This window comes from Vibrio sp. VP6 (assembly GCF_028823755.1).
Taxonomy (GTDB): domain Bacteria; phylum Pseudomonadota; class Gammaproteobacteria; order Enterobacterales; family Vibrionaceae; genus Vibrio; species Vibrio parahaemolyticus.
Genome location: NZ_JAPEID010000031.1, coordinates 1 through 57,671, shown reverse-complemented (window position 1 = coordinate 57,671; position 57,671 = coordinate 1). Strand labels below are relative to the sequence as shown.

At 45.5% G+C, this 57,671-nt stretch carries 55 protein-coding genes and 1 other annotated feature (1 of these 56 running past the window's edge); of the genes, 36 read left to right on the top strand and 19 right to left on the bottom strand.

Annotated features, from left to right (window positions below):
* Nucleotides 1-205: the end of a DNA polymerase II gene (locus OU793_RS17980; protein WP_140076475.1), read on the top strand. It extends 2,159 nt beyond the left edge of the window; only the last 205 of its 2,364 coding nucleotides appear in the window; its start codon lies off the left edge, out of view; the stop codon is at nt 203-205.
* Here the strand turns inward: OU793_RS17980 and OU793_RS17975 are convergent.
* Entirely contained in the window at nt 202-969 is a 768-nt protein-coding gene (locus tag OU793_RS17975; RefSeq protein WP_140076474.1) for a nucleotidyltransferase domain-containing protein, read from the bottom strand. The two genes, OU793_RS17980 and OU793_RS17975, sit on opposite strands and share 4 nt — an antisense overlap.
* Before the next feature lie 186 nt (nt 970-1,155).
* Between OU793_RS17975 and yeiP the strand changes: the two genes are divergently transcribed.
* A complete protein-coding gene (gene yeiP / locus OU793_RS17970) occupies nt 1,156-1,722 on the top strand; it encodes an elongation factor P-like protein YeiP (RefSeq protein WP_005465079.1) in 567 nt (188 codons plus the stop codon).
* Nucleotides 1,723-1,724: 2 nt separating this feature from the next.
* The gene (locus OU793_RS17965; protein ID WP_005465080.1) at nt 1,725-2,045 is read left to right on the top strand and encodes an HI1450 family dsDNA-mimic protein; all 321 of its coding nucleotides are present in this window, start codon (nt 1,725-1,727) and stop codon (nt 2,043-2,045) included.
* A 150-nt stretch (nt 2,046-2,195) separates the two neighbouring features.
* Here the strand turns inward: OU793_RS17965 and rluB are convergent, their stop codons facing one another.
* A complete protein-coding gene (gene rluB / locus OU793_RS17960; RefSeq protein ID WP_005465081.1) occupies nt 2,196-3,134 on the bottom strand; it encodes a 23S rRNA pseudouridine(2605) synthase RluB in 939 nt (312 codons plus the stop codon).
* A 344-nt stretch (nt 3,135-3,478) separates the two neighbouring features.
* Here rluB and OU793_RS17955 point away from each other — a divergent pair, with 344 nt between their 5' ends.
* On the top strand, nt 3,479-4,189 hold the full coding sequence (locus tag OU793_RS17955; protein ID WP_025441656.1) for a calcium-binding protein: 711 nt from the start codon (nt 3,479-3,481) through the stop codon (nt 4,187-4,189).
* A gap of 89 nt (nt 4,190-4,278) precedes the next feature.
* Here OU793_RS17955 and OU793_RS17950 read toward each other — a convergent pair whose 3' ends face one another.
* Entirely contained in the window at nt 4,279-4,899 is a 621-nt protein-coding gene (locus OU793_RS17950) for an L-threonylcarbamoyladenylate synthase (RefSeq protein WP_017448415.1), read from the bottom strand.
* Between the two features lie 109 nt (nt 4,900-5,008).
* Entirely contained in the window at nt 5,009-5,866 is an 858-nt protein-coding gene (locus OU793_RS17945; RefSeq protein ID WP_005465084.1) for a PHP domain-containing protein, read from the bottom strand.
* A 95-nt stretch (nt 5,867-5,961) separates the two neighbouring features.
* Between OU793_RS17945 and OU793_RS17940 the strand changes: the two genes are divergently transcribed.
* The 8 genes from OU793_RS17940 to OU793_RS17905 all read left to right on the top strand — a co-directional run bounded on the left by OU793_RS17940 (nt 5,962) and on the right by OU793_RS17905 (nt 13,810).
* Nucleotides 5,962-6,087, top strand: a complete 126-nt coding sequence (locus OU793_RS17940) for a trp operon leader peptide (RefSeq protein WP_005465085.1) — start codon at nt 5,962-5,964, stop codon at nt 6,085-6,087.
* Nucleotides 6,034-6,137 (top strand) — a sequence feature (Trp leader region). It overlaps the preceding gene by 54 nt.
* 125 nt (nt 6,138-6,262) lie before the next feature.
* Complete coding sequence (locus OU793_RS17935; protein ID WP_020838761.1) at nt 6,263-7,840, top strand: anthranilate synthase component 1; 1,578 nt, start codon at nt 6,263-6,265, stop codon at nt 7,838-7,840.
* 5 nt (nt 7,841-7,845) lie between these two features.
* The gene (locus tag OU793_RS17930) at nt 7,846-8,436 is read left to right on the top strand and encodes an aminodeoxychorismate/anthranilate synthase component II (RefSeq protein ID WP_140103734.1); all 591 of its coding nucleotides are present in this window, start codon (nt 7,846-7,848) and stop codon (nt 8,434-8,436) included.
* 19 nt (nt 8,437-8,455) lie between these two features.
* Complete coding sequence (gene trpD / locus OU793_RS17925; protein WP_159404065.1) at nt 8,456-9,454, top strand: anthranilate phosphoribosyltransferase; 999 nt, start codon at nt 8,456-8,458, stop codon at nt 9,452-9,454.
* 13 nt (nt 9,455-9,467) lie between these two features.
* Nucleotides 9,468-10,907 (top strand): bifunctional indole-3-glycerol-phosphate synthase TrpC/phosphoribosylanthranilate isomerase TrpF, encoded by a 1,440-nt coding sequence (gene trpCF / locus OU793_RS17920; RefSeq protein ID WP_005494707.1) that lies wholly within the window; start codon nt 9,468-9,470, stop codon nt 10,905-10,907.
* Between the two features lie 40 nt (nt 10,908-10,947).
* The gene (gene trpB / locus OU793_RS17915) at nt 10,948-12,138 is read left to right on the top strand and encodes a tryptophan synthase subunit beta (RefSeq protein WP_005465096.1); all 1,191 of its coding nucleotides are present in this window, start codon (nt 10,948-10,950) and stop codon (nt 12,136-12,138) included.
* Nucleotides 12,138-12,944, top strand: coding sequence for a tryptophan synthase subunit alpha (trpA, locus tag OU793_RS17910; RefSeq protein ID WP_021448888.1), 807 nt, complete (start codon nt 12,138-12,140; stop codon nt 12,942-12,944). The genes trpB and trpA overlap by 1 nt, the downstream gene beginning before the upstream one ends.
* Nucleotides 12,945-13,117: 173 nt before the next feature.
* Nucleotides 13,118-13,810: a Crp/Fnr family transcriptional regulator gene (locus tag OU793_RS17905; RefSeq protein ID WP_020840978.1), complete on the top strand. Its 693-nt coding sequence runs from the start codon at nt 13,118-13,120 to the stop codon at nt 13,808-13,810.
* A gap of 118 nt (nt 13,811-13,928) precedes the next feature.
* On the opposite strand, the gene OU793_RS17900 is transcribed toward OU793_RS17905, so the two are convergent.
* Nucleotides 13,929-15,470, bottom strand: a complete 1,542-nt coding sequence (locus tag OU793_RS17900) for a long-chain fatty acid--CoA ligase (RefSeq protein WP_140103735.1) — start codon at nt 15,468-15,470, stop codon at nt 13,929-13,931.
* 541 nt (nt 15,471-16,011) lie between these two features.
* Here OU793_RS17900 and OU793_RS17895 point away from each other — a divergent pair.
* The 8 genes from OU793_RS17895 to OU793_RS17860 all read left to right on the top strand — a co-directional run bounded on the left by OU793_RS17895 (nt 16,012) and on the right by OU793_RS17860 (nt 23,694).
* Nucleotides 16,012-17,271 (top strand): dicarboxylate/amino acid:cation symporter, encoded by a 1,260-nt coding sequence (locus OU793_RS17895; RefSeq protein ID WP_021484952.1) that lies wholly within the window; start codon nt 16,012-16,014, stop codon nt 17,269-17,271.
* Between the two features lie 213 nt (nt 17,272-17,484).
* A complete protein-coding gene (opaM, locus tag OU793_RS17890; protein WP_020838754.1) occupies nt 17,485-18,666 on the top strand; it encodes an acyl-homoserine-lactone synthase OpaM in 1,182 nt (393 codons plus the stop codon).
* On the top strand, nt 18,659-21,211 hold the full coding sequence (locus tag OU793_RS17885; RefSeq protein ID WP_140103737.1) for a hybrid sensor histidine kinase/response regulator: 2,553 nt from the start codon (nt 18,659-18,661) through the stop codon (nt 21,209-21,211). The genes opaM and OU793_RS17885 overlap by 8 nt, the downstream gene beginning before the upstream one ends.
* A gap of 94 nt (nt 21,212-21,305) precedes the next feature.
* Complete coding sequence (locus tag OU793_RS17880) at nt 21,306-21,548, top strand: hypothetical protein (RefSeq protein ID WP_005481662.1); 243 nt, start codon at nt 21,306-21,308, stop codon at nt 21,546-21,548.
* A 221-nt stretch (nt 21,549-21,769) separates the two neighbouring features.
* Complete coding sequence (locus OU793_RS17875) at nt 21,770-22,333, top strand: septation protein A (RefSeq protein WP_005481614.1); 564 nt, start codon at nt 21,770-21,772, stop codon at nt 22,331-22,333.
* A gap of 157 nt (nt 22,334-22,490) precedes the next feature.
* On the top strand, nt 22,491-22,886 hold the full coding sequence (gene yciA, locus OU793_RS17870) for an acyl-CoA thioester hydrolase YciA (protein WP_005459205.1): 396 nt from the start codon (nt 22,491-22,493) through the stop codon (nt 22,884-22,886).
* A 115-nt stretch (nt 22,887-23,001) separates the two neighbouring features.
* Nucleotides 23,002-23,298: a YciI family protein gene (locus OU793_RS17865; protein ID WP_021453642.1), complete on the top strand. Its 297-nt coding sequence runs from the start codon at nt 23,002-23,004 to the stop codon at nt 23,296-23,298.
* A 3-nt stretch (nt 23,299-23,301) separates the two neighbouring features.
* Nucleotides 23,302-23,694, top strand: a complete 393-nt coding sequence (locus OU793_RS17860) for a GspS/AspS pilotin family protein (RefSeq protein ID WP_005459209.1) — start codon at nt 23,302-23,304, stop codon at nt 23,692-23,694.
* 130 nt (nt 23,695-23,824) lie between these two features.
* Here the strand turns inward: OU793_RS17860 and metE are convergent, their stop codons facing one another.
* Entirely contained in the window at nt 23,825-26,107 is a 2,283-nt protein-coding gene (gene metE, locus OU793_RS17855) for a 5-methyltetrahydropteroyltriglutamate--homocysteine S-methyltransferase (protein WP_140103738.1), read from the bottom strand.
* Nucleotides 26,108-26,552: 445 nt separating this feature from the next.
* On the opposite strand from metE, the gene metR reads away from it, so the two are divergent.
* Nucleotides 26,553-27,464, top strand: coding sequence for an HTH-type transcriptional regulator MetR (gene metR, locus OU793_RS17850; RefSeq protein ID WP_005481610.1), 912 nt, complete (start codon nt 26,553-26,555; stop codon nt 27,462-27,464).
* Nucleotides 27,465-27,484: 20 nt separating this feature from the next.
* Here the strand turns inward: metR and OU793_RS17845 are convergent, their stop codons facing one another.
* The 3 genes from OU793_RS17845 to OU793_RS17835 form a co-directional block, all read right to left on the bottom strand.
* A complete protein-coding gene (locus OU793_RS17845; RefSeq protein ID WP_005457961.1) occupies nt 27,485-27,685 on the bottom strand; it encodes a DUF4250 domain-containing protein in 201 nt (66 codons plus the stop codon).
* Between the two features lie 373 nt (nt 27,686-28,058).
* A complete protein-coding gene (locus OU793_RS17840; protein WP_005457936.1) occupies nt 28,059-28,745 on the bottom strand; it encodes a hypothetical protein in 687 nt (228 codons plus the stop codon).
* A gap of 164 nt (nt 28,746-28,909) precedes the next feature.
* Nucleotides 28,910-31,366, bottom strand: a complete 2,457-nt coding sequence (locus OU793_RS17835) for an EAL domain-containing protein (RefSeq protein WP_069547721.1) — start codon at nt 31,364-31,366, stop codon at nt 28,910-28,912.
* Between the two features lie 431 nt (nt 31,367-31,797).
* On the opposite strand from OU793_RS17835, the gene OU793_RS17830 reads away from it, so the two are divergent.
* Nucleotides 31,798-34,131 (top strand): YgiQ family radical SAM protein, encoded by a 2,334-nt coding sequence (locus OU793_RS17830; RefSeq protein WP_140104009.1) that lies wholly within the window; start codon nt 31,798-31,800, stop codon nt 34,129-34,131.
* 130 nt (nt 34,132-34,261) lie between these two features.
* Here the strand turns inward: OU793_RS17830 and OU793_RS17825 are convergent, their stop codons facing one another.
* Both OU793_RS17825 and OU793_RS17820 read right to left on the bottom strand, forming a co-directional pair.
* A complete protein-coding gene (locus OU793_RS17825; RefSeq protein WP_140104008.1) occupies nt 34,262-36,358 on the bottom strand; it encodes a methyl-accepting chemotaxis protein in 2,097 nt (698 codons plus the stop codon).
* Nucleotides 36,359-36,896: 538 nt separating this feature from the next.
* Nucleotides 36,897-37,430 carry a helix-turn-helix domain-containing protein gene (locus OU793_RS17820; protein WP_159404064.1) on the bottom strand — a complete coding sequence of 178 codons (534 nt, stop codon included), beginning with the start codon at nt 37,428-37,430 and terminating at the stop codon, nt 36,897-36,899.
* Between the two features lie 123 nt (nt 37,431-37,553).
* Here OU793_RS17820 and OU793_RS17815 point away from each other — a divergent pair, with 123 nt between their 5' ends.
* From OU793_RS17815 to OU793_RS17765, 11 genes are all read left to right on the top strand, one after another.
* Entirely contained in the window at nt 37,554-37,781 is a 228-nt protein-coding gene (locus tag OU793_RS17815) for a hypothetical protein (RefSeq protein ID WP_159404063.1), read from the top strand.
* Nucleotides 37,782-37,903: 122 nt separating this feature from the next.
* Nucleotides 37,904-38,236, top strand: coding sequence for a primosomal protein (locus tag OU793_RS17810; protein WP_159404062.1), 333 nt, complete (start codon nt 37,904-37,906; stop codon nt 38,234-38,236).
* Nucleotides 38,233-38,568: a helix-turn-helix domain-containing protein gene (locus OU793_RS17805; RefSeq protein WP_159404061.1), complete on the top strand. Its 336-nt coding sequence runs from the start codon at nt 38,233-38,235 to the stop codon at nt 38,566-38,568. The genes OU793_RS17810 and OU793_RS17805 overlap by 4 nt, the downstream gene beginning before the upstream one ends.
* On the top strand, nt 38,569-39,537 hold the full coding sequence (locus OU793_RS17800; protein ID WP_159404060.1) for a MarR family transcriptional regulator: 969 nt from the start codon (nt 38,569-38,571) through the stop codon (nt 39,535-39,537).
* Between the two features lie 6 nt (nt 39,538-39,543).
* Nucleotides 39,544-41,301 (top strand): DDE-type integrase/transposase/recombinase, encoded by a 1,758-nt coding sequence (locus OU793_RS17795; protein WP_159404059.1) that lies wholly within the window; start codon nt 39,544-39,546, stop codon nt 41,299-41,301.
* The gene (locus OU793_RS17790; RefSeq protein WP_159404058.1) at nt 41,273-42,385 is read left to right on the top strand and encodes an ExeA family protein; all 1,113 of its coding nucleotides are present in this window, start codon (nt 41,273-41,275) and stop codon (nt 42,383-42,385) included. The genes OU793_RS17795 and OU793_RS17790 overlap by 29 nt, the downstream gene beginning before the upstream one ends.
* Before the next feature lie 2 nt (nt 42,386-42,387).
* On the top strand, nt 42,388-42,615 hold the full coding sequence (locus OU793_RS17785) for a hypothetical protein (RefSeq protein ID WP_159404057.1): 228 nt from the start codon (nt 42,388-42,390) through the stop codon (nt 42,613-42,615).
* A 372-nt stretch (nt 42,616-42,987) separates the two neighbouring features.
* On the top strand, nt 42,988-43,251 hold the full coding sequence (locus OU793_RS17780) for a regulator of ribonuclease activity A (protein ID WP_159404056.1): 264 nt from the start codon (nt 42,988-42,990) through the stop codon (nt 43,249-43,251).
* Between the two features lie 451 nt (nt 43,252-43,702).
* Nucleotides 43,703-44,380 carry a response regulator transcription factor gene (locus OU793_RS17775; RefSeq protein ID WP_005457963.1) on the top strand — a complete coding sequence of 226 codons (678 nt, stop codon included), beginning with the start codon at nt 43,703-43,705 and terminating at the stop codon, nt 44,378-44,380.
* Complete coding sequence (locus tag OU793_RS17770; protein ID WP_140103528.1) at nt 44,377-45,678, top strand: HAMP domain-containing sensor histidine kinase; 1,302 nt, start codon at nt 44,377-44,379, stop codon at nt 45,676-45,678. The genes OU793_RS17775 and OU793_RS17770 overlap by 4 nt, the downstream gene beginning before the upstream one ends.
* A gap of 101 nt (nt 45,679-45,779) precedes the next feature.
* Nucleotides 45,780-46,676, top strand: a complete 897-nt coding sequence (locus OU793_RS17765) for a 1-aminocyclopropane-1-carboxylate deaminase/D-cysteine desulfhydrase (RefSeq protein ID WP_140103527.1) — start codon at nt 45,780-45,782, stop codon at nt 46,674-46,676.
* 39 nt (nt 46,677-46,715) lie between these two features.
* Here the strand turns inward: OU793_RS17765 and OU793_RS17760 are convergent, their stop codons facing one another.
* Entirely contained in the window at nt 46,716-47,258 is a 543-nt protein-coding gene (locus OU793_RS17760; protein ID WP_029808663.1) for a hydrolase, read from the bottom strand.
* Nucleotides 47,259-47,407: 149 nt separating this feature from the next.
* Nucleotides 47,408-48,268, bottom strand: coding sequence for a LysR family transcriptional regulator (locus OU793_RS17755; protein ID WP_159404055.1), 861 nt, complete (start codon nt 48,266-48,268; stop codon nt 47,408-47,410).
* A gap of 99 nt (nt 48,269-48,367) precedes the next feature.
* Between OU793_RS17755 and OU793_RS17750 the strand changes: the two genes are divergently transcribed.
* A complete protein-coding gene (locus OU793_RS17750; RefSeq protein ID WP_140103525.1) occupies nt 48,368-49,432 on the top strand; it encodes an HlyD family secretion protein in 1,065 nt (354 codons plus the stop codon).
* Nucleotides 49,433-49,441: 9 nt separating this feature from the next.
* Nucleotides 49,442-50,461, top strand: a complete 1,020-nt coding sequence (locus OU793_RS17745; protein ID WP_140103524.1) for a DUF2955 domain-containing protein — start codon at nt 49,442-49,444, stop codon at nt 50,459-50,461.
* 88 nt (nt 50,462-50,549) lie between these two features.
* Here OU793_RS17745 and OU793_RS17740 read toward each other — a convergent pair whose 3' ends face one another.
* The 3 genes from OU793_RS17740 to OU793_RS17730 all read right to left on the bottom strand — a co-directional run bounded on the left by OU793_RS17740 (nt 50,550) and on the right by OU793_RS17730 (nt 53,825).
* Nucleotides 50,550-51,578 (bottom strand): methionine synthase, encoded by a 1,029-nt coding sequence (locus tag OU793_RS17740; RefSeq protein ID WP_140103523.1) that lies wholly within the window; start codon nt 51,576-51,578, stop codon nt 50,550-50,552.
* A 30-nt stretch (nt 51,579-51,608) separates the two neighbouring features.
* Nucleotides 51,609-52,583 (bottom strand): DUF1852 domain-containing protein, encoded by a 975-nt coding sequence (locus OU793_RS17735; RefSeq protein ID WP_140103522.1) that lies wholly within the window; start codon nt 52,581-52,583, stop codon nt 51,609-51,611.
* A gap of 327 nt (nt 52,584-52,910) precedes the next feature.
* Nucleotides 52,911-53,825, bottom strand: a complete 915-nt coding sequence (locus OU793_RS17730; protein WP_274647815.1) for a GlxA family transcriptional regulator — start codon at nt 53,823-53,825, stop codon at nt 52,911-52,913.
* Between the two features lie 110 nt (nt 53,826-53,935).
* Between OU793_RS17730 and OU793_RS17725 the strand changes: the two genes are divergently transcribed.
* Complete coding sequence (locus tag OU793_RS17725; protein ID WP_140103520.1) at nt 53,936-54,460, top strand: cysteine hydrolase family protein; 525 nt, start codon at nt 53,936-53,938, stop codon at nt 54,458-54,460.
* Nucleotides 54,461-54,580: 120 nt separating this feature from the next.
* On the opposite strand, the gene OU793_RS17720 is transcribed toward OU793_RS17725, so the two are convergent.
* From OU793_RS17720 to OU793_RS17710, 3 genes are all read right to left on the bottom strand, one after another.
* Nucleotides 54,581-55,300 carry an ABC transporter ATP-binding protein gene (locus OU793_RS17720; RefSeq protein ID WP_079855931.1) on the bottom strand — a complete coding sequence of 240 codons (720 nt, stop codon included), beginning with the start codon at nt 55,298-55,300 and terminating at the stop codon, nt 54,581-54,583.
* A gap of 22 nt (nt 55,301-55,322) precedes the next feature.
* Complete coding sequence (locus OU793_RS17715; protein ID WP_021484932.1) at nt 55,323-56,606, bottom strand: ABC transporter permease; 1,284 nt, start codon at nt 56,604-56,606, stop codon at nt 55,323-55,325.
* Nucleotides 56,607-56,608: 2 nt separating this feature from the next.
* Nucleotides 56,609-57,671: ABC transporter permease (locus OU793_RS17710; protein WP_274647814.1), on the bottom strand; the 1,063-nt coding region annotated here is incomplete at its 5' end.

Sequence of the window (57,671 nt, the reverse complement as noted above, 5' to 3'; positions counted from 1 at the left end):
TGGCCGACCTTTACAGTATCAAAATCGTGGGCGCATAGAGTATTTGATTACCCTAAATGGCCCTGAGCCTCATGAATACCGTAACAGTCCTATCGACTACCAGCACTACATCGACAAACAGCTAAAGCCTGTTGCAGATGCGATTCTGCCATTTATCGGCACAGACTTTGAAACCCTCTCAGCACCACAGATGGGACTGTTCTAACCAATACGAAACTCAGTCTTTTGGTACTGCTTCACGAGCCAGCCACCGAAAGCATCAATTAGGCCAATGACCGAACGCTTGGGAATTGGCCTTCCAGATAACAATATGCAGAGGCGGTCAATCTCCAGTTTTTTCTCGGGATGATATTGCAAAAACACTTCACCACATTTTATTGGATCATCAAACCAGCGCTTATCGCGATACATCACCAAAGAGTAAGAAGCTCTTAATAACTTTTTAGCGATGACTACCTGCGCACGAACTTGCTCCTCAAGGCTTGTCGCCTGAACAATCTTAGCTCGATACACCGCTAGCCATTCTTCAACATCCATATTCCAGTGCTTAGCAATTTCCCAACTCGGCACATAATCGCCAAAACAATCAGCCAAGTCATCGCCATGCACACAAACACAGCAGTGCTTGAGCATAAAGCCCCAAGTAAAAATGCTATCAAGATTGGCAACTTCGCTAACAAGTGCCGTTCTTATCGCCACTCCCTTGACTTGCGGGTGATTTTGTTGAGCTCGCCACTTTATAGTATTGAGCAGCGTCGCTCGGTTGTTCTCAAACATCGACTTTGTCACCACAACTAAATCCAGGTTGGACTTTCCTGCTACTGCCGTTTTTCGCGCAACACTTCCGTACACATAAACGCTGTGAAGATTTTGCCCTAGACCGCCTTTTAGGCACATCAACACTTCTTTGATTAAAGGAGCAAACTCTGGTTGAAAAGGTTGTTTAGGATCGATAACTGGAAGAGACATGGATTAAAAAGCGCGCTCAAAGTTTGTCAGTAAGATTGGCTTATGATCCCCTAGCCCCTATTCGGAATCAAGCCTAATCAAACGTTTAATCTTGATTCAACAATCACGATGAATTTTGGTGCCACACAACAAACTTAGCGCTATAATCAGCGAGTTTTGCTTAATAAGTATGAATAGGAATATACAATGCCAAAGGCAAGTGAAATCAAAAAAGGCTTCGCAATCGAGTCTAATGGTAAAACTCTTCTAGTTAAAGACATCGAAGTAACGACTCCTGGCGGTCGTGGCGGCGCTAAAATCTACAAAATGCGTTGTACAGATCTAACAACTGGCGCACGCGTAGACGAGCGTTACAAGTCTGATGACGTTGTAGAAACAGTTGAGATGAACAAACGAGCAGTTGTGTACTCATACGCTGACGGCGATGAGCATATCTTTATGGATAACGAAGACTACTCACAGTACACATTCAAACACAATGAAGTTGAAGACGACATGTTGTTCATCAACGAAGACACGCAAGGTATTCACATTATCCTTGTGGACGGTTCTGCTGTAGGTCTTGAACTGCCTTCTTCTGTTGAACTAGTCATCGAAGAAACTGACCCTTCAATCAAAGGCGCTTCAGCTTCTGCTCGTACTAAACCTGCGCGTTTTGCTTCAGGTCTAGTGGTTCAAGTTCCAGAATACATCGCAACTGGTGACCGTGTAGTTATCAACACTGCTGAACGTAAATACATGAGCCGAGCATAAGCATGTCTGATTTGATTTCTTACGACGACGTTATCGACGCAGCGTACGACATCTTCCTTGAAATGGCTCCAGACAATCTAGAGCCAGCTGATGTCATTCTGTTTACTGCTCAATTTGAAGATCGCGGTGCCGCAGAACTTGTTGAAACTGGTGAAGACTGGGTTGAACATGTGGGCTTTGAGGTCGACAAAGAAGTGTATGCAGAAGTTAGAATCGGCCTAGTAAACGAAGAAAATGACGTACTTGATGACGTATTCGCTCGTATGCTAATCAGCCGAGACCCAGAACATAAGTTCTGCCATATGCTTTGGAAGCGCGACTAACGCTCCTTCTCTTATGAATGAAAACACCAGCCTAGTGCTGGTGTTTTTTTATCTTCAAACATCACCGAATATAGAAAACTGGCCTTTTTGCGTATAAGAAAAAGGCCTGCCAATTGGCAAGCCTTTCTGATTTTCGTTTTTCGCTCTCGATTAACGATGCTTGTTGCGTGCACCTTGTTCGCCAGCATTTTTCTTTGGCTTACGACGAGCAGGATTGTTGCTGCGACCTTTAGACGTGCTTACACGTTCTTCATGGCGCTTAACCGCGCGGCGGATTTTTTGGCTGCGAGCACGTTCACGCTTACGTGACGTATTATCCTTGCTCAAATCTAGCATGGTTTCTTTCTCTGGGCGAAGTTCTACAAGCTCACGCAGGTAGTTTACTTCTTTCAGATCCAGTTCCATCCAACCGCCACGAGGCAGTTTTTTGTCTAGGAAGATATCACCGTAACGAACACGTTTCAGACGGCTAACGGTACACTCTTGAGATTCCCATAGACGACGAACTTCACGGTTACGACCTTCGTTGATCACTACGTAGAAAGTGTGGTTCATACCTTCACCACCCGCATAGACAACGTCTTCAAAGCGAGCTAAACCGTCTTCCAGTTCAACCCCTTTTACTAGATTACGAACTTTTTGTTCGGTTACTTCACCAAACACACGCACTAGGTATTCACGCTCAACTTGGCGACTTGGGTGCATTAGACGGTTTGCTAATTCACCATCAGTAGTGAAAAGTAGCAGACCAGACGTGTTTGCATCCAAACGACCAACAGAGATCCAACGAGAGCCACGAATTTTTGGCAGACGATCGAAAACCGTGCGACGGCCTTCTGGGTCATGACGAGTACACAGCTCACCCTCAGGCTTGTAGTACGCAAGTACACGACAGATCACTTCTTCTTGAACCTTTGCAGATACAATGTGACCATCGATACGAACTACACTGCTCTCATCTTCCAGTCTTTCACCAAGTTTAGCGACCACACCGTTCACGCTTACGCGTCCGGATTTAATTAACGATTCGATCTCACGACGAGAACCGTGTCCAGCACGTGCTAATACTTTTTGTAACTTTTCGCTCATTTATCTACCTATGTGTCGTCTTCACAGACGTCGAGACCAGAATTGGCCTTCATTGTGCAAGTTACCCATGTAGATGGGATTTTTTCGGTCGGTCATTATACGCGATTCTTGCATTTAATGTAAGTGAAATCCTGCCAATTCTCCGCCCACAATTTACCGTTCAAGACAAACTCTCGGCCCAACTTTTGTCCTACTAAGTATGAGATATTCCCATGCAGAATCGAACTATTATGGGTCGTTCCTATCCTCTTTCAAACGGTCTCAGCTGATAAAATTGTCAGGGTTATAACAACAATAACCCATTTAGCTTGCTGGCTATGGTAATCAGATAAAAGGAATAAAAAATGTCTAAGACAAATCTTGACCTAAATTGGATTTTTGGCACATCCGGAGATGACGATTTAACAGGAACAAAAGGCTCTGAAACCACCGACATCTTTTTCGGATTTGGCGGTAACGATAAGTTTGTAGGTTACGGCGGCAATGATTATATTTTTGGCGGCTGGGGAGACGACACTCTGCTAGGCGGTCGTGGCAACGATTTTATTTCTGGCGGTTTTGGGAATGACTTCATCTCAGGTGGTCTAGGGAATGATTCATTGTTCGGTGGATGCGGTGATGATGTTATTTTCGACTATTCAGGCAACAACTTCCTCAGTGGGGGCTGGGGTAACGATACGCTTGTGATCGGCGATGGCGAGTCAGTGTTGAGCGGGGGCTGTGGTGACGACACATTTGTCTTTACCAACCGTCTGGCGATTGGCGTTCCTGATCAGCCGGTATCCTCCAATGACATTGAGATAGAAGCCGATGTTCTCGACTTTAATATCTTCCACGACAAACTGGTCTTTGATTTGGGTAAAGATACAGATGGAGATGGCATTCGAGATACTTTCCTAGATTCAGCGGATGATCTGACCCTTAGCTACAACGAATGTGGTTGGGCAGTATTCTCTAGCGAAGAATACAACGTAGAAGTCACGCTAAATGGCGTTAATTCAGCTTACATAAACTATGCTGAACACCACGGTATCGACATTTTCGAATTCGCATAAGCCATCTTTATTCGGCGTAAACACTGCTCAAGTATAAATAATGAAAAAGGAGGCTGATAGCCTCCTTTTGTTTATGTTGATATTTCAACTTATTCGAATGGTGATGGATCACCAGAACCAATTCGAACCACTTCTGGATCACCTTCGCTGAAGTCAATCACTGTAGTAGGTTGCTCACCTAAGTAACCACCATTCAGAATCACATCAACTGCATGTTCAAGTTTGTCGCGGATATCTTCCGGATCAGACTCTGTCACATCGCTACCAGGCAGAATCAATGACGTTGACATCAATGGCTCACCCAGTGCTTCGAGAAGATCCAATGCGATTTGGTTATTTGGCACACGAATACCGATAGTCTTACGTTTCGCATTCATCAAGCGACGAGGAACTTCCTTCGTACCTTTGAAGATGAACGTGTAAGGACCAGGAGTGTTGTTTTTCAGTAGTCGAAATGCTCCGTTGTCCACGCGCGCATACAGAGAAATTTCTGACAAATCGCGACACAACAACGTGAAGTTGTGCTTATCATCTAAGCGACGAATCTGACAAATGCGCTCTAGCGCTTGTTTGTTCTCCAATTGGCAACCAAGTGCATACCCTGAATCTGTCGGGTAAACCACGACACCGCCATTACGAATGATTGCTACTGCTTGATTGATCAAGCGAGCCTGTGGGTTTTCTGGATGAACGTAAAAAAACTGGCTCATTGTAATTCCTCATTATCGAGCCTCTCGGCTCTATATTTTTGTGGAGCTTGAATGCCGTCTTGTTGAGCATTATACCCAAGTCATTCTCGCTGAAACTAACGTCTTGACGTTACTTGGATACATCCAACGAAGGATCGATGCCCCAATCTTTCCAAACGGGTTCAACACCTGCAGGTAACCACAGGTTTCTGCCTAATTCCATCCAAGGAGATGGATAGTGAAAATCGCTGCCTTGAGAGGCTAATAGTTTGTATTGTATAGCATAATCAGCCAAGTTGCGTCTTTCTTGTTGTGCTTGCTGCGGTTGAGCAACTTCCATTGCATCTCCGTTAGCCTCAACAAACGCAGCTAGAAGACGCTTAATCCACTTTGCTGTCAACTGATATCTGCCCGGATGCGCCAATACCGCTTTACCACCAGCGGCATGGATAGCATCGACAGCCTCTTTCATTGAACACCAATTTGGCGGTACATAACCTGGGTTATTGCGAGTGAGATACTTTTTGAACACCATTTGCATGGTTTTCGCATAACCATTATCAACTAACCACTTAGCAAAGTGAGCTCGGGTAATCGGCGCGTCACCAGCCAGTTGCTGAACTTCTTCTAACACCCCTTCACGAGTGGCCTTTTGCAGACGAGAAGCGATCAGCTCAGAACGAGCCACACGATGTTGCTTTTGTTGCTCAATCAATGCCGCTAATGCAGGATTTTCAGGATCAATATTCAAACCAACGATATGGATATCTTTATTCTGCCAAACGGTTGATATTTCAATACCGTTAATGATTTTTATCGGCAAGTCGTTCTCTTCAACGTATTGTTTGGCACGCGCTAAACCGTCAACCGTGTCGTGATCTGTAATCGCCAAAACCTCGATATCAAAACCCAGTGCCCTATCCACTAAATCTTTCGGTTCTAATCGACCATCGGACGCCGTGGTGTGACTATGTAAATCAATTCTCATATTTTTGTCGTTTTAATGCTGTTTTGGGGTTGACTTTTTACTCTCGCACTAGTTAACTAGTACACAAATACAAAGCACGTAATTTAAGGCTCACTATGTTACAAGAATTTAACCAGAACCAAAAAGCGAAAGTTGCTGTTTGTCTTAATAAGACAAACTCAGCAGATCTTGCTTGGTGGCGCACTTGGACAAGTTCTTGGTGGGCTAACGTGTACTTCTAGTTTAGAAAAACAAACGTCATAAAGCCCGCTACTCAAGCGGGCTTTTTATTTTGTCGCCCAACTCACATTCAACTGCCTAAACATTAATCGGATATGACCAACTCTTGATTGGGAGAACGTTTGCTTTATGCGACTATGTACTGCAGGACGATTAAAACAGCTACAAGGAGGTCTTGTGAACAAGGCCATTGAAATTAAGAAACTTGGACAACTGGAAGTATTAAAAGCTTCTGTTCCTTACACTCAAGACCCAACCCGTCTGTTCCATACTATTTGTGAGAACAAAACGGATAGCTTGCTTTTAGAATCGGCTGAAATTGATTCTAAACAGAATCTCAAATCGCTGTTAATCGTAGATTCTGCGGTTCGCATCGTTTGTTATGGACATACCGTCAGCTTTCATGCTCTAACGGAGAACGGCAAAAACCTACTGACGCATTTGAATCAAAACGTACGTGGCGAAGTCGCAAGCCAATTTGACGGCGAAACACTGACTTTAGAATTCATCCAACCATGCGATACGATTGATGAAGATTCTCGTCTACGAGAAGCCTCTTCTTTTGATGCGCTTCGTTTGGTACAGCACAGTTTTGATCTTTCTTCGCAAGACAAACATGCAATTTTCCTTGGTGGCCTATTTGCGTATGACTTGGTGGCGAACTTCGAACCATTAGGAGACGCGGTAGCAACAAACCAGTGTCCAGATTACGTCTTCTATGTTGCGGAAACATTACTGGTTGTAGATCACCAAACAGAATCCTGCCAACTGCAAGCAACATTGTTCGTTGACGGCTCGCAAAAAGCAGCGCTAGAAAGTCGAATCGAAGATATCCGAGCTCAATGCACATCGCCAAAGCGTCTTCCAGACGCAACGCAAGTGGCCAATATCACAGCTCAACCAAGCGTTTCGGATCAAGATTTCTGTCAAATCGTCCGTGATCTAAAAGAATTCGTGGTAAAAGGCGATATTTTCCAAGTAGTTCCTTCTCGTCGATTCACATTGCCTTGCCCTTCTCCGCTAGCAGCTTACAAAGAGCTAAAGCAAAGCAACCCAAGCCCTTACATGTTCTACATGCAAGATGAGCTGTTCACTTTGTTTGGTGCGTCTCCAGAAAGTGCCTTGAAGTATGAAACCGACACCAACCAAATAGAAATCTACCCAATTGCGGGGACTCGCCGTCGCGGTAAACGTCCAAATGGCGAAATCGATTTTGATTTAGATAGCCGTATTGAACTTGAACTGCGTAGCGACAAAAAAGAGAACGCTGAACATATGATGTTGGTAGACCTAGCTCGTAATGATGTAGCGCGCATCTCGCAAGCTGGTACTCGTCATGTTGCCGATCTCCTTAAAGTTGACCGTTACAGCCATGTTATGCACTTGGTGTCCCGCGTGGTTGGCCAGTTGCGCGATGACCTTGATGCTTTGCACGCTTACCAAGCTTGTATGAACATGGGCACGTTAACTGGGGCGCCAAAGATTCGTGCAATGCAACTGATTCGCGATGTTGAAGGTGCTCGTCGTGGCAGCTATGGCGGAGCGGTAGGCTACCTGACAGGAGAAGGCACGCTCGACACTTGTATCGTGATTCGCTCGGCTTACGTGGAAAACGGCATTGCTCAAGTACAAGCAGGTGCAGGCGTGGTATTCGATTCTGACCCTCAAGCGGAAGCCGATGAAACACGCGGAAAAGCTCAAGCGGTTATCTCTGCTATTCAAGCAGCGCATTCTCAACCTGCGAACAAGGAGTAGCAGACATGGCGAACATCGTATTCATCGATAACTTTGACTCGTTCACCTATAACCTTGTGGACCAATTCCGCTCATTAGGTCACTCAGTCAAAATTTATCGTAACCACATTCCGGCAGAAACCATCGAACAAGCAATAAACGAGCTCGAAAAACCCGTCGTTCTGCTATCACCGGGGCCAGGTGCGCCATCAGAAGCTGGTTCGATGCCAGAGCTGATTCAACGAATGAAAGGCAAAGTGCCAATGATTGGTATTTGTCTTGGTCACCAAGCGATTGTTGAAGCATATGGCGGCACTGTCGCTGGCGCTGGTGAAATCATCCACGGCAAAGTGTCGATGATGGAGCACCAAGACCACGCAATTTATCAAAATCTGCCCTCGCCACTTGCAATTGCGCGTTATCACTCTTTAGTGGCGACAAAGGTACCAGACAGCCTGACCATCACTGCCGAAGTCGACAATTTGGTCATGTCTGTTGTGCACGAACAAGATAAAGTTTGCGGATTTCAGTTCCACCCAGAGTCAATAATGACGACTTACGGCGCAACCTTGTTGGGCAACGCGATTGAATGGGCGCTTGAGAAAGATAACGCATAAGGAAATGGGGAGAGAAACTATGGAAGCAATCATCAACAAACTGTACGAACAGCAATCACTGACTCAAGAAGAAAGCCAACAGCTATTCGACATTATTATTCACGGCGAGCTTGATCCAATTTTAATGGCATCGGCATTAACAGCATTAAAGATCAAAGGCGAAACGCCTGATGAAATTGCCGGTGCAGCAAAAGCCCTACTGGCGAATGCGAACCCGTTCCCTCGTCCTGATTACGACTTTGCAGACATCGTAGGGACAGGGGGCGATGGTCACAATACTATCAATATCTCGACGACGGCCGCCTTTGTTGCAGCAGCATGTGGCCTAAAGGTCGCGAAACACGGCAACCGCAGCGTATCAAGTAAATCCGGCTCTTCTGACTTACTGGACTCGTTTGGCATCAACCTAGCAATGAGTGCTGAAGACACCCGCAAAGCGGTTGACGACATTGGCGTTGCCTTCTTGTTCGCGCCTCAATATCACGGAGGCGTTCGCCACGCGATGCCTGTGCGCCAAACCATGAAAACGCGCACCATTTTCAACATTCTTGGCCCGTTGATTAACCCTGCACGTCCAAACATCGAATTAATGGGCGTCTACAGTGAAGAACTGGTTCGTCCTATCGCAGAAACCATGCTACAAATGGGCATGAAGCGCGCCGCTGTCGTACATGGTAGCGGATTGGATGAAGTGGCCATTCACGGTACAACAACGGTTGCCGAAATCAAAGATGGCAAGATCACCGAATACACGCTGACGCCAGAAGATTTTGGTCTAGAGTCTCACCCGTTAGAAGCCATTAAAGGCGGCGACCCGGAAGAAAACAAAGCAATAATCACCAACATTCTGACGGGTAAAGGTACAGACGCACAATTAGGTGCAGTCGCGGTTAACGTCGCACTTCTAATGCGTTTATTCGGCCACGAAGATTTAAAAGCCAACACGCAGCAAGCGATCGAGGCTATGAACTCAGGCAAAGCTTACCAATTGGTACAGCAACTTGCCGCACACGCTTAAGGAGCAGATGAAGATGACTGACTTCAACACCCAGCAAGCAAACAACTTATCAGAGCACGTCTCAAAAAAAGAAGCAGAAATGGCGGAAGTGCTTGCCAAAATTGTTCGCGATAAATACCAATGGGTAGCAGAGCGAAAAGCATCACAGCATCTGAGCACTTTTCAGTCAGATCTATTGCCGTCGGATCGCAGTTTTTATGATGCATTGAGTGGCGATAAAACCGTATTCATTACAGAATGCAAAAAGGCATCGCCATCAAAAGGCCTTATTCGCAACGACTTCGATTTGGACTACATCGCGTCGGTTTACAACAACTACGCAGACGCGATCTCGGTTCTGACCGATGAAAAATACTTCCAGGGTAGCTTCGATTTTCTGCCTCAAGTTCGCCGACAAGTGAAACAGCCAGTGTTGTGTAAGGACTTCATGGTCGATACCTACCAAGTTTACCTTGCTCGTCATTATGGCGCGGATGCGGTATTGCTCATGCTTTCGGTACTGAATGACGAAGAGTACAAAGCGTTAGAAGAAGCTGCGCACAGCCTAAACATGGGCATTTTAACGGAAGTCAGCAACGAAGAAGAGCTTCACCGCGCAGTTCAGCTTGGAGCTAAAGTTATCGGAATAAACAACCGCAACTTGCGCGACTTAACAACGGATTTAAACCGAACTAAAGCGCTTGCGCCAACCATTCGTAAGCTTGCACCAAACGCAACGGTTATTTCAGAGTCTGGCATTTACACTCATCAACAAGTTCGTGACTTAGCAGAATATGCAGACGGCTTTTTGATTGGCAGCTCGCTAATGGCGGAAGACAACTTAGAACTTGCGGTTCGTAAAGTAACGCTAGGTGAAAATAAGGTTTGCGGTCTGACTCACCCAGATGATGCGGCAAAAGCGTATCAAGCAGGCGCAGTATTTGGTGGTCTGATTTTCGTTGAGAAATCAAAACGAGCGGTCGATTTTGAAAGTGCTCGCCTAACCATGAGCGGCGCGCCACTTAATTATGTTGGCGTGTTCCAAAATCACGACGTTGATTATGTCGCCTCAATCGTAACGTCGTTGGGTTTAAAAGCCGTGCAGTTACATGGGCAAGAAGATCAAGAGTACGTCAACCAGCTCAAAACAGAACTACCCGTTGGCGTCGAGATTTGGAAAGCCTACGGCGTGGCGGATACAAAGCCATCCTTGCTCGCAGACAACATTGACCGTCACCTACTGGATGCTCAAGTTGGTACTCAAACTGGCGGCACAGGCCACGTGTTCGACTGGTCTTTGATCGGCGATCCAAGTCAAATCATGCTGGCAGGTGGACTGTCGCCTGAAAATGCACAGCAAGCAGCAAAATTAGGCTGCTTGGGATTAGATTTAAACTCTGGAGTAGAAAGCGCACCGGGGAAAAAAGATTCACAGAAGTTGCAAGCCGCATTTCACGCTATTCGCAACTACTAAAGTTATTCGCAGTTATAAAAATACGAGAAGGATTATCAAAATGGCAAAACTGAATGCCTACTTTGGCGAATATGGCGGTCAATACGTTCCGCAAATTCTAGTTCCAGCACTTGAGCAACTAGAGCAAGCGTTTATTGACGCGCAAGAAGATCCAGAATTCCGCAGCGAGTTCATGACGCTCCTTCAAGAGTACGCTGGTCGCCCAACAGCACTGACTCTAACTCGTAACCTAACCAAAGGCACAAAAACAAAATTGTACCTAAAACGTGAAGATCTGCTTCACGGCGGCGCACACAAAACCAACCAAGTACTTGGTCAGGCGCTACTAGCGAAGCGCATGGGTAAACACGAAATCATCGCAGAAACAGGCGCAGGTCAACACGGTGTAGCAACTGCACTTGCGTGTGCACTACTTGGCCTCAAGTGTCGAGTTTACATGGGTGCAAAAGACGTTGAACGTCAAAGCCCGAACGTGTTCCGCATGAAACTAATGGGGGCAGAAGTGATTCCTGTCCATTCAGGCTCTGCAACACTTAAAGATGCTTGTAATGAAGCACTGCGTGATTGGTCAGGCAGCTACGAAGACGCACACTACCTTCTCGGTACAGCTGCAGGCCCTCACCCATTCCCGACTATTGTGCGTGAGTTCCAACGCATGATTGGTGAAGAAACTAAAAACCAAATTCTGGCGCGTGAAGGTCGCCTACCTGATGCTGTTATCGCCTGTGTGGGTGGTGGCTCAAACGCGATTGGTATGTTTGCAGATTTTATCGAAGAAGAAAGCGTTCGCCTGATTGGCGTGGAGCCAGCAGGTAAAGGCATCGATACAGATCAACACGGTGCGCCACTTAAGCATGGTAAAACAGGTATCTTCTTTGGTATGAAGGCACCATTAATGCAAGATGAGAATGGTCAGGTTGAAGAGTCTTACTCTGTTTCAGCAGGTCTAGACTTCCCTTCTGTTGGTCCACAGCACGCACACCTTAACGCTATCGGTCGCGCTGAATACGACAACGTAACGGATGATGAAGCATTAGAAGCATTCCAAGAACTAGCTCGCAGCGAAGGCATCATTCCTGCACTTGAATCTTCTCATGCTCTGGCACATGCACTGCGTATGGCTCGTGAGAATCCTGAAAAAGAGCAATTACTGGTTGTTAACCTATCTGGTCGAGGTGACAAAGATATCTTCACCGTACACGCCATCTTAGAAGAAAAAGGAGTAATCTAATGAGCCGTTATGAGAAGATGTTTGCACGCCTAAACGAGAAAAACCAAGGCGCATTTGTACCATTCGTGACGGTTTGTGATCCAAACGCCGAGCAATCGTACAAGATCATGGAAACACTGGTTGAATCTGGCGCTGATGCGCTTGAACTTGGTATTCCGTTCTCAGACCCATTGGCGGACGGCCCAACAATTCAAGGTGCCAACATTCGAGCGTTAGATTCGGGTGCAACTCCGGATATCTGTTTTGAGCAAATCGGCAAAATTCGAGCAAAGTACCCAGACCTGCCAATTGGTCTATTGATGTACGCCAACCTTGTATACTCACGCGGTATTGAGAGCTTCTACGAGCGCTGTGCAAAAGCAGGCATCGATTCCGTTCTCATTGCAGACGTTCCGACTAACGAAAGCGCAGAGTTCGTAGCCGCGGCAGAGAAATTTGGAATCCACCCAATCTTTATCGCACCCCCAACGGCAAGTGACGAGACGCTAAAACAAGTTTCTGAATTAGGCGGCGGCTACACTTACCTGCTTTCGCGCGCGGGTGTGACGGGTGCAGAAACCAAAGCTAACATGCCAGTTGACCACATGCTTGAAAAGCTAAACCAGTTTGATGCACCACCAGCGTTACTTGGTTTCGGCATTTCTGAACCAGCACAAGTAAAACAAGCCATTGAAGCGGGTGCTGCAGGTGCAATTTCGGGTTCAGCAGTCGTAAAAATCATCGAAACACACGTAGAGCAACCGCAAATCATGCTCGATAAGCTTAGTGAATTTGTCTCAGCAATGAAAGCGGCAACTCAAAAGTAACCGACACCACAAGCTAAACACAGCAAACGCCCATTAATTATCGTTAATGGGCGTTTTTTCTATCAACTTGATTGCAAACCTCGCAATGCTCTCACTTCCAACCGTCTTTTAAAGAAGCGAATCCATAAAGTGATAACATGCCATTGTTCAAACCTGTTTTGTAAGGTACTGACATGGAAGATATCAAATCGTTGTTGCTGCAATGCCCTGTTTTAGCCGGTTTGCCAGTGGAAGGAATAAACGAAGCAGTACAAATCGTTCGCGCACGATACTTCGACGAGAAAGCACTCATTTGCAGTAAAGGCGCGCAGCACTCTTCATTGATGGTGATCGCCAAAGGATCTGTACGCGTTAACTCGATAAGTTCCAAAGGAAAAGAAGTCACCTTGATGATTTTCGAAGCCGGAGGATGGTTTGGCGACAATGTATTTTCACCCGGCATGCCACGCATTTTCGGAGCAACAGCTCATACCGACGTAACCCTATTAGAGCTACCTGGCGATAAATTTCGGCAGTTGTTAGCCAAATATCCACAAAGCTACCCTGTGATTCTGGATTTGCTCAGCCGCAGATTATGGTCAGCTATTTCCGTTATCGAAGACGACGCCATTCGCGGTATAGAAGAGAGGATCGGCAGACGATTATTGCTTCTGGCAGAATATCAACATAACCGTCCTATAAGTGCCCAGTCTTGTGTAGTGAAAGTGACTCGTGAGCACATCGCCAACATGATGGGGCTAACACGACAAAGTGTTCATAAGGTACTAAAGAAATTGGAAAACTCGAACGTTCTTAGGCTGCAATACGGCAGTATTACCATATTGAATCCGCTGAAAATGGAAGCGTATCTCAAACAGTTGGAATAGTTGTAGATGCAAACACGTCTTTGGTCTAACCGGCGTACTCAGCCAAAAAGACCACCAGCCAATGCCATGTAGATCAAACAAAAAGCCAGCGAGAGCTTCGCTGGCTTTGACATCATACTTATGCGACTTCGAGTTCCGATTTTAGCTCTCTCTTTAAGATCTTACCCGTAGCACTCATCGGTAACTGTTCACGAATTTCGACAAACCTTGGGTATTTGAAATTGGCTAACTGCTCTCGCCCCCATAATTGCAGCTCATCGGCTTCGACAAATTGATTCGGTTTTAATACCACATAGGCTTTGATCTCTTCGCCATATTCTTGATGCGGAATACCTATCACGGCCACCATCGCTACCGCAGGATGCGTCATGAATACTTCTTCAATCTCACGAGGATACACATTGAAGCCTCCTCGAATGATCAGGTCTTTAATCCTGTCGACAATAAACAGATTACCCGACTCATCAAATCGCCCGACGTCACCGGTATGGAACCAACCACTTTGCAACACCGATTCCGTCACTTCTGGGCGATCAAGATAACCTTTCATGACGTTGTGCCCGCGCACAATAATTTCGCCTTCCTCACCGACAGGGAGAGCATGACCGTCAAGATCAACGACTTTCACCTCAACACCTTGAATCGGTTGCCCGACAGAGCCCGGTACTCGCTCTTGATCAAGGTGATTAAAACACGCTATCGGACTGGTTTCGGACAAGCCGTAACCTTCTAGAATTGGTACATTGAATCGTGCTTCAAAGGTCTTAAATACTTCTGTCGGTAGCGACGAGCCTCCACTAACGGCTACTCGTAGCGACGAAATATCGCAATTATGTTCAACATGCAGCAAACCAATGTACATCGTGGGCACACCGGCAAAGAGCGTCACTCGGTGCTTTTCGATCAGCTCCAACACATGTTTCGGGTCAAATCGAGGGACTAAAACCAAAGTTGCACCGCTTTGCACGCTAGCATTGAGATGCACGGTTTGACCGAATGTATGAAACAGTGGCAACGTTACTAGATGAACATCATCAGCCTGACTCGCCATGATGTTCTGAGCCACAAGCGCATTCATTACGATGTTTTGCTGCGTGAGCTCTGCTCCTTTGGGCAGTCCCGTTGTGCCTGATGTATACAAAATCACACAAGTGTCATCCGCATCGCGAGCAACGTAATCCGCCAAGGGTTCAATATCTTCTATAAAAGACGTCAGTGTGGGTAAACCTTGGTACTCTTTTTGCGTTTGATCTTGCGTCATTACGATCATCGTTTCACACGCATCCACCTCTTTAAACGCTTTCATGCCTTCTTTCGCCATTGGCAGTTCGGGCGTTCCTTCAAAACAGAAGTAAAACTTCGCTTTCGAATCTTCTAGGTGGTATTTGATTTCTCTAGATTTGAGCAACACGTTCAGCGGAACGGTAACGGCACCCGCCTTCTGAACCGCAAAATAAACGAAAGGAAAGAAAGGCAAATTCGGGCACGATAACGCCACTCGGTCTCCCGGTTTGACGCCTGCTTTAATCATCGAAGTCGCGATCTTACCCGCAATCGCGTCAAATTCTGCGTATGTGAATTTTTTATCACCACATATCAAGGCCGTTTTATTCGGTTTACTTGCAGCATTTCTCTGCAAGGCAGCAGCAAGGTTCATCATAATGGCTTACCCTCTAAAACTTTGTCATTTTCATTGTTGTTCGTGAAATCCTTTAAGAGAGTCACGCATCATGGGCGACTAGGGGGCTTGGAAAAGCCATATCGCCTTTTATTAACATTACATTTACAAGATTTAAAAACGCAAGAATGTAAAAAATTTAACATTCAGATGCCCGAACGAACCAAAATGTGAGCGTGTTAGCTAATTATTGTTATAAATATCAAACCAAAAAACCAAAGCCCTTCCTCAACTCCAGCGTTGAACAAGCTATTAACATTAACTTAATTTCAACAAACGTGATTTATCACCAAAGGACACATCGAGATACAAAATCCATACACCAAGCAAATGGCAATCGTTTGCTATCGTGCGAAAAATTAGCACCCGTCAATGAAATATCGATTATTTCATCAATAAGCTTCTGCTGCATATTGCCAATTGTGAACGATACGTGTAAAAAGCAAGGCGAGATAATTATCCATAAAACAATTACAGGCTGGTGGGCAATTTTAGGATTTTACATTTTATTAGCACAGAGGTTATGGAAGTGTTAAAACAAAAGAGTTTGCTAAACAACATTGGCGTGCAAGTCGTCATTGCAATGATCGTGGGTACTGCCGTTGGTGCTCTAATGGGTCATGATGCGACTGTATTCGCGCCATTAGGTGCTATCTTTATCAACCTAATCAAGATGCTGGTAATCCCATTGGTTGCTGTTGCTTTGATTTCTGGTGCTGCTGGTCTTGGTAACAGCCAGTCTGCGGGTAAAGTTGGCTTGGTAACATTGGGTTACTTCGGTTTAACTTCGGCTCTAGCAGTTGCATTGGCTCTGTTTATGGGTGAAGTATTCCAACCGGGCATGGGCATCGACGTTTCTGGCGTAGAAGGCATGTTCTCGGCAGAGTACGCTTCAAAAGGTGAACTACCTACTTTCTGGGCAACCATCACTGGTATGATCCCAACCAACGTTTTCCAATCACTGAATGAAGCGAACATCCTACAGATCCTAGTATTTTGTATGTTCTTTGGTATTGCGATTTCTAAGCAAGCGAAAGAGCGTCGCGAACCAATCATCAATGGCGTGAACTGCATTGTTGATGCAATGGTTTGGATGATCAATAAAGTGATGATCATTGCACCTATTGGTGTTTTTGGTCTGATGGCAGAAGCCGTAGGTACGTTCGGTTTTGGCGCACTCATGGTTGTATTCAAACTGTTCGTTGTTTACGTTGCGGCAATCCTTGTATTTGGCTTTATCGTATACCCTGCGATGGTGCATGTTTTCACGAAGACATCAGCGAAGAAATTCGTGTCTGCAATGAAAAAACCACAAGCAGTTGCACTATCAACAGCGTCGTCAATGGCGACACTGCCTGTCACTATGGATACGTGTGAAAAAGAACTTGGCGTGAAAAACTCAACTGCGTCATTCGTTCTGCCTCTGGGCGCGACCATCAACATGTCTGGTAATGCGATTTACTACGGCTTGGTGGCTATCTTCTTTGCACAGCTGTTCAACATCGACCTAGGCATGGGCGCTTACATCGCGATCATCGTGACTTCAACACTAGGTGCGGTTGGTCAAGCTGGTGTTCCAGGCCCTTCTTTCCTAGTGGTAGCAGTACTACTAGCGGCGGGTATCCCAATTGAAGGTCTGCCTCTACTCTTCGCTCTTGACCGTATCTTCGACATGATTCGTACGGCTCTAAACATTACTGGTGATGCAGCATGTGCGGTCATTGTTGATGCTTTAGTAGAAGAAACTGCCGCTGACGCGGAGTTACAGAAGCAAGAAGCTTAGTTTCCTAACAAATACTTAAAAGCCGCTCAAAAGAGAGTTACAGAAGCAAGAAGCTTAGTTTCCTAACAAATACTTAAAAGCCGCTCAAAAGAGCGGCTTTTTTTTCGATTCTTTGCATTACGTAACCATACAAATAGAAACTAATAGCATAATTTTTCTGAAGTGATATAACGCCCGTACTAACTATAAAAAACGTCAGATCTAGGTTGTATCATGAGTCTTAAGCTGTCTTTGGTTTCGCTTTCCAATACAGATTTGCCTATTGAAACAAAACAACAGGCACTGATCGATATTGTTCTTCGCTTCCTAACACCACAAGAGAGAGCCTCTCTCTTTGAGTCCATCACTCATCAACGAGAAACGAACTTGCTGGCACGCTATCCTGAGTACCAGTCCAAAAGTCTTTCTGTCTTGTTTGAGCTAATGGATTATCGAGATTTGGTTCGACTGCATCCGAACAACCTACATGACGACGTCTATCTACTTGAATTAACCGTAGCAGAGTGCTTCCCTCATTGGTTAGACTTTTGGTGCGCTTGCGAAATCGAAGCCATCAAACAGAAATACTCGCTTGAAAACCGCGAGCCAGCGACTGAACTCTCCTTCGAAGACGCCTCTTACTCAGCAATGCTCATTGATGATATTTCAGAGTCTTCAATGCGCGTTCAACTGCCCAGCTACCCAGTGGCAATGACCTTGAGTGACGCCGTTGCGCTGAGTAATTTGGAGCTATTCGTTCAAGGAGAAAAGTGGTATGAGATTTTGCCCTTGTTGTCACTTTCTCAGAAAGGTAAGCACTTTATTCTGCTCCAAACTCAGACAACTCCGGTGTTGGTCGCATCAGCACTAATCCAAGACTGGAACCAACGTAACACTTGGCTAAGTTATGCGCCGCAGTTTAACAGTGAAAAATGGCGATTCTGTCTACCTCTGCACGGCTATCAAGAGCTTAATCGTCTTGATATCTTGGCAAGTGACCTCGTTACAGACTATGGTTCTTTAACAGTGTTTGATCAGGCATTCCAAACACACATAACTAAAACAGAGACGGTATGCGAAGTGCTGCGTCTTACTGTGAGCGGCAGCGTTCAACACAAGCTCTACTTCTTATACCTTGCACAAAAAGAGCTGATGAATGTGCTGTTTCAGTCAGGCTACAAGGTTGGGTTCACCATTATAGAACAAGCGTTCATGTTAAATTTTTATCAATCTATTGATTCTAAAGCCTACTTTCATTCAGGATACTGCGACATTAACGGTGACGGTACTAATACGTACCGGGGTTTCTGGAATTTTGAATCGATGGTAGACACCTTTAAACGCACAGACTTTCGCGATTATAAACGCCGTATTCGAGTAATCAGACAAAATACGCAGGTGAATGAACATGCTTGATATAGGTCTTAGTGGCCTACTCTACCCGAAAGCCATCACACTGTTTGCTACAGTGGCCGTGGTTCTCGTGTGGCTGCTGTACTACTGCTATCGCCTTAAACAAAAGAACGAAGTGATCTTAGGTTCGTACCACGCGCCTTATATCGCCTATTCGACATGCATTATTATTTGGATTAGCAGTAACGCCTACTTCCATACCGATTTGCTACCTCTGCTTGGGTCAGAGGGCGGCATTTTCATGGCGAAATTAGCCAACTTAGCTTCCTTCTTCGCATTTGCTTTTGCTTTCTACTTTTCTTGCCAGCTCGCCGCAGAGCAGAAAAAAGGCAAAGTAAAACTGTGGCAACAAGGCATTTTTGTTGCGCTGACGGTTTATTCTCTGGTCATCAATTTACGCCCGAACCTAACCGTTGAGAATGTGCTGATTGATGGCCCTAGCCAATTTGTGATTGAGTTTGGCCCTCACACTTCATATTTCTTCATAGGATTGGTGACCTTTGTCGTTATGACACTCACCAACCTCATTAGCATGCGCGCAAACAGCAGTAAGCTCTCTATAGCGAAGAACAATTACATGATCGCAGGGATCTTAGTATTCATGCTGTCTACGGCTGTCATACACCTAGGCATGACCTACTTCCTTGGGGATTTCTCACTAACGTGGCTGCCACCAGCGTTATCCATCAGTGAAATGCTGTTTGTTGGTTACGCGCTGCTTACATCGAGATTCTACAGCGCCAAATACCTTGCTTATCTGACGATCAGTGTGCTTTTTGTGTGCACCATTTTCGTCCTGCCATTAGGTGCGGTATTTATTCCAATGTCTGAAGACAATCAATGGCTCATCTCAATTCCGATTTGCGCCTTGATTGGCATCACCTGGCACTTGGTCTACAAACGCGTTAGCCGAATCGCATCGTTCTTTATCTACGGCAATCGACAAACACCAGTTCAGCAGATCTTAGCGTTAGAAGAAGAGTTTAAGCGCTCAATCGACGATGCCGTGCATCAGTTGAGCACATTACTCAACATACCCAATGACAAGCTTCAACTCGTAACCAGTAACTACACCGAAACCTTCTACGAAGATTATTTACACAGCAATGATTCGGTTTTGGTGCTCGACGAACTCTCTGAAAGGCTCGACGAAAAACCGTCTTCAAAAGGTTCAATCAAAGCTCTGTATGAACGCATGAGATCGAGTAACACGGCACTTGTTATGCCACTGTTTGGCCGCGAAAAGTCGGTTTCACATTTGCTGATTTCTTCACACAAAAGCGATAACAAACTGTTTTCGAACGAAGAGATTTCAGCACTACAAACATTGTTGATCCGCGTACAAAATACGATTGAGTCTGATAGAAAGATTCGTCAAAGCCGCGCGTTAGCCAACTCGATCGCCCATGAAATGCGCAACCCATTGGCGCAAGTTCAGCTTCAATTTGAAGCGCTGAAACAGCACATTGATAGCAATGCATCCGATGACAAGATCAGAAGCGATATAGAAAAAGGCCAAGCAGCAATTCAGCGTGGACGCCAACTCATCGACATCATCTTGCGCGAAGTCAGCGATACTTCTGCTGTGCATGAACCCCTTTCGCTTACTTCGATTCATAAAGCTGTAGATCTTGCGGTGAGTCGATACGGTTTTGAAAACGAACACATCATCGAAAGGGTGAAACTTCCGACTCAAAACGACTTTGTCGCCAAAATCAACGAGACGCTGTTTAACTTTGTCATTTTCAATTTGATTCGCAATGCGATTTACTATTTTGATTCCTATCCCGATAGTCAAATTGAAATCAGAACCCTCGTCGGCCCTTATGAAAACACGCTTGTTTTCCGCGATACAGGGCCTGGGATTGATGACAGCATCGTACACAAAATCTTTGATGACTTTTTCTCATTCCAGAAAAGCGGCGGTAGCGGGCTTGGCTTGGGGTACTGTCAGCGTGTGATGCGTTCTTTTGGTGGTCGAATTGAGTGTAAATCGGTAACTAATGAATTTACCGAGTTTTATCTGCATTTTCCGGTTGTGCCAAATGCACCGAAAGTAGAAACACTTCGAACGCCAAACTTTTACAACTGGAATCAGAAAGTCAAAACCAAACCAAGTCCAGAACCTGTCGTACAAATCAACAAAGATGCACCAACTGTGCTCATTGTCGATGATAAAGAGGTGCAACGTACTTTGGTTCAAATGTACCTAAATCGACTTGGCGTCAATAGTTTACAAGCCAATAACGGCGCAAATGCGGTGGAACTGTTTCAATCACATCAGGTCGATTTGGTGTTGATGGATGTTCAAATGCCCGTGATGAATGGGTTTGACGCCAGCGAAAAAATCAAGCAGTGCTCCCCAACTACGCCAATCATCGCCCTGTCTGGCGAGTCTGGAGAGAAAGAGCTCGAGATGATCGCTAAATTGATGGATGGTCGTCTGGAAAAGCCAACCACACTCAACGCATTGCGTGATGTACTGGTGCGATGGCTTCATTTCGATAAAATCAGCGTAACGAACAGTCATCAAATTGCGAATGAATAGTTGGCATTAAAACTGCTTAACTGAAGTACAAACCGAATTATCCAGAGCGTTGAGCTTGCTGTCATCAGTCAGGAAGCTTGATAAGGAGATGGCTATGTTACTTCACCGACACACATATTACGGCTTGATTCATCACGGAATAAAAGCACTATTGTTAGACAGAATCGGACGCTACACCGAGGAAGAGTATCACCAATATTTGAGCCTAATGACAGGCAAATCGACTTGCTTCACCATGACGCATGAAGAGCTAGAAGCCACCGTCGATAACTTGTTGAGAGAAGGCTATTTGGAAGACGTAAAGTCTCTGATTTCTCAATACCAACGTGTGGCGTAGGAAAGAACCGTTTAGCACTCGATCCATGACTCAAGCCTACAGAAGCTCACCAAATTATCTGTACTAACGAGCAAGATTTCGCCTTTTTAGGTGCCTTAAACATATCAATACATTGCCGCTCATTAAGCGGCAATTTTTTATCCATATCCCTTGAGCTATTCACATTACGCCAGATTCCGCTAGACTGTCAGCAACTCAACAACTCGGTAGTTTTTGGCAACATGAAGCAAATCCTTGATTTTATTCCTCTCATTATCTTCTTCGCTCTATACAAGATGTACGACATCTATGTAGCGACTGGAGCACTCATCGTTGCAACGGCAGTTCAACTTATCGTGACCTACGCGCTGTATAAGAAAGTAGAGAAGATGCAACTGATCACGTTTGTCATCGTCACGATATTCGGCAGCATGACCATTTTCTTCCATGACGACAACTTCATAAAATGGAAAGTCACTATCATTTACGTGGTGCTTGCCGTTGGCTTAACCGCCAGCCACTTAATGGGAAAATCGGTCGTCAAAGGCATGTTGGGTAAAGAGATCACGCTACCTGACGCGATTTGGGCGAAGATAAACTGGGCATGGGTAGGCTTCTTCTCATTTTTTGCAGGCCTAAACATTTACATCGCTTACGAGCTACCTCTGGATGTTTGGGTTAACTTCAAAGTATTTGGAATGCTGATCGCCACCTTCGCCTACATGATTGCTACTGGTGTCTACATTTACAAGCACATGCCAAAGGAAGAGAAAAATAACTCCTCCGATGTCTCGGTTGATGATTAAAAACTCAATTTTGCTATAATCCGCGCAAATGTATTATTCACAGCGACCTTCGGGTCGCTGTTTTGTTCAACGGACCAATAATTACTGCATTAGTATTCTTATTGGCACACCATATTTGCGCTTTTTTTGAGCGCCCTTGAAGATTTAGGATGTCACTATGAGCCAAGAATTTAACTCTCCGAAAGGCCAGCTTCTGCTTCGTACCCTTGCAATGCCCGCTGATACAAATGCAAACGGCGATATCTTTGGTGGTTGGATAATGTCTCAACTTGACTTGGCGGGTGCGATTCTGGCGAAAGAGATCTGTTCTGGTCGCGTCGTTACCGTTTCTGTTTCAAGCATTACATTTAAAAAACCAGTCAGCGTAGGTGACGTGGTTTGTTGTTACGGCGTGTGTAAGAAAATCGGCCGTACATCGATGAGCGTTGACCTAGAAGTTTGGGTGAAACCAGTGAAAGTCGACGGCATCGAAGATCGTTTCATGGTTTGTGAAGCAACCTTTAACTATGTAGCCATCGACAGTGAAGGCAAACCACGTCCAGTGCAAAGCTAAGTTGTCATAAAATCGAATTGCTAGGAAGAATCTCACATTTTCTATTGTTCACTTGTGAGAGGTTCAAAAAAGACGTTAAATTAACACTTTACCCCACCAATTAAGGAACTATGCTATGTGGTACGTCATCTTTTCTCAGGACGTCGAGAACTCATTGGAAAAACGTATGGGCGTTCGTCCTCAACATTTAGAACGCTTGCAACAGCTTCAAGATGAAGGTCGTTTACTTACCGCAGGTCCGATGCCAGCGATCGACTCTGATAACCCAGGAGAAGCCGGCTTTACTGGTTCGACAGTCATTGCTGAATTTGCCTCTTTGGAAGATGCAAAAACATGGGCTGACGCCGATCCTTATGTGGCGGCGGGCGTTTACGAAAACGTGATCGTAAAACCGTTCAAAAAAGTGTTTTAAGTTATGAAAAAATTACTGTGTCTCTTCCTCGCCTTTGGTGCATTGGCGGGTTGTTCATCAAGCAATGACAACCAACGCCAACTTGAATTAATGGCGTCTAACCGTGCTGGTGTCTTGTCTGCTGGACTGCCGTTGGAATACGGTCCGCTGCAAATCATGCGTGTTTCTTCTAACAAGAACGTGGTAGAAATGATGATGATTTACAACGACGATGCTTTAGGTGCGAAACCATTAAACCAAGTACTGAATACCAGTATTTATACATACTGCAATACGCCGTCGGTAAGAGAGCAAATTGATATGGGTTTGATGTACCGATTGAAAGTGCGTAACTCACGCGGTCAGTTAATTGCTGATGAATTGGTTTCAGAGCAAACCTGTAGCAAAATCAAATAGTCACAGTAATTTGCTTGTCGCTCAAGCCCGACGACAACGAGAGCTGTCGTTAGTGAGCTAGGCGTACATTAAATAAAAGACGCAAAAGCGGAGACGATGGTCTCCGCTTTTTTATTGGTGACGAGCTATCTTATGCAAGCTCTGCGCGAAGCTTCTTCGCAGCAGACACTAGGTTGGCAAGTGCAGCTTCCGTCTCTGCCCAGTTACGTGTTTTCAAACCACAGTCTGGGTTTACCCACAAACGTTGTACCGGAATCTTTTCTGCCGCTTTCTTGATTAAGCCTTCAATCCACTCTTCCGTCGGAATATTTGGTGAGTGAATGTCATAAACACCTGGGCCGATTTCGTTCGGGTAATTGAACTCTTCAAACGCTTTAAGCAGTTCCATATTTGAGCGTGACGTTTCAATGGTAATCACATCTGCATCGAGCGCTGCAACAGAATCGATGATTTCATTGAACTCGCTGTAACACATGTGAGTGTGAATCTGAGTTTCTGGTTTTGCACTCGCTGCTGAGATCTTAAATGCATTCACCGCCCATTCTAAATACGCTTTGTGATCACGCTTTTTCAACGGCAGACCTTCACGAATCGCAGGCTCATCGATTTGAATGATATTGATGCCTGCATCTTGCAAATCAGAAACCTCATCACGCAGTGCTAATGCCAGTTGTTGCGCGATTTCTTGACGTGTGATGTCTTCACGCGGGAACGTCCAACATAGAATCGTCACAGGGCCAGTTAACATGCCTTTCATCTGCTTGCTGGTTAGCGATTGTGCGTACGTCGACCATTCAACCGTAATCGGCTTTTCACGCTCAATGTCGGCAACCACAATGGCTGGTTTCACACAGCGCGAGCCATAACTCTGCACCCAACCAAATTTCGTCGTTTGGAAGCCCGCCAAATTCTCCGCGAAGTATTCCACCATGTCGTTACGTTCTGCTTCACCATGCACAAGTACATCTAGGTCGAGCGCTTCTTGGCGTTTTACGGCATCCGCAATGTGTCCTTTAAGTGCTTGGATATAGTCTGACTCAGATAACTGACCAGTACGATAAGCACTGCGCTGAACACGGATTTCACCCGTTTGAGGGAAAGAGCCGATTGTCGTGGTTGGCAGCAAAGGTAAACCCAACACTTCAGCTTGATGCGCAGCACGCTCCGCGTAAGGTGCGCTGCGCTCGGCAAGTGACGCTGTAATATTGTTTAAACGAGCTTGCACTTGGGGCTTATTCACATGTGTTGCCGTTTTACGTGCTTTGATTGGCTGGCTATAGGTATCACAAGCGAGAATCGCATTTTGATCACCGTCGAGTGCTCGGCCAAGCAAAGCGACTTCTGTCACTTTTTGTTTTGCGAATGCAAACCAGCTTTTCACTTCTTCACTTAGCTCTGTTTCCAGTTCCAGATCAACTGGGCTATGTAATAGAGAGCATGAACTCGCCACCCAAAGCTTGTCGCCCAATTTCTCTTTGACTGGCTGCAGACGTTCAAGTTGCGCACTCAAATCCGAGCGCCACACGTTACGACCATTCACAACTCCGGCAGAAAGCACCCAACCTTCTGGTAGTTTGGCAACCACGTCGTCAAGCTGTTGAGGCGCGGCAGACAAATCAACGTGCAAACCGTCCACTGACAGCTCAACAATTTTGTCTAGGGTATCGGTGACAGAATCGAAGTACGTCGTTAGCAGCACTTTCACATCGCTACGAATCACTTGGTATGCCAGCTTGAACGCGTCAGCCCACTGTTTTTCTAGCTCAAGCGACAAAATCGGCTCATCAATCTGAACCCACTCAACACCTTGGCTCGCCAGCTTAGCCAAAATAGCTTGGTAAGCCGTAAGCAATCGTGGCAGTAGCGTCAGGCGATCGAACCCTTCTTCTACCTCTTTACCTAAGTGAAGATAACTAACTGGGCCGAGCAATACCGGCTTCACTTTATGCCCGGCTTGTACTGCTTCGTTGATTTCCTCAAACAGTTGCGGCCAGCTCACTTCAAACGTATCGTCCTTGCTGAATTCAGGTACGATGTAGTGGTAGTTTGTGTTGAACCATTTAGTCATATCCGATGCTGCTGCACCCGCACAACCACAACCCGCTTGAGATTGACCACGACCCACTTTGAATAGCGTATCGAGATTAGGAAAACCACCTGCGTGACGTTTTGGCACGTGACCCAATAGCAACGTCGTCGTCAATACATGATCGTACCAAGCGAAGTCGCCAGCGGTAGTAAAACTTAAACCAGCCTCTGTTTGTGTTTGCCAGTTTTTAGCGCGCAGATCTGCACCAACTTTTTTAAGTTCTGTTTGATCGATGTCACCGCGCCAGTATTTTTCCTGAGCGAATTTTAATTCTCGTTTTTCACCGATGCGTGGGTAACCGAGTATGTGCGTTGTTGTAGCCATGTCCCTATTCCTTTTTCAATCTTGTTCAATTTGTTTAGGTCAGAGCATCTTTCTCTAAATTCACAAGATGTCTGGATGGCTAAACTATCTCTCTCCTCTGTCGTTTGGACAACGTCCATTTATTCAACTTGTTTATTAAAAAAATTCATCATGGGTCGATTTCATTCGCAAATAAACCACAACAATAGACGTCTAGACGTTTACATATCCATTTTTTGTCGTTAAGTTAGTTATGTCTGTCGCAGTCAATCAATACGTTTTAACAGCAATAAAAAATTGCTTGCGAGTGAAGTGGATTTGTTTGATAAGTATTTATTCTTAAATCAAAAATTCAAAGTAGCTATTGAGTATTTCAACAAGACAGAGCATTAAGAAACCATATTAAGACGTCATTGACTGGGATAGGAATTCGTTCACGGCGAACCACAAAGGATGAAAGGGATTCATGATAGAGCTAAAACATTTGCGAACATTAACTTCGCTTCGAGACACCGGCTCGTTAACTGCTACGGCTACTGCCTTGCACTTAACGCAATCCGCTCTTTCTCACCAAATCAAAGATCTCGAATCTCGTATTGGCGGTCAGTTATTTTTACGCAAAACTCGCCCAGTAAAATTTACCTCTGAGGGTGAAATTCTCTTGCGCCTCGCAGAAGATATTTTGCCAAAGCTGGCAAGAGCAGAAAACGAACTGGCAAGTTTGAAAGAGGACGTCAACGGTCGATTACACATGGCTATCGAATGTCACTCATGCTTCCAATGGCTCATGCCTGCTCTAAGGGAATATCAATTGGCGTGGCCAAGCGTCACGTTGGATTTTTCGTCCGGCTTTGGGTTTGAGCCCTTACCCGCATTGTTGGCTGGCGAGTTAGATCTCGTTATCACGTCGGATATTCAACCTCGTTCTGAGGTACATTATGAACCGTTGTTTGACTTCGAAATGCGCCTAATTACTGCGACCAATCATCCATTAGCTGACAAAGAAATTATCGAACCACAAGATCTTGCCGATCAAACTATGCTCTCTTATCCGGTTCAGAAACAAAGATTGGACGTTGTTAAGCACTTCTTGCAGCCAGCCGGCGTCGAGCCTGCCAGATGGAAGCAAGCGGACAATACCTTAATGCTGGTGCAAATGGTTTCCGCAGGGTTGGGCGTTGCGGCGCTGCCAAACTGGGCGATATCCGAGTTTTCTCGTCAGGGGTTAATCACCAGTAAACCATTTGGCAAAGGTTTGTGGCGTCGTCTGTTCGCAGCAACGCGTAACTCTGAAAAAGATAAGCGTTATCTGCAAGCCTTCTTTGCGACGGCGAGACAACAATGCAAAAGCCATCTTGACGGCATCAAGATGGCTTAACAACAAGGAATCGATTAAGACTAGCGTTCGTACGCTTTGAATTGATTGGTGAGTGGGTCGTACTGATAACCAAGCATATCAAGTTTGCCCACCACCGACTCAACATCCATTTCGTAGACCGAAGCCAACTCGTCAAAACTGTCGCACTCTAAGCGTAGTTTTTCGTTGACGATACCCAACAAAATGATGCTATCCAGATTGCCTACATTGCTTAAATCCATCGCGACACTCCTCTTCGACAACGTATCAAGGTATATACCAAAGTGACTTCAAGATGTAGAGTTCAGAGCGTTGTCACTAATTAAAGTTCAAGGAAAACAACGCTGCGGAATAGCCAGCTATTTCCAAGTTTTTTGACGATGAAATTGCTTTAGTGACACGCTCCCAAAGGGCGAGTTGTCTTGGTTCGCATGCTTTGTTAACAATTTTTGATTTAGAACTACTAGATCTTCAAATTGTTGCCTCGCCTTCAAACCAAGTCATTCTCGCTGAACCAAGCATCTCGAGGTTACTTGGGTATATACATACAGCGTAGACAGGATCTGGAGAATTTAAAGTGAGCTCACTCGAGATCGTGAACTCACTATCAGACTGTTAAACAGCCAGAGCAAACAAACCTTGTAGGCTTGTCATGGAAGCAAGAGCAAGCAGCAAAGCAATGCTCAGTTGCACTTTTTCTGGCGCCTTGTGTGTGAAGATATGCCAACACCAAACCACAATGGTAGAGATAAGCAGCGCTAAAGAGATCAAAATCGGCTGCGTTGCGCTCGCAAGCGTAGCTTCATCCAATTGGTACGATGAAAATAAAGTCGCAAGCACCAATAGCATGCCAGACACAATACCCGTTACAGGTAAAATACGGTGGAACGCCTGTAGTCGGCTGCGGGCAATCGTAAGCAACAATTGAGAGAACGACGCACCTAAGAAGAAGATCATCACAGCCATCGCTGCTGAAGCAGGCCAATTCGGCTGTTCAAACACTTGAATGCTCACGTAAGCAAACGCCAAACCATTCGCTAAATGCAGCGCCCACAACGGGCCCTTTTCACGCGTTTTCTTGGTCTGAACTTGAGAGTAGAAATAGAAAATCGCGAACACCACCATAAACGCTTCAATACGAAGTGATGCTACCGCAAGCCAAAGTACCCCTATCGCAGGCAACATTTTGTGGAGACGACCTCGCTGACCCGGACAAATATCGCCCTTGATCAAAAGCAAAGTCAGCAGCGCTTGTGCGCCAAATAACATTGGAGGAAAAGTAACCAGCAATTGTTGAATCATGTTGAATGCAAGCTCAAAAGTCGTTTTGGGGTGGCGATAATAGCAAATCACCTATCGCCAAACCACCTAAACTCTCCGCCTAACTTGCGATCCAAATAGCATCAAACAGGCTTAATGCTCATGCATTCAATATTAAGCCTGTGCAGCAATACTTGACCTAGTCATTAGCAAGAAGCCAGATACTGCAAGGCATCATCTTGAGTGAGTAGCCCACGATATTCTTCTTTGGCGTCGCACAAGATCCAAGGAAAGCCTATACCAGCTTTGATCAAATCTCGAATGGCCGCTACTGGCAAACAGGCATCAACTTGCTCAAATGCGGTGCTCATCACCTGATTGACTGGCCGTTTCCAAAGTCGATGTTCGCGCTCGGTTTCTAAATCTGTCCCCATCGCTGGCGTGATGTGCAAGTTGACTTGCTCTTTGGTGATCAACCCAACGCAGCGGTTTTCATTGATAACCACCAAAGGTGCACTTGGGCTCAGATTCATGTATTCCACCGCCAAAGACAGCGGTTCACCTGGGTCGAGTCGGCGCACATCGTGATGACATAACGACTGCAGCATCGCATCTTGAGTCGGTTTAACCATGACACCATTAAAAAGTGTGTCATGTGCTTGAGCGGTATCGAGTAGCACGACTGGCAATGCCTGAGAAAAGAGGAACCCCTGCATGTAATCAACACCAATACCAGCCAACACTTCGAGCTCGCGTTGTGACTCGACACCTTCGGCAACCACCTCGACGTTCAGCTTGTGTGCCAAATCGGTAATGGTTTTGACGATGTTATAACTTGTACTGCCCTCATGAATATTCTTGACGAACTTGCGGTCGATTTTTAGTACATCAAATTGCCCTTCTTCCAAATAAGAAAACGAAGAGTAGCCCGTACCAAAGTCGTCAATCGCAATTTGAATACCCTCTTGGCGAATCTGTTCTAACGCAAACGCGTGTTCTTCATCTTGCTCGAAATACGCGGTTTCTGTTAACTCAATAGTCACCAGTTTTGGGTTTACATCGCTGGCTTTAATCAAATCGAGCGATCGCTGGAGAACTTGCAATGAATCCAGCTTGGTATTCAACGAACGATTAATGGAAAGTCCGATATTTTCGCCATAGATTTTTTGCAAATGTGGCCACTGCTTCAGCGCGGTTTGGCAAACAACGTCATCCAGCGCAGCGATCAACTCCAGGTCTTCAATGATGGAAATCATCTCTTGCGTGCTGTACTCGCTGTTTTCGTGATAGAAGCGCGCTAATGCCTCGAACTTCACCACATTGCCGGTTCGCGTTTCAATAATTGGCTGAAAATACACATCCACCAGCTCACTTTCAATTTGGGTTTTCAGGAACGTTTCCAAATGCTGACGTTTCACCAACTCGGCGTGAAGTTCACTGTTGTAAAAGTTGAAGTAGCCGTTTTCTCCAGCTTTCGAAGACACCATCGCTTGCGCTGCATGAGCAAGTGCCTGTTTTGGATTATTGGTGTCATACCCAAGAACAGAAACCCCGGTTTGCCCTTCCACAATCGTAGCGTGCATTTTGTTCCCCATTTCACTTCTCAGCTCAGAAAAGAAGCCTTTCATGGCTATTTGAATCAAGCGCAAGGGGCTCAACCACTGACAATGTGGCGTTTGTAAACAGACCACAAAGACGTCTCGCGACAACTGCCCCGCAATGCTGGTGTAGCGACTGCGCATGATAAAGTCCGCAAAACCTAGCTGCTGTTCCAACATGCATTTCTGGGCAAAGTTCGGTCTTAGCGTCATCACGATATTGAGGTCTTTGTGACCACTTTCGTTTGCAAGGTTATCCAATTGAAGTTCGAATTCATCTCTGGTTGGCAAAAATGCCGACCAGTCTTGCACTTGCTCACAACGATTTTTCATCCACAAAAGGGAAGCCGAGATATCCGTTGAAAAACCGAGAAAAAGCACACGCCCTGAATTGAATGTAAGGCGATAGATACACAAATGATGCGCTTGGTTGCTGCCATTGGCTGTGCGGCTAAGAAGATTGCCGCTCCAATACCCTTCTTCATCAATGTGTTTCCAAAGCTGATCGTAAAACGCTTGGCTATGGTGAGAAGTGCTGAAGATGTAGGTTTTTAACCCAACGAGATCGCGATTTTGATACCCCATCTGAAGCTCAAAGGCGCGATTGCAACCAAGAATACGCGTGTCTTCATCGGCAACGAGTACACCGACGTTTGGCAAATCGAAGATGGTTTCAAGAATCTTCGCCAGCTCTTCACACCCAGTGATGGTCAGCTGAGGAATGATTGTGCCTTGAACAATCCGCTCGTTGAGCTTTTCAAAACTCATGGTGACATGAATGAGCTTGGCGTCATTAGGCATTAAGCAACAAGAAAAATGCCCTTGCCCACCCATAAATTCGACGTCCGCAATGCGTTGACGACAAGCCTCTTGCTGCCCCATCAACATATATTGAAGCAGCTCATCTAAACTGTTAATCGGACGTTTAAAGCCAAAAGCATTGGCCATGCTTGGTTGATCGCATTCAAACTCACGAGTATAGATGTCATAAGACCATTCCACGACCTGAGTGTGATTGGCTGCATGCTGCACTTGTCCTTGTGCAATCGTTAGTGATTCGCTCATTTCCTAGCCCCCTTATTTTGGTCGGCCTTTTTGCTCTCCATTCAAAACCCAATGTCACAGTCGATGTTTGAGGAACCTTTAGGTTCTCTGTTATGACTCGAAAGTTAACAGGTAAGCCTTGCGGTTTTGAATGTTGCTTCGAGCATGCTCGGCACATGCACTTTTAACTATGCACTAATTTGATTATAGGCGAGTTTCAAATAAGCATTCCATTGCTTATCAAATGTATTAAAATTGCGACAAACAAATCTAAGCAGGCTAATAACCATAAGGCTTCAAAGGGGATATCAGATAAAAAATCGTCGATATAACAATGATATTTCTGCAAACCAAATAAAACTCGCTGAACTGAGCTTGAATAGATGAGTTTGTTATAGATACCTGATCATCAAATCGCTATAATTCGCGCTCCCTGGAACAGAGAGCAAAATATGACCAATAACATCACTCCTATTCATGAGTACAAAAAATACTGGGCAGAGTGTTTTGGTACGGCACCTTTCTTGCCGACCAGTCGCAAAGAAATGGATGCCCTAGGATGGGATAGCTGTGACATTATCATCGTAACCGGTGACGCTTACGTAGATCACCCGAGCTTTGGTATGGCTATCATTGGCCGTCTGCTAGAAGCGCAGGGTTTCCGTGTCGGTATCATTGCTCAACCAGAATGGCAAAACAAAGATGCGTTCATGCAGCTTGGTAAGCCAAATCTGTTCTTCGGGATCACTGCGGGTAACATGGACTCCATGATCAACCGTTACACCGCGGATAAAAAACTTCGTCACGATGACGCGTACACACCAAATAACGAAGGTGGCAAACGCCCAGACCGCGCGACCTTGGTTTACTCTCAACGTTGTCGTGAAGCTTACAAAGAAGTACCTATTGTTTTAGGTGGTATCGAAGCCAGCCTACGCCGTGTTGCACACTACGATTACTGGTCAGATAAAGTTCGCCGTTCGGTACTATTTGATGCAAAAGCAGACATCCTACTTTTCGGTAACGCAGAACGCGCACTTGTAGAAGTAGCGCATCGCATCGCAAATGGCGAAGACATCAGCACCATGACCAATATTCGTGGTACAGCCGTGAACTTGCCAGCCGCGCCAGAAGGCTACACGGTTATCGATTCTTCTCGCATTGAAAAACCTCGTAAGGAAGCGTTCGTACCAAAGAACCCATACGAAGTAGAAACTCAGTGTGAAACTAAAAAAGATGAGCCAGTTGCACAACCATTCACGATTCGCCCATCACGCCACGATGCTGCGACAACTGCGGTTCGCCTGCCTTCATTTGAAAAGCTAAGAAACGATCGCATTCTTTATGCTCATGCAAGTCGTGTATTGCATTTAGAAACGAACCCGTACTCAGGTCGAGCGTTACTTCAAAGCCATGGTGATCGTGAACTTTGGGTAAACCAAGCCCCAATCCCATTGACGACCGAAGAGATGGACTTTGTGTTTGGCCTGCCTTACGCGCGTGTTCCTCATCCTATGTACGGCAAAGCAAAAATTCCAGCGTATGACATGATCAAAACGTCTGTGAACATCATGCGTGGTTGTTTTGGTGGCTGTTCTTTCTGTTCAATTACCGAGCATGAAGGTCGAATCATTCAAAACCGCTCGAAAGAATCTATCATCAACGAGATTGAAGAAATTCGCGACAAAGTTCCGGGCTTTACCGGCACAATTTCCGATCTTGGTGGCCCGACTGCAAACATGTACCGCCTAGGTTGTAAAGATCCAAAAGCAGAAGCGAACTGTCGTCGTCCTTCTTGTGTATTCCCGGGCATCTGTAACAAGCTAAATACAGACCACAAACACACCATCGATCTATACCGCGAAGCGCGTAAAGTTGAAGGCGTGAAGAAAGTGATGGTCGCATCTGGCGTACGTTACGACCTTGCGATTGAATCACCAGAATATGTAAAAGAGCTCGTAACTCACCACGTAGGTGGTTACTTGAAGATTGCACCGGAACATACAGAGAAAGGCCCTCTTGATCTGATGATGAAACCGGGCATGGGCACGTACGATCGCTTTAAAGAAATGTTCGAGAAGTACAGTGCTGAAGCAGGCAAAAAGCAGTACTTAATCCCTTACTTTATCTCTGCGCACCCAGGCACAGAAGACGAAGACATGCTGAACCTTGCTCTGTGGCTGAAGAAAAACAACTTCGAGTGTGACCAAGTACAAAACTTCTACCCATCGCCGATGTGTAACGCAACGTCAATGTACTACTCAGAGACTAACCCTCTGAAACGCGTGAAGTACAAACAGCGCGAAGACATTCCAGTCGCGAAAGGTGAACGTCAACGTCGTTTGCATAAAGCACTACTGCGTTACCACGATCCTGCTAACTGGCCATTAATTCGTGAAGCACTGATCAACATGGGTAAGAAGCATTTGATTGGTGACAAACCAACGTGTTTGGTTCCTGCAGAAGATATTAATGCTCAAACTCCAGCGCAACGTCGTAAGTCTGGCCGTCACGGTGCAAACCGCTTTGCAACCAAGCACACCAAAAACCAACCGGGTTTCGGTGGCCACTTGAACAAACGCGCTGAAGGCGGTTCAAAAGATGGTAAACCATCTGGCAACCGTAACGGTTCTGGTAAAGTACAAGGTGGTCAACGCCCTGCTAGCAACGGCCAGCGCCCTAGCGGCAACGGTGCAAACCGCCCAGCAGGTAGCAAGCCGCAAGGCCAAGGTCGTCCACAAGGCCAAGGCAAACCAGCCGGTCAACGTAAGCCAAAACGTCGTTAGTTCATTAGAACTTGAATACTAAAAAGGGCTCCAGAGGTAACTCTGGAGCCCTTTTGTTTTGTTCGATATTTCTCGCCAATTGTTTTGCCGGAAATGAACCGAGTGAGTTGGCTTGAACTCACTCGCTTGATTAAGACAACTTGAACTTACTCAACTCACCGTGAAGATCACTGGCTTTTACTGTCAGTTCGTTACTGATCGCTACAGAAGATGACATGGTATCCATCACTTCCATCGCCGTATCATTAATCACAACCACATTACGGTTGATCTCTTCTGACACCGAACTTTGCTCTTCTGCCGCTGAAGCGATCTGATTATTCATATCATTAATCACTTCAATAGCTTGGTTGATTTCGGCTAATGCCAATTGCGCTGCTTGTGTTTCTTCTTTGGTATCCACCGCTTGTTTCTGGCTTTGCTCCATCAACACGACGATTGATTGCGTTTCTTGCTCCAAACGAGCCAACATTGCACGAATTTCTTCTGTCGAGCCTTGTGTGCGCGTTGCAAGGTTGCGGACTTCATCGGCTACCACAGCAAAACCACGACCCGCTTCACCAGCACGCGCAGCTTCAATCGCAGCGTTCAGCGCCAACAAGTTGGTTTGATCAGCAATGCCACCAATCTCACTCAGAATACCCTGAATCGCCGTGCTTGAAGCCACCAAATTCTGCGTCTGGTGCTGTGCATCATTCACTTGCGAAGCGAGGTTATCCACCGCGCTTGCAGCATTGTCCATACGCGACATGCCATTCGCACTATTGCTTTGAACTTGGCTTGCCGCTGCTGCTGCTTGTACCGCAGAATTTGCCACTTCTTGTGCGGTTGCGCTCATCTCATTAATCGCCGTTGCTAGCGAGTTGACTTCGTTCACTTGAACGTTCAGTTGCTCTCTCGAAGCCGCCGCGCGAGCTTGGCCTTCACTTGCGTTTTTATCAACTTGGTCTGCCGTCGCCATTACGGTTAAAAGCATTTCCTGAATGCGAGCGAGGAAGGTATTAAACCAGTGCGCCAGTTGGGCGGTTTCGTCCTTACCTTTCACCTCAATGCGGTAAGTTAGGTCGCCCTCGCCTTGTGCTGCGTCTTTAAAACGCTCCACTAAGTTAGTTAACACTTTGCCCAACGAGGTCGCGATCATCGTCATCGCAACAATACCAATCAGAGCCGCAATAATCCCTGCCCACACTCCCTTTTCAAGAGCTTCTGCACTTTGTTCTTCACTCCATCGCTCGTAGTCATCCACGTTCTTTTTAAGGAAGCTACTGGGAACCGACACCATAACGATCCAAGGTGCATCGCTGGTTTCAATTGCAGTAATCGCATACTCATCCCCACCAAACGTCACAAGGCCTGCGCCTTTTTGTTTCGCAATGGATTGAATACGAGCCCATTGAGACGCCAACTCATGAGAGACTTTCTTGCCCACTTGATCCGCTTGGCTGCTGTTCGCCAGTGTGATGCCTTTCCACGAAGAAATCAGAATACGGCCTTGTCCATAAAACAAGTCGCTCGCGTAATCTTCACTTTGGCTTTGTAACTCGTTCAATGACAAATCAAAACCGAGAGAGCCGATGATCTCGCCACGTAACTTGATTGGTTGGCTGATGGTCGTGATCAGTTCTTGTTTGCCGCGAACCGGATACATGTACGGTTCCATCACGAACGTTTTGCCCGTTTCGTAAGGCATCAAGTGCCAATCGTCTTTACGCTCACCGTTGTTGTTTAATTCAGTATTACTAAAGCTATCCATCGCCACAACATCAAAACTGTTGTGCGAATTTGGCGAAAAGAATGGCGCTAAGTAGCCTTCGCTATTAAAGCCAAGGCTTTTGTCTTGAATCGTTGGCTCAACCCACGATGGCTTTTCCCACACCATGTAACCAGCAAACACAGCTTTGTTCTGAGCTTCTAGCGACGCAATAAACTGTTTAACAATAATGTCTGGCGTCGCGGTCGTCTCTGCGCTTAATTCGATAATTGAACGCGCTTGCTTTAGGTTCGCCAACACTGGCTCTAACTGGTTGGAAATATTCAGCCCTTGCTGAATCGCCGTATTGCTCAGGTCGGTCGTGGTGGCTTCGTTCAGTTGAGATTTTACTTTTGTAGTGATTTGTTCATTCACTTGCGTGAACGCATTGGTTGTCATACCCATTGCAATCAATAGAGTGAAGGCCATTGCCCCACCCGCACTGACAGCAATTCGAGTGCGTATACTGTTAAACATGATAGCCTCACAAATTGATTTTTATCTGGCATTAAGCATTGGAAGGATCATGGATTTTAAACAAGTAAAGTTAATGGGAGACTTTCGTTTGTGAACAGATCAAGAACAGAAAATGTAGTTTTATTAATAAAAATAAAATAATGCAGCGTTTCGCTTATGCATGAAACCATTGATTTGATTGAATTATCTCAAAAAAGAGAATCTAAGCGTTTGTATTTAAACGTAATAACCATATCTAAAAAATGGTTTTATAAAAAGTAAGAACCTTTCCTATCGAGTGCACTTGTGAAGATTGGCAATTATTAATAATGTGCTCAGTGTCACATAAATAATTCAGTATCTTCATGTATAGAACCAAGATAATAGTGGGCTGGCGTCAGGATAATAGTATAAGGTTTAGGGATTAACAGGGATGACTTGGGCTTATCTGGAACGAGTTTTGGGATAGTAATCCCACGTTTAAGCTGCCGTCCCGATAGCCTTAATGGAGGAATCAGGACGACAAATATTGCTCAAATAGTAGCAGCTAACGAAGGGGCTAATTTTCTTTGTTCGTTTTACTTTCACCAAGAACCATAGTGTTAGAAGCAATGTACATCATTTCATGATAGTGTGCGACAAACCTAATAACGCCCGTCTCTAACTCTCCAAGGTGTCTTGCTTCGTCAAATACGACGTCTTCTCCAATCATATCTTTTACAAAGTTCATAGCTGATAAGATAGTAGAAAGTGTTTCTCCGTTTAAGCCCTGCTCGGTAAGCATTAACTCCTCATCAAGTTTTTCATAAACTAGTTTTGCTAAATTTATATCCGCGATTCGCTTTGTCCAATGTCTGAAATCTGGTCTTTTCTCTAAAATCGCTTTGTGCTCTCCAAACAATAAAAAATCAATACTCAACTTATATCCAACAGCTACTTCAACAATATTGTCCAATGGAACTTTATCTCGTTTTTTCCAAGTCGCTATTGTTTGCTTTGCCACTCCTAATTTTGATGCTAACTCTAGATCTGATTTCGTTCCAAGACTTGAAGACAACCTACCAAGAACATCTTCTGCTGCGATATGAATCATATTTCCTCCTGTTAAATGTCAATCTGAACTTGACATTTCATTTTGAACCACTAAAGTACGCATTATGCGAACCGAAAATGCAAAACGAAAATTTACGTTATCACTATAACAAAGGGGCTCAAAATGAAAAGTCAAATTAATATGAATACGGAAAACAATGATCTGTACACGAAAGTAAAAGCAGGATTTCTACTCAAAGGAACTTCTCTGCATCGGTGGTGCATAGATAATGAAGTAAAACGTCAAGCTGCTGCATTGGCTCTAAAAGGCATTTGGAATGGGCCTAAGTCATCAGAACTAAAGAGAAAAATCATTGAAGCAGCAGGGTTGTCTCTCATAGAAAATGAGTGATTAATGAGAAAGATAAAAGAGATTGTTAGCTGCCATAAGTGGTTCATTTTGAAGTCCATTAATGACTTTTACACAACAGTTCGCAAGATTCTTATTTGTAATTACTAAAATTCGAGGTCGTAATGAAATCAACCAAAGAGCAAGAAGCAAAAGACCAGATTATGGCGATCTTGCATCCGTTAAATATGTCAGAAGTTAGAAATGTGCTTGGTGCTATATCCCTATCTCTAGGACAAAAAGCTACCTTTGTTCAAAAAAGTACTCGACAGCTATCAAAAATAGAATCAGACAGAGAACTCTACGAGTTCATCATGAACTTGGATTTGGAGTTCATGACTCAGAAAGATGTTCTCAGCGCTTGTATAGCGAAATTTGGAAAGGTGAGAGCACCTTCAAGAACAGGACTTAACCGAGCCTTTAATAAACTTTTAAATCGGAAAGGTGATGAATCATGAAGAGTAAATTTCAGAACTCTGTATCAGGGTACAACCTGAAACCAACACGATTAGCACTCGACCTTCTAGAATTTATGGTCTCTCAAGGTGTTGAAGGAGCAAGCTTAAAACAGTTAGGGGATCACACAGGTATCCCTAGAGCCAGTCTTCATCGTTATTTACAAGTGCTTGTCGATAGCGGCTGGGTAGATGCAGTTGGTGGACAAAAAAACATGCTATGGAAGCCTTCAAACCATTTCATCAAACTGGCATTCAGTTACAGAAATGCAGTGCGTGAGAAAGTAAAAGCTATTGAAGCGGAGTTTAAAGATTTAACTGGTGAGGAACTATAAATGTCGGAAGAAAGCAAAGAATTAGCAGTAATGCAGCAAGCTTTAGATGATGCAAAAGAAATTAATGCTGCTGAAGCGATAAACATCTCTAACTCGGCAAATGCAAGTATCGATATTGGTATGTTCTTAGGTAGGGTTCAAATGGCGCAGTCATTTGCAATTTTCGCCGAGACCGTCAGTTTATCTGCATTAAAAGAGATCAAAGAGACCAAAGGATATAGAGAACTCAAAGGTCGAACATTGAACCTACCAGAAAATTTAGCCGACGGCGTCCAAAATGCAGTCATTCTGAAAGGTACTTGGGATGAGTTCTGTAAGCTATGTGGAACATCAAAGTCAAAAGTTGATGAAGATTTAATTAATCTGTCTTTATTCGGAGAGAGAGCACTGAAATCAATGCAAACTCTAGGCGTCACAACTAAAGATCTACGTCGCTTACGTAAGCTCCCTCAAGAAGACTTAACAACTATCGTTGAAGGTGAAGTCCTAAAGGTTCAAGATCGTGATGAAGCCCTTGAAATTATTGAAGAGTTATCAGCAAAACACCGTCAAGAGAAGCAAGCCCTTCAACAAGAAGTAAATAGCCTGACGCAAGAAAAGCAATCACATGAGCGCTTACTTGCTGACAAAGACAAGAAAATTAATAGCTTATCGAAAAAGCTCGATACACCGCTATCACTAGCTCAAACTCGCCAACAGGAAGAACAGTTAAATAGCCAGTTGCTAGAGCAACTGAATATAGCGGCTCTCGCGGTAGACAGCGGAATGGCTCGACTCTTTGATGCCATTCAAACGATTCAAGACAATGAGCACCCTATGGATATTGATCAAGCGTGTGAAGATACCTTGTTTCGTGTATTGGAGCGTTTCCTAAGCCTGTCTGGTGATATGGGGATAGCCGCTCACGTTATCGAACATCTAGAGCAATGGCATTCAGAAAGTGCATTGCTAATGGATAGCGAGGGTTAAGCCAGTATGAATGCACTTGAGCTAGAACGCGCACAATACTTAAAACACTTAATGGCGGAGCTAGATGGTGCAGGCCGTGGTGAAAAAGGCTCGATTATTCAAAGAGCGACCGAGTATCTGTGCATTTCAAAAAATAAGCTGTATCAAGAACTTGCGGCATTGGGTTGGGCATCTGGACGCAAGAAGCGCAATGATAGCGGTGAGTTGGCAATCACTCGTACTGAAGCGGAATTACTGGCTAACCTAATGCGTCAGAGTGAGCGCGACAGCGGAAAACGATTGATGACTATCCGTGACGCGATTGATATTGCCTTAGCGAACGGGCAGCTTTCACAAGATATTTCTGAATCTACGGTATTACGGGCATTTAAGCGTTTTCGCGTACACCCAAATCAGTTGAACACAATGGAAACGACAACAAGTCAACGCTCACTCTATCCTAACCACGCATGGCAATTTGATGTGTCTATCTGCGTGCTGTATTACCTCAAAGGTGGCAAAGGGTTGCGAGTCATGGCAGAAGATGAGTTCTACAAGAACAAGCCCAAAAACCTTGACCGTATCGTCAATGAGCGCGTGTTACGTTACCTTGCAACCGACCATTACAGTGGTGCTTTCTTCTTACGTTACTACGTGGCTCCAGGTGAAAACACGGAGACCATTACCAAGTTTCTGTTTGAGGCTTTTTGTGAGCGTAATACAGGTGAGTTGATGTATGGCGTCCCTCAGTTGCTGATATGGGATGCAGGCTCAGCCAACATTGCACACCAAACTCGCCATATGCTGGACATGTTGGAAGTGAAGCACATCGCCCACACGCCAGGTCGTCCTTGGGCTAAAGGTCAAGTGGAGTCCACGCACAATATTGTCGAACGCCGCTTTGAGAGTCGCTTAGCGTTTACGACGATTAACTCAATTGAAGAATTGAATCAGTATGCTGTGAAATGGTCGATGGGTTTTCAAGCGCTCAAGGCGCACTCTCGCCACAAAACAAGTCGTTTTGGACTGTGGCAGACCATCCGAACAGAGCAGCTTCGATTGATTAAAGACGTAGAGCTGGTGAAGAGCATGATGCAACAAACGAAGCCAGAGGTCAGAAAGGTACGACCTAACGAACTCAGCATTAGCTTTGCGCCTAAAGGGTATGCCTCACTCGATTATTCACTGGCTCATATTCCACACATCATTGCTGGTGACGAAGTGAAAGTGTTTGTTAACCCTTACAAGACTCCTGCTATTCGAGTGATGAGCATCGATGACATGGGTCAAGAGCACACACATGAAGCGTTACCTATTGAGCGTGATGCGGCTGGCTTCAACCTACAGGCCCCTATCATCGGCGAACAACACAAGGCGATACGTGAAACACAAACGGACATCAGCCGTAAGCGACTCGATACCGCAGCATGGGGCACCGATAACCCACGAGACATCAAGAAAGTGCGTAAAGGGCGTGTGCCTGCTTTTAATGGTGACATCAACCCGATGGCAGACATTGAGCAACAATCTGTCCCATTCTTTATGCCTCGACGCGGTACGGAAATGAGTGTGGAAGGTCAGCCATTAACCGAGCAGAAAATGACGATTATAGGGGCTTTAAACCGCTTTAAAAAAGCGTTTAACCCACGAAAAGAAGAGCTGGCGTCGGTCAGAGCGCTATTGAAGAAGCAACACCCTGACGGCCTAACCGAAAGTGAACTAAAGACATTGATTGAACTATGGGAGCAAGGCGGTAATGAATACGCTCAGAGCGCAATTAGATAGTGCTGGACTGACCATACAAGCGCTAGCTGACTATCTAGGAATGAACTATAGCACGGTACATCGAGCGGTACGGTTAAATGAACCACCTAAGCGACGCGCACAAGAATTTACAGACAAAGTAGAGGCATTCTTTGCTTCTAACGGACTAGAGGGAATAAGCGGTTGGTCAGAGGCTGCCACCAATGACCAACCAGAACCCCAGCTAGAAGAAATCAATCAGGACATCGAACTGGAGAACCAAATGTTAACACAAGAAGCAATGAAACACTTTAGGCTTTTCCGTAACCCGTTTATCAATGATATTCGTGGTGTACGTGATATTTACATGAACGAAGACAGCCGTTACGTACTGGCGGCAATGAAGGACGTCTCGCGCAACCAAGGCATTCTTGCCGTAGTGGGTGATTCTGGTGCGGGTAAGAGCGTTCTGCGCCGTTTGCTGTTGGATGATTTACATAATGATGGGGATATCTCTGTCATTCAGCCAAAAATCATTGATAAAACCCGTGCAACAGCGGCAGGGATTTGTGATGCCATTATCAACGATATTAGCAGTGAAACACCAAAGCGCAGCATGGAAGCTAAGGCTCGACAAGTTGAGCGCTTGCTTATGACGGCGTTCAAAGGTGGTCAACGTCACGTACTCATCATTGAAGAAGCACATGACTTAACCATTCCAGTTATGAAGTACCTAAAGCGTTTTTGGGAGCTGGAAGATGGGTTTTCAAAGCTGCTTGGGATCTTACTTGTTGGTCAGACGGAGTTATTTCATCGTCTTGATGAGCGTCGCCACTACGAGCTGCGTGAGTTCATTCGTCGCTGTATGGTCGTTGAGGTTCCGCCTTTAGATCACGACATCGAGGCGTATTTGAAACATAAGTTTGAACGCGCAGGTTGTGACTATGACAAAATCATGGATGCTACCGCAGCATCAGCCTTAAGAGAACGTCTCCAAACGCGCCGTAACCAATCAGGAAGCTTAGTATACCCGCAGGTAATCAACAACCTCATCACCAAAGCAATGAACCTTTGTGCTTCTCTGGATGAAGACAAAGTAAACGAAGAAATCATTAAGGAGCTGTAAGCATGAAAATTCAAGATCAAACAGAAGCCCGCGCAGTATTGATAACAGATTGGAATGCTGCTGATATTGAAGAGTTTGCTTTCAGCAACCTAGATGTACTGACTCAGTTACTTAGAAATGCTAAAGATCTTCATGACGTTGATATTGATGATTTGAGTTTTGCTTTGTCTGCTAGCGTTGAAATGTTAAGTGCAACACGTCAGGTCAAACAGCCTAAAATTACCCAATAACGGGAGGAAGTTGTGAGTATACATCGCCTAACCGCTGCTGAAAGTCATGAGTTAGCTTGTCGCGTTTCAGCCTTGGGAGCCAAGCAGGTACTTGAGCTACTAAGGATTATTCAGAATCATGCAGTTGACTCTTCAAAGCAAAAAGACACTTCTCTATCATCCAGCCATTAACTACGCCTCTATGCCCTTTTTTAAAAAGGGCATTTTTCTCTAAGACATTGTTATGTCGTTAAAAGGGAATTTGGTATGCTTTAGCATTAGAAAGTCATGAGCTTGTTACTCAGGCTTCTGCTTGCGGAGCCAACCGATTTCTGCTTCGTAAACTACAAATTCAATCGTTGGCCTTGTCGTTAGAGAATAAAGAGAGTCCCCATGAACAAACATTACGCCAGCAAACTGGCACAAGCACAGAAAACAAAGCGAGTATTTCCTTATTTAACAATTATATTAGGCCCAATGCCTGAGCCTTGTTCTATGCATGGTAAAAACAAGGATTTAGTTTTGCCTGTTGATCACCCCTACTGGACAGAGTTCCCAATGCGAGAAACAGACGATTGCAAATGTAGTATTCGTCAAATTTCGAAACATGAGTACGCAAAGTTAAAAGCTCAAGGTATTAATGAGATTCCAAATTAGCGAGTAGAGAGAAAGCTCTGGCTCTGATTGTTAGCTTTAAGTGTTTATTCAAGCATTCCTATTCGGAGAATCATCTCCGATATACTTAAGGCAATTATCAATACAAAGTAAAAGCACCTGATTGAACCTATCAATACCTCTCACATGGTGAGAAGTATGTTTCATCATAGGGGATGTGACAATTTTGGTTTATCTTGAAAAAACGTATGAATTATCTCGGCGCGGCTCATCTTCATGTTTTATATGGAGTTAACAGAACTAACCAATCTATACCATTTATATTTCAATCAGTATTGATAGATATAAATAAACAGGTACCACTGTATTTAAGGTTAGACATTGAAAGCCGACACAAAGGTGAGAAAATCATTGTCGACAACTTTTTCACACCTATAGTGAATAATGTTCGTTAAGATCAACATTCGAATTTATCGAGATTGGATAAGAATAAATGAAACGTGTACTTTTGGTAGAAGATAATCGTGAAATAGCGGGAATGTTGTTCGATTATTTTGAGTGTGCTGGCATGCAGCTGGATTATGCCGACAACGGTGAGCTAGGCTTAAAGCTGGCGATGGATAATGCGTTTGACATCATTTTGCTCGACCTCATGCTGCCGCGCATGGATGGCCTAACACTGTGCAACAAGCTGCGCGATGCGGGTAATAACACTCCGGTGTTGATGTTGACAGCACTTGATAGCCGAGACGACATGCTAAAAGGCTTCCAACACGGCGCCGACGATTACCTCACCAAACCGTTTGATCTCGATATTCTTGAAGCACGCATGACTGCATTGATTAAACGCTACCGCGGTACGGTTGCATCAACCAAACTCCAGTATGGCGAAGTGTCTATCGATCAAAAAACGCATCAAGCCTACCGTCAAGATAAGCTGTTGGCGTTGAATCCAACCACGTACACGATTCTAGAAATGCTGGTCAAAAATGCCCCCGAAGTTGTGACGCGTGAAGAAATCGCATTCCGCCTATGGCAAGAAAATGAGCCAAACAATGATGTTTTGCGCAGCCACATTTATCAACTGCGCGGTCAACTCGATAAACCCTTTGAAGAACATTTATTGAAAACCATCCCTAAAGTCGGCTTCCGCTTGGAGCCAGGTGCATGATTCGCCGCTTATTTAACAACACACAAAGCTTAACTGGACGCCTCGAACTCTTCTTCCTATTGGTGTCGATTGTGATTGGTCTGCTGTGCTTCGCACTTGTTAGTGGCGCGTTGTTGTGGTCGGAAGATCGCGTCGGTGAACGACGTATTATGATCGACAAGAAAGAAGCGATTGAGCATTTTAGGCGTCATCCTGGCGACGGAATGATCAAGCTCGATCTGCTGACAACGGCGTACAATGACATCAATCTGATCCCGCCTATCTACAAGCCTTTTTTGCAAGACAAGCAGTACTTTCTCGGTGAAGTCGGTCAAGAGCCGAACACCAGAATGATTTACATGAGCACTTTTAACCAAAATGGCGAAGAGCACCCCATCATTCTGATTTCACTCATTGATGAAATCGAAATCACCTCAACCGAGTTTGTTTATGTCATCGTAATGGTACTAGCGGTGGTAACGGCGCTTATCCTAATTTTTGGCAGCCTTTTACTGCGCCTATCGCAACGTTTGATTGAGCCAGTCAGCGCACTCAAGGTGCAGCTAGACCAACATCAAGGCGATACATCCCAAAAATTCATCGTGCCTGAAGGTTCAGCCAAAGAGTTCCAAACGTTAGCCTCTCAGCTCAATGAATATCGTAGCCAAATCAATCAGGTGATCAAACGTGAGCAAGCTTTTGCGCGATATGCCAGTCATGAGCTGAGAACGCCACTAACGGTAATGAAAGGCTCGAGCAGCCTGCTAGCCAGAAGCCCAAGCACGCCGTTTCAAGAGCGTCAGATTGGCCGTATTCAAGATGCTACTCAGCAGATGTCGACCATGGTTGATGCTTTGTTGGGTTTGGTGCGATATGAACGCAACACCGACGACAGCCCCGTTCGAACCATCTCAGAGCAAGAGCTTCACAACATCGTTGCTCTTAGCCAAGCGCAAGCCGATGAAAAGTCGTTGGAATTTAATGTACAGATATTGGGCCATCCGCAAACCAAAGCGACCACTGCAGTGCTTAACATTACGTTGAGTAACTTAATTCGCAACGGCATTGCAGCCACGCCAGCGGGAACGATTCATATCACCATGACCGATACCACACTGTCGGTGAGAGATGAAGGCGAAGGCTTCTCTTCCGTGCCTGATGCCGAAGGTCATGGTTTGGGGCTCATGATTGTGGATGATTTATGCCGACGCTATGGCTGGCAATTCACTATTGATACACATCCAAATGACGGCTGCGTGGCTACTATCGATCTTTCAACCGAGGTAACTGATGGCGAGTCGCAAGACGAAGAAATGTAGAACACAAGATCTCGATACTTTTGATCTTCATTCAATAACGGGTACACTATGCCACCTTTTTAAATGGCAAAGGTGACACGGTTTATTCCGTCAGCATCGACATGAAACTCTCAGAAAGTCCTATCACCCAACATAGCTTTAATGGGCGCAAATTTTTCCTTAAACGTGACGACATGCTCCACTCCCACTTTTCTGGGAACAAAGCACGTAAGTTTATGACGTTAATGGAAGAGCAAAATCCCGACATCACCGCGTTAATAAGCTTTGGCTCCGCTCAATCTAATGCCATGTACTCGCTAGCGGCTCTCGCCCAGATTAAAGGTTGGGCATTTGAGTTTTATGTTCATCACATTCCATCTTGGCTAAAAAGCTCCCCCATCGGAAACTATCGCGGCGCTCTCGATTTGGGTATGAAAATCACTGCCATGCAAGACATCGGTAGCGAACTCCACCCTAGTGAATACATCCACCAGGTACGAAGATTAGATGAGTCGACATTGCTTATTCCTGAGGGTGGACGTTCCCACCTCGCTGAAGCTGGCATCAAACAGTTAGCACGAGAAATTCTTGATTGGACGCGATTGAGAGGTAAAGAACAGTTTACCGTCGCCCTGCCATCAGGCACTGGCACGACCGCTTTATATCTTCATAAACATTTAAGCCCACACGGCATAGAAGTGCTAACTTGCCCTTGCGTAGGCAATGCAGATTACTTAACTGAGCAGTTCAACCAGCTCGGTGAAAACAGCCACCCAACCATTTTAACCGTGCGCAACAAACACCATTTTGGTCGCTTGTACGAAGAAGATTACATCACATGGAACGCGCTCTTTGAGCAAACCGACCTCGAATTTGACCTGTTATACGACCCGTATATGTGGCAATGCCTCACCCCTTGGTTGGAAGAGAACACAGATAAAACGGTGATTTATATTCACCAAGGCGGGTTACTTGGCAACGAGTCGATGTTGCCAAGATATCAACGAGAATTTGAATAGCGTGTTCAGATAAAGTTGTTGTTGATTCCAGTGATTACACTATTTGATGAGCGCCAGAATTTCTTTGAATTCAGGTGCTCGGCAATCTTCGACGATTTCATACAAACACATTTCTAGCCCAGTGAGCACCACACCGTTAGCGGTTAACTTCGCAAGAGCGAGCGCTTTATTGGCAGCGGTTCGGGAAGATACACAATCCGTGACTAATTCAACGCGATAACCGGACTGGCGCAGAGAAACCGCGGTTTGATAGACACAAATGTGGGATTCAATACCGCAAACCAACCAGGTATCCACTTTCGCGTTCTCCACCGCGACCTTAAACGTCGCCTCTTTGCAACCATCAAACGTGTACTTGGTAATAGGTAAATGCGTGCTTTCAAGCACTTCACGAATCGGCTCCGCGGTTGGGCCCAACCTTTCTGGATTCTGTTCTAGCCACAGAATAGGCAAATCTAGTGCTTTGGCACCCTTTACCAGTTTCGTGATATTTTCAATCAGTGCGTCGCTTTCATGCATTAATGTAGCGAGTTTGCCCTGAACATCCACCACAATCAGGCCCGTGTTTCCTTTCGATAACATTTCCATCTCCTATCTTGTGCGACCACAAACCATACCCAACAAGTTGAGCAACAGTTAATGTATCAGAACCCTTTCATGTTAGAGCAATAAAACCTAGAAAGATGACCTTCGCTCACACATTTGCCCTTAGGTAAGGTGGTTTGAACTGACTATTTGAATTTCTCTCGAATTAGCTCAATCAAGGCTTTGACTTTATTGGGCAGAAATAAGGCCGAGGGATAAATCAGAGTAAGATGCTGCTTCGGATGCGCAAATTGAGGCAGCACCTCGACCAACAAACCATCTCGCAGTGCCGGCTTGGAATGAATTTGTGGAATAAACGCGATGCCGTTGCCTGCTATCGCCATCGAACGCAGTAAATTGAGGTCGTCCGATCGTAACGCCACATGAAGCTCTGAATCGAGCAAATCGGCATTGTAACGGTTAGTTAAAAGGCGATGCTGCTTAAGATCTTCCACCGTTTTTACTGGCGGATGCGATTCTAAATACGCTTTTGATGCGACAAAGTGACTACGATAAGACAATAGACTGAACTGCACATAGCTGTCGTCGGTGACTTTGACCACGCTCGGAAGAAGCTGCAAATCAAACGATTGACGCTTGAGATCGACACTCTCTTGATGGTTTTCAATCTCGACCGAAATCTCCGGATACCGCGTTGTATACTCGGTAATGATCGCGTTAAACGCAGCAGAGCTCATCAATGCAGAAGGAATGGCTAAACGCACCTTGCCGGTCAGATCTTGCTGATATTCGTGCATGGCATTTAAACCTTGCTGAATATGATCAATAGGCTGGCCCACCAGCTCAAACAAGCGTTTTCCGTGCTCCGTTAACTCAATGCTGCGCGTAGTACGGATCAACAGTTGTACCCCGAGCGATTTCTCTAATTCTTGCAGCCGACGGCTCACTTTTGAGCGTTGCAGTTGATTCGCCTCAGCCGCTGCACTTATACCACCGTGAACCACCGTCTGAGTGAATAGGTAGATATCATCAAAACTAACGTTCATTGTCCTATTTTTAGGTCGCCTATGTTCATATTATCATTCTACTTAATTGTGACCGACTTCTCTATAATCCGTTACCCAATATGTTTAACGGAACTTGTAATGACGGCTGACCAAAAATTCAAACACTGGATGCGAACTTTGATTGTCCTGTTCATCGTACTATTTTTGTACATTATCATTGCCGACCGCCACGCCCCTTTGACAACTGAAGGCAGAGTACAAGGATACGTGGTGCAAGTCGCGCCCGAGGTATCCGGCAAAGTGACCGACGTTCTCATCGAGAACAATCAGTCCGTTCAAAAAGGTGATGTACTATTCACGATTGATGAGCGCAAATACAAGATAGCACTTGAACAGGCGAAGCTGTCTCTGCAATCCGCTTATGAAAAAGAAGCAACGCTGTATTCGCAACGTGAAGCAGCGCTAGCGAATATTGCCCGCGCACAAGCGACATTTGATAATGCGCACCGCGAATACGACCGCTTACTGACGCTATCGAAACAGAAAGTCATCTCTCAATCAACGCTCGACAATGCCTTTGCCCAAAATCAGGTATCACGCGCGGCTCTTAAAGCGGAACGACAAAACTTAAAAGTGATCGAGGCGCAATTAGGTGCGCAAAAAGGCCAAAGCACCGCCGTCCGAATTGCCAAGAATGGCATCGAAAAGGCGCAACTGGATTTGGCGAACACCGCGGTACTCGCTCCAAGCGACGGTGTGGTCACGAACCTGCAATTAGAAGTGGGCACGATGGCAAACACCAACATGCCATTGCTGACGTTTGTACCAACCGGTTCACTTTGGGTTGCCGCTGATTTTCGTGAAAAATCCGTCGCGAACGTAGACAAGACTTATCACGCCTTGGTCACATTTGATGCCAACCCAGGTTCGGTGTACGACTTTGATTTAGCTAGCCGCGATTACGGTGTAGCAGCCGCACAACAAACGCCTAATGGCGCACTAACCAAAGTGGAAGTGAACAACCGCTGGGTACGCGATGCGCAGCGCACACGAGTGAACCTAACCAGCAGCGAAGAGTTACCACCAGCACTGTTTGTCGGCTCTCGCGCTACCATTGTTTTGTACCCAGACAACAACATTTTCTGGCAGTGGATGGCGCAAGCACAGATTCACCTCGCAAGCTGGTTCCACTTCATTTACTAGGCGGCGACAATGAAAACCTTACGAATTTGGTTCGGCTGCTCTTTAGGGCTTGCGCTAAGCATGGTCTTCGGTTGGTCTTACGGATTTTTTGCCATCATGATGCCGCTGTTTATATTGGGCAGAATGGACAACTTTAATCTTTCGGCTCTATTGATCGTGTTTTTCTCTGCGGTGTGGACAACCATACAAGCCACATTTTTGCTGGAATACTTGCAGTTTCATCCAACATTAATGACCATTGCCGTCGGGATCATGATGCTGTTCAAGTGCATTGCAATGATGAACCAGAAAACCTATTTGTTTGGTTACATGGGGCTGTTGGTGGGTTCAATTGTGTTGAACTTTGCCAGCTATAACTTCATGGATATTGAAGAGTTCAACGTCAACATGTGGGTGATGGCGTTCAGCAATATTTTTGTTTGCGCATTCGCGTATTGGTTGTTCCCGGAGCCAAAATCCCCCGCCGAGCACATTGAGATGTCGACCCCAGTGAAAAGCGATATTGACTACATCAGCCAAGTTGCCATGGGTTGGGTGGTGGCGATGGCGGCATTTATCGTATTCCAAGTGGCGGACTTATATGACTCGCTATCCGCGCAAGCCTCCATTTTGATCATCCTAACTCCAATGACTTTAGCGGGCTCGCTCGCCATGGCAAAAATTCGCATCATCGGCACCGCATTAGGCTGCATCGCGGGGATGGCCGTTCAGCTGATATTGGGCAGTTGGTATGGACATGGCCTACTCTTTTGGCTCGCCTTTACCATTGCAATGGGGCCATTCTGCTTGTGGCTCACCAAGGGGCAAATTAAAGCGGCTATCGCGTTTTCTGCCATGTCTGCCCTATCGGTTCCGCTGACGACCTCATTGGTGCCAGAACAAAAAGACGCGTTCTTTTCGATCTTGTACCGTTTCAGCTCGATTTTCGTTGCGGTTCTGCTCACCGCTATGGTGATGTGGGTAGTGCATCACTGGATACGTGTGATGTTGCTAAAGCATCCCGAAGTTCGACAGCTAGAAATGAACTAGCGCGAACTTACAGCGTCTGTTTTAAGAAAAAACCAAGAACCGAGCTCTTGGTTTTTTTGTTTATCTAAGGGGGAAATTTTTGAATAACTTAAACAGAAAGCTCTTTACGAATAATCTCTGCGCCTGCACTTAGCGCATTGAGCTTAGCGGTTGATACTTCACGAGACAAAGGCGCCATACCGCAATTGGTACATGGGTAAAGTTTGTCGGCATCAACGTACTTCAATGCCTCTCGCAGTGTGTTCGCCACTTCTTCTGGCGTTTCAATTTCGTTGATTGCAACGTCAATCGCACCAACCATCACTTTCTTACCGCGAATCAACTCAAGCAACTCAATAGGCACTCGTGAGTTATGACATTCGAGCGAGATAATATCGATATTAGACTGCTGCAATTTCGGAAATACTTCTTCGTATTGTCGCCATTCAGTGCCTAGCGTTTGCTTCCAATCCGTGTTTGCTTTGATGCCGTAGCCATAGCAGATGTGCACCGCCGTTTCACATTTCAGCCCTTCAATCGCACGCTCTAAACATGCAATGCCCCACTCGTTCACATCATCGAAGAACACATTGAACGCAGGCTCATCAAATTGGATAATGTCGACACCTGCCGCTTCAAGCTCTTTCGCTTCTTGATTGAGGATCTTCGCAAATTCCCAAGCCAGCTTCTCACGGCTACCGTAATGATCATCATAAAGCGTGTCGATCATCGTCATAGGGCCCGGCAACGCCCACTTGATAGGTTGCTTAGTTTGCTGACGCAAGAACTTGGCATCTTCAACAAACACGGGCTTTGTGCGGCTTACGGGGCCAACCACCGTCGGCACACTTGCTTCATAACGGTTACGAATGGTCACCGTTTTACGGTTTTCAAAATCTACGCCGCTTAAATGCTCAATAAAGGTCGTCACAAAATGTTGGCGAGTTTGCTCGCCATCACTGACGATATCAACGCCTGCCAGTTCTTGTTCTTGCAAAGCGATACGTAGCGCATCGCGTTTGCCATCAATCAGTTCTTCACCTTGCAGTTTCCACGGTGACCAAAGTTTTTCTGGTTCGGCCAGCCAAGAAGGTTTCGGTAAGCTGCCAGCCGTTGAAGTCGGTAATAGTGTTTTCATCGTCATTCCTTTCTAGATTCTCGTTATAGATTACGCGTAGCTTGCAGACCATTGTTCAAGCACAGATTGATAAGGTTTGATGAAATGCTCCTCGGCAAATTTCCCTTGTTCAATCGCCAGTCGACTGCGCTCTTCTCGGTCGTAAACGATTTGAGTTAGCGAGTGGTCTAGGTTTTTTAGGTTTGGCTGGTAGCAATTACCGGCAACCGCGTTGGCATTGTAAATCTCAGGTCGGTAAATCTTCTGGAATGTCTCCATCGTGCTTATCGTGCTGATAAGCTCTAGGTTTGAGTAGTCGTTCAGCAAGTCACCGAAGAAATAGAATGCTAATGGTGCGACACTGTTTGGTGGCATAAAGTAGCGCACCTGTAAGCCCATCTTTTTGAAGTACTGCTCCGTCAACGAAGATTCGTTCGGCTGATATTCAAAGCCCAAAACAGGATGTTGATTTTCGGTGCGTCGGTATACTTTGTTGTCCGATACGCTCAAACAAATCACAGGCAGCTTTTTGAAATGCTGTTTGTAAGACTCAGAATTAACGAAAGCTTTGAACAGTTTGCCATGCAAATCACCGAAGTTAGCTGGGATGCTGAAACGTGGCTGGTTTTTGTTGTGGTCCAACAGCAAAACGCTAAAGTCGTAATCACGAACGTATGAAGAGAAGTTGTTGCCCACAATGCCTTCGATGCGCTCGTTAGTGTTGTGGTCAACAATGTTGGTTTTAAGCACTTCAATCGATGGGAAGGCTTCGCCACTGCCTTGGATATCCATATCAACAGAGATGATTTCAAGCTCTATTGAGTAGCGGTCACCTTGCGCATTATCCCAATGTGCCAACGCATTAAAACGATTGTCGATCATTCGGAGTGCATTGCGCAGATTCTCTCGGCGGTAGTTTCCGCGAGCCAGATTAGCGAAGTTGGTAGTGATTCGCGTGTTGTCTGATGGTTGGTAATTCTCATCAAAACGAATGCTTTTGATAGCAAATGTGAAATCGTTATTCATCGTGAGTTGGTATCCTATTTCCTTAGATAAAGCAGACTTTTCCTAACTCTGTACATGGGGATATTTTTGTTTTTGGTTTTCCCAATCGTTAGGTTACGCAGCGTTCACGACGAACAGTTCGTACTAAAAACGGTAGTCGCAGTGCCTAACACCAGAGCTGTCCGTTTTTTATACTTGCTTCACGAGTTGAATAATATTGGTATTGTTTCACTTTGAACATGAAAGAAATTCATGACTAGAGAAATGGACCTACGCATACTTCCATTCTTTGCGGTTTCACTTGAAACTCGCAACTTCACCGAGTTGCTCTACATATTCAAACAAGACTCAAGCAAATCGTTTTCTAAACTCTCGCGGAGTTAAACCAATGACGTTTATGAAAACCTTCCTACATGCGCTCGTATCCTCGTAACCAACTTGATGGCTTATAGAACCAAAGGAATGCTGTGTGCTTTCTAACAAATCACATGCGCTCTGAATTCTAAGACGCTGCAAGTATTGATTAGGGTTGTATCCTGTCGCTTTCAAAAATCGTCGTTGCATCGTGCGTTCAGTAAGGTTGGCTTGTTTTGCTAACCGCTTTATGGACAAAGGCTCTGCATAGCGCTGATGCATGATTTGTTGAATGGAAACAATCGCATAATCACCGTGAGAAAACGATGGATGAAACTGTTGGTAGTAGCTTTGCGCTCGCTGAGCGGTATCAATAACCAGCGTTTTTCCAAGCTGACGCACAACACCCGGCGAAGCGTATTTCGCGATCAGCTCAAAGCCAAGGTCTAACCATGACATCATCCCACCCGCCGTTACTATGTCACCGTGATTGATCAATATCTTATTGCTATCCAGCGCAATGCTAGGAAAGGCTTGGGAGAATGTTTCCGCCAATGCCCAATGGGTTGTGACCTCTCTCGAATCGATCAAATTGGTTGCGGCAAGAATGAATACTCCTGCACATGCAGAAGATAACACCGCCCCTTGTGAGTAGTGCGCTTTAAGCCATCGAATCAACGCTTCATCAGGAGCTAAATAGTAATTATCAAGTGACGCAGGTGGCAGGAAAACAACCGTTAGTCGTTCTTCTGTTAGGTCTGTATGCGGAATTAAAATCGGCTCAAACACAACCTCAATGTTCTGTTCCTTACATATTCTGTTGGCCAGTAAAAACATCTCTTCAAAGCCATAAACTGCCGACTTCAATACTGAGGGATACTTGCAGATTCCAATCGTTATTTTGATCATCTTTAATTTGTCGTTTTTGACTTCTTTTATGTCATTTTAGACTCTAAAAATAATGCAGCAAGTTACTCATAATTTGGCAAGACGTGAACCAAAATCAGCAGGAATTGAACATGAGCAACAGCGCATTACTTGTAATCGATATACAAAACGACTATTTCCCGAATGGCCGATTTCCTTTGTGGAATACCGAGACCACTCTGGACAACATTAAGAAGTTGATGGCGAAAGCCAAAGCACAAGATATCCCGATATTCCTTGTTCAACATGTATCTTCGGCCCCTAAAGGGAAAGCGCCTTTCTTTGAGGAAGGCAGTGTTGGTGTGGAGATTCATCCCGACATCATCTCAATATGTCCTGACGCCGAGATCATTCAAAAACAGCACGCTGACAGTTTTTATCAAACGGACCTCGAACAAGCACTAGAAAGGAACGGCGTAGATGAGTTGTTGATCTGCGGAATGATGACGCAAAATTGCGTGACACATACGGCAATTTCAAAAGCAGCGGAAAAATACAACGTTTCCATTATTGAAGATTGTTGTACGACGACCGATCAAATGATTCATAACATTGCTTTAAGTGCGGTATCTATTCGAGTACCTCTATTAGCTTCTTCCGACGTACTTTCAAAATAAACGCCCAACAAAAAATTAACCGGTATCATTCGCCCGTTAGCTCTCATACCAATCGAACTTAGGCAGTTATGGTATCAGCATCCATAGCTGCCCAAATTCAAATCATCGATCTTATTTAGCTTAGCAGTGAGAAATTGCGTTCTCCTTCTCTACCGGCGCTCTATCCGAAATCACCTTGCCATCTTTGATAGTGATGATGCGCTTGGTGCGTTCTGCGAGGGCGTTATCGTGCGTCACGATGATCAATGTTCTGCCTTCAGCGTGAAGTTGATTGAACAAGGCTTCAATCTCTGCGCCGGATTTTGAATCCAATGCCCCCGTTGGTTCATCCGCTAAGATGATTTGCGGATCGTTGACCAAGGCTCTTGCAATCGCGACCCTCTGTTTTTGACCGCCAGAAAGCTGGTTTGGTTTATGGTCTAAACGATCCCCTAGCCCGACTTGCTCTAGCAATTTAGCTGCGCGCTGGCGACGTTCTTTGGCTTTGATACCAGAGTAAACCAACGGCAGTGCCACGTTATCAAGCGCCGTCGCGTATTCCAATAAGTTAAAGCTTTGGAAGACAAATCCGATCTTTTGGTTACGAATGCCAGCCAGCTCATTCGCACTTAAACTTGCGACGTTTTGGCCGCCAAGTTGGTACTCGCCATCGGTGGGCTTATCTAAACAGCCGAGCATGTTCATCAACGTTGATTTGCCTGAACCGGACGGGCCAAGAATCGAAAGAAACTCGCCTTGATTAATGGTTAAGTCAACGCCGTCTAGCGCGCGAACTTCCGCCTCCCCGCTTGAGTAGTATTTACAGATGTTGGTCAGCTCAACAAGCGGCTTGTTCGACATGTTCTTTCCAGAGTTATTGTTGTTATTCACTTTGTAGCGCCTCCAACGGGCTGACTTTTGCGGCTCGGTTTGCAGGTAACCATGCAGATGCCACACCAATGATCACTAAGGTGAGGATGACAATCGCGACAACGACCCACGACAACTCAGGGACAGGTTTACCCAGTTGTTCATAAAAAGCATTGCCCTCTAAAGGAATGGAACTGATGGCAGACACCAGCGCGTACGTCACGCCTAAGCCAAGCGCGCCCCCCATCATCATTGTCAATAAAGACTGCACTAAATAGTGCATGCGAATAGCCGTTGGGGTTGCACCGACTGCCATGCGCACACCGATATCACGCGTAGATCGCTTTACGGTGGCATACATCACATTGGCAATGCCGACGCCAGCAACAGCTAACGTCACGAAGCCGATAATGCCAAGAAAACTCTGCAAACCTATCAGAAACTGCTGCATACTCTTTTGCTTAAGGAACATATCATCGACTTGGACGACCTGTTCATCACTGACACTTGCCCCGTGTTTACGGGCAATCACTTGCCTGATCGTCTTTGCTAAGGCTTCTCGGTCTACATCGGCTTGTGGTTGCACATTGATGCCACCAATTTCACCGTTGACATGAAATCGCTTCCACGTCGCTAACGGCACAAAGCTGGAATAGTTGATAAGATCCCCCTGTTCTATTTGGGCGCTGTTTTTCTCCAATACGCCCACAACGGTGAACTCCTCATTGCCGATTTTTACCTTTTTCCCCACAGGGTTGACTTGCAATGTGACTGTCGCAAACCAACTAAAGTCCTCATTCGGGTTGAATAAGTCGGCTGCCAGTTCATAACCCAGTACAACGACTTTGCGCGTCTCTTTTTGATCGAGTGGATTTAACCATCGTCCCCCCGCCATCGGCACCAAATTAGTCATGGATTGAAACTCGCTCGTGACCGCTAAGGGCTCTTGCCACGAGCTTCTGTCACCAACGGTGATGCGCTCTTTCCACTTCGCAGTTGGCGCAACACTTTTTACATCGGGTAACGCTCGAACGACCTCTGAATCGTCCATTTTTAATGTCAGAAATTTACCTTGGTGAAAAGCACCATGGTCGACGGTGGCCATCCCTCCGGTCAAATAAATCAAGTTGCCGTTACCATTTTGTGCGGTTTTCAATACGCCCTGACGAATACCCTCACCTACCGCCAACATAGCAGCAATACAGAGGGTCGCCCACGCTACAGCCAGAATAGTCAAACCCAATCTCAGCTTTTCTGCGGCCATTTCTTGGAAAATTTGTCTCATCGGTAACAACATGACTAGGCCCTCGCACTCAAAGCAATGACTGGCGTGAGACGCGATGCTCGCCTTGCTGGGAAATACGATGCCATCAATGCCAAGATAAGTGTCACAAGTAAAGACCAAGCAATGGAATCTGGCGTGATCACAGGCAAACCAATCCATTCCGGTAATGCCATGCTGCTTAGGACAGACACCACTGCATACGAAAACATCAGACCTAATGCCGTGCCCACAGCTACCAAAATAAGCCCTTCAAGAATAAACTGACTGAGTATGGATTTTTGAGTCGCCCCGATCGCCAAACGCACACCGATTTCACGCGTGCGCTCCGTGACAGATAAAAACATGATGTTGGCAACGCCAAGCGCACCGACCGCCATGGTCATCGCGCCACTCGCTCCGAGAAAAATCTGAATGCCACGCAAAATTCCACTGATGACCGCCGCACCTTCACTAAAATCGGGTAATTCGACCGCATCTTTATCACTTGGGTCAAAATGAAGCTGCTTGGCGAAAAAGTTCACGATATTTTGTCGAAACGACGGTGCATCCATCCCGTCTCTCGGCTTCATCAATACCATCCAAGGTTTCGCATCCCACAAATCGCGGTACGTTGTTTGAGGAATGAAAACCGTGCGGCTATCGCCGAATGAAATGCCAGTGTCCTCACCGACGGTTATCCCAATCACCAAAAACGGAATGCCGTTGACTTTGAGCCTATCCCCGATTTGGATTCCGCCCATTTGCGCAATTTGATCGCCTAACACCGCCACGCGAGTGTGGTTGTCCATATCACTTGGTGACAGGTTTCTCGAACCGGATTGCAGCTTGCGTTGCATTAAAGGAAAGTAAGACGTATCAATACCGCTAACCGTACTCGATAAGTTCTGTCCTTTGAGATTGGTGATATTCGCATCCCATTTGGCGTAAACGCTCGACGCCTGTTGCACGAAGCCCGACTGTTTGATCATGTCGACTTTTTCTTGTGGAATATCAATTTGTCGTCTTGAAGGTAACCCTTGCCACGGTTTACTGGTACTCGACGGAAACACCACTTGCACATTGTTGATCATAAATGAA

What these genes read in the sequence shown, in the direction of transcription:
- OU793_RS17975 (WP_140076474.1), bottom strand. Translation starts at nt 969, where the DNA reads ATGTCTCTTCCAGTTATCGATCCTAAACAACCTTTTCAACCAGAGTTT.
- yeiP (WP_005465079.1), top strand. Translation starts at nt 1,156, where the DNA reads ATGCCAAAGGCAAGTGAAATCAAAAAAGGCTTCGCAATCGAGTCTAAT.
- OU793_RS17965 (WP_005465080.1), top strand. Translation starts at nt 1,725, where the DNA reads ATGTCTGATTTGATTTCTTACGACGACGTTATCGACGCAGCGTACGAC.
- rluB (WP_005465081.1), bottom strand. Translation starts at nt 3,134, where the DNA reads ATGAGCGAAAAGTTACAAAAAGTATTAGCACGTGCTGGACACGGTTCT.
- OU793_RS17955 (WP_025441656.1), top strand. Translation starts at nt 3,479, where the DNA reads ATGTCTAAGACAAATCTTGACCTAAATTGGATTTTTGGCACATCCGGA.
- OU793_RS17950 (WP_017448415.1), bottom strand. Translation starts at nt 4,899, where the DNA reads ATGAGCCAGTTTTTTTACGTTCATCCAGAAAACCCACAGGCTCGCTTG.
- OU793_RS17945 (WP_005465084.1), bottom strand. Translation starts at nt 5,866, where the DNA reads ATGAGAATTGATTTACATAGTCACACCACGGCGTCCGATGGTCGATTA.
- OU793_RS17940 (WP_005465085.1), top strand. Translation starts at nt 5,962, where the DNA reads ATGTTACAAGAATTTAACCAGAACCAAAAAGCGAAAGTTGCTGTTTGT.
- OU793_RS17930 (WP_140103734.1), top strand. Translation starts at nt 7,846, where the DNA reads ATGGCGAACATCGTATTCATCGATAACTTTGACTCGTTCACCTATAAC.
- trpD (WP_159404065.1), top strand. Translation starts at nt 8,456, where the DNA reads ATGGAAGCAATCATCAACAAACTGTACGAACAGCAATCACTGACTCAA.
- trpCF (WP_005494707.1), top strand. Translation starts at nt 9,468, where the DNA reads ATGACTGACTTCAACACCCAGCAAGCAAACAACTTATCAGAGCACGTC.
- trpB (WP_005465096.1), top strand. Translation starts at nt 10,948, where the DNA reads ATGGCAAAACTGAATGCCTACTTTGGCGAATATGGCGGTCAATACGTT.
- trpA (WP_021448888.1), top strand. Translation starts at nt 12,138, where the DNA reads ATGAGCCGTTATGAGAAGATGTTTGCACGCCTAAACGAGAAAAACCAA.
- OU793_RS17905 (WP_020840978.1), top strand. Translation starts at nt 13,118, where the DNA reads ATGGAAGATATCAAATCGTTGTTGCTGCAATGCCCTGTTTTAGCCGGT.
- OU793_RS17900 (WP_140103735.1), bottom strand. Translation starts at nt 15,470, where the DNA reads ATGATGAACCTTGCTGCTGCCTTGCAGAGAAATGCTGCAAGTAAACCG.
- OU793_RS17895 (WP_021484952.1), top strand. Translation starts at nt 16,012, where the DNA reads ATGGAAGTGTTAAAACAAAAGAGTTTGCTAAACAACATTGGCGTGCAA.
- opaM (WP_020838754.1), top strand. Translation starts at nt 17,485, where the DNA reads ATGAGTCTTAAGCTGTCTTTGGTTTCGCTTTCCAATACAGATTTGCCT.
- OU793_RS17885 (WP_140103737.1), top strand. Translation starts at nt 18,659, where the DNA reads ATGCTTGATATAGGTCTTAGTGGCCTACTCTACCCGAAAGCCATCACA.
- OU793_RS17880 (WP_005481662.1), top strand. Translation starts at nt 21,306, where the DNA reads ATGTTACTTCACCGACACACATATTACGGCTTGATTCATCACGGAATA.
- OU793_RS17875 (WP_005481614.1), top strand. Translation starts at nt 21,770, where the DNA reads ATGAAGCAAATCCTTGATTTTATTCCTCTCATTATCTTCTTCGCTCTA.
- yciA (WP_005459205.1), top strand. Translation starts at nt 22,491, where the DNA reads ATGAGCCAAGAATTTAACTCTCCGAAAGGCCAGCTTCTGCTTCGTACC.
- OU793_RS17865 (WP_021453642.1), top strand. Translation starts at nt 23,002, where the DNA reads ATGTGGTACGTCATCTTTTCTCAGGACGTCGAGAACTCATTGGAAAAA.
- OU793_RS17860 (WP_005459209.1), top strand. Translation starts at nt 23,302, where the DNA reads ATGAAAAAATTACTGTGTCTCTTCCTCGCCTTTGGTGCATTGGCGGGT.
- metE (WP_140103738.1), bottom strand. Translation starts at nt 26,107, where the DNA reads ATGGCTACAACAACGCACATACTCGGTTACCCACGCATCGGTGAAAAA.
- metR (WP_005481610.1), top strand. Translation starts at nt 26,553, where the DNA reads ATGATAGAGCTAAAACATTTGCGAACATTAACTTCGCTTCGAGACACC.
- OU793_RS17845 (WP_005457961.1), bottom strand. Translation starts at nt 27,685, where the DNA reads ATGGATTTAAGCAATGTAGGCAATCTGGATAGCATCATTTTGTTGGGT.
- OU793_RS17840 (WP_005457936.1), bottom strand. Translation starts at nt 28,745, where the DNA reads ATGATTCAACAATTGCTGGTTACTTTTCCTCCAATGTTATTTGGCGCA.
- OU793_RS17835 (WP_069547721.1), bottom strand. Translation starts at nt 31,366, where the DNA reads ATGAGCGAATCACTAACGATTGCACAAGGACAAGTGCAGCATGCAGCC.
- OU793_RS17830 (WP_140104009.1), top strand. Translation starts at nt 31,798, where the DNA reads ATGACCAATAACATCACTCCTATTCATGAGTACAAAAAATACTGGGCA.
- OU793_RS17825 (WP_140104008.1), bottom strand. Translation starts at nt 36,358, where the DNA reads ATGTTTAACAGTATACGCACTCGAATTGCTGTCAGTGCGGGTGGGGCA.
- OU793_RS17820 (WP_159404064.1), bottom strand. Translation starts at nt 37,430, where the DNA reads ATGATTCATATCGCAGCAGAAGATGTTCTTGGTAGGTTGTCTTCAAGT.
- OU793_RS17815 (WP_159404063.1), top strand. Translation starts at nt 37,554, where the DNA reads ATGAAAAGTCAAATTAATATGAATACGGAAAACAATGATCTGTACACG.
- OU793_RS17810 (WP_159404062.1), top strand. Translation starts at nt 37,904, where the DNA reads ATGAAATCAACCAAAGAGCAAGAAGCAAAAGACCAGATTATGGCGATC.
- OU793_RS17805 (WP_159404061.1), top strand. Translation starts at nt 38,233, where the DNA reads ATGAAGAGTAAATTTCAGAACTCTGTATCAGGGTACAACCTGAAACCA.
- OU793_RS17800 (WP_159404060.1), top strand. Translation starts at nt 38,569, where the DNA reads ATGTCGGAAGAAAGCAAAGAATTAGCAGTAATGCAGCAAGCTTTAGAT.
- OU793_RS17795 (WP_159404059.1), top strand. Translation starts at nt 39,544, where the DNA reads ATGAATGCACTTGAGCTAGAACGCGCACAATACTTAAAACACTTAATG.
- OU793_RS17790 (WP_159404058.1), top strand. Translation starts at nt 41,273, where the DNA reads ATGAATACGCTCAGAGCGCAATTAGATAGTGCTGGACTGACCATACAA.
- OU793_RS17785 (WP_159404057.1), top strand. Translation starts at nt 42,388, where the DNA reads ATGAAAATTCAAGATCAAACAGAAGCCCGCGCAGTATTGATAACAGAT.
- OU793_RS17780 (WP_159404056.1), top strand. Translation starts at nt 42,988, where the DNA reads ATGAACAAACATTACGCCAGCAAACTGGCACAAGCACAGAAAACAAAG.
- OU793_RS17775 (WP_005457963.1), top strand. Translation starts at nt 43,703, where the DNA reads ATGAAACGTGTACTTTTGGTAGAAGATAATCGTGAAATAGCGGGAATG.
- OU793_RS17770 (WP_140103528.1), top strand. Translation starts at nt 44,377, where the DNA reads ATGATTCGCCGCTTATTTAACAACACACAAAGCTTAACTGGACGCCTC.
- OU793_RS17765 (WP_140103527.1), top strand. Translation starts at nt 45,780, where the DNA reads ATGAAACTCTCAGAAAGTCCTATCACCCAACATAGCTTTAATGGGCGC.
- OU793_RS17760 (WP_029808663.1), bottom strand. Translation starts at nt 47,258, where the DNA reads ATGTTATCGAAAGGAAACACGGGCCTGATTGTGGTGGATGTTCAGGGC.
- OU793_RS17755 (WP_159404055.1), bottom strand. Translation starts at nt 48,268, where the DNA reads ATGAACGTTAGTTTTGATGATATCTACCTATTCACTCAGACGGTGGTT.
- OU793_RS17750 (WP_140103525.1), top strand. Translation starts at nt 48,368, where the DNA reads ATGACGGCTGACCAAAAATTCAAACACTGGATGCGAACTTTGATTGTC.
- OU793_RS17745 (WP_140103524.1), top strand. Translation starts at nt 49,442, where the DNA reads ATGAAAACCTTACGAATTTGGTTCGGCTGCTCTTTAGGGCTTGCGCTA.
- OU793_RS17740 (WP_140103523.1), bottom strand. Translation starts at nt 51,578, where the DNA reads ATGAAAACACTATTACCGACTTCAACGGCTGGCAGCTTACCGAAACCT.
- OU793_RS17735 (WP_140103522.1), bottom strand. Translation starts at nt 52,583, where the DNA reads ATGAATAACGATTTCACATTTGCTATCAAAAGCATTCGTTTTGATGAG.
- OU793_RS17730 (WP_274647815.1), bottom strand. Translation starts at nt 53,825, where the DNA reads ATGATCAAAATAACGATTGGAATCTGCAAGTATCCCTCAGTATTGAAG.
- OU793_RS17725 (WP_140103520.1), top strand. Translation starts at nt 53,936, where the DNA reads ATGAGCAACAGCGCATTACTTGTAATCGATATACAAAACGACTATTTC.
- OU793_RS17720 (WP_079855931.1), bottom strand. Translation starts at nt 55,300, where the DNA reads ATGTCGAACAAGCCGCTTGTTGAGCTGACCAACATCTGTAAATACTAC.
- OU793_RS17715 (WP_021484932.1), bottom strand. Translation starts at nt 56,606, where the DNA reads ATGTTGTTACCGATGAGACAAATTTTCCAAGAAATGGCCGCAGAAAAG.